The sequence below is a fragment of the Rhodococcus sp. NPDC057135 genome (genome assembly GCF_042670865.1).
Classification (GTDB): Bacteria; Actinomycetota; Actinomycetes; order Mycobacteriales; family Mycobacteriaceae; genus Rhodococcus_F.
In genome coordinates this window covers 451923-506534 of sequence record NZ_JBHUUU010000004.1, presented here as the reverse complement: position 1 = coordinate 506534, position 54612 = coordinate 451923, and the positions used below count along the sequence as shown (strand labels likewise).

Genomic DNA, 54612 nt, shown 5'->3' with positions numbered 1-54612 from the left:
ACGTCTACGCAACCGGTGAGCCGGCCTTGATCGGACTCGTCGCGGCGGTCAACAGTCAGAAGGCGCAGGATCGCATCGAAGCAGTCGGTTGGGATCTTTCGGATCAGGCGGTAGGCGGACTCAAAGCCGGTTGGCTTAAAGGCGTGGTCCAGCAGAACACCTTCGAATTCGGCCACGAGGCAATGAATTCGGCAATCGACCTGGCTTGTGGCCGCGGCGCTCCGGCAAACATCCCCGTTCCCACCCAGATCGTGACTCCGGAGAACGTCGCCGACTACATGTACTACTTGGAGAAGTAATCATGGCACCTCCACTGATCGAACTCTCGGGCATCACCAAGTCGTACGGACCGGTGAAGTCCCTTCAAGGAGTGGACCTTCGGCTGGCGAAGGGTGAAGTACTCGGAGTGGTCGGCGACAACGGCGCCGGTAAGTCCACTCTGATGAAGATTCTCGCCGGCGCGGTTCAGCACGACGGCGGTGAAATGCGCGTCAACGGTGAACCAGTACGCTTTTCGACGCCGCTCGACGCGCAGCAGAAGAAGATCGGAATCGTCTACCAGGACCTGGCTCTGTGCGACACGCTCGACGTCGCCAGCAACCTGTTCCTCGGCCGAGAACCGCGAAAAGGTCCCTTCCTCGACCGGCATGCCATGCACGAGAAGGCGGCTCACATTCTTGCCGACCTTCATGTCAAGGTGAAGTCGACCTACCAGGAGATCGGGCAGCTGTCCGGTGGACAGCGGCAAACCGTCGCGATCGCCCGTGCGGTCTCTTTCCGGCCCGACGTATTGATCCTCGACGAACCCACCGCTGCGCTCGCCGTCGCCGAGGTCGAGTCGGTGCTCAAGCTGATCACGGACGTGGCAGCGGCCGGGGTGGGCGTCATTCTCGTGACGCACCGCCTGCAGGATCTGTTCCGCGTGTGTGACCGAATCACGGTCATGTACGAGGGGCAGAGCGTCGACGACGTTCCGATCGGCGACCTCAACATCGAGTCTCTCGTCGGACTCATCACTCGAACTCCGGTGCCGCAACGGACACCGGCAGCAGCCCAGGGAGTCACGGCATGACCACTCTCGAGAAGACCCAGGCACCGGTCGAGCGAAAGCTTGCCGCCAAGCCGTCGTTGTGGGACAGCGTCAACAAGCCGACGCTTGCGATGCTCGCGGTGACAATTGCTGTCGCAGCTGTCTTCTCGGCGACCACGTCGTCGTTCCTGACATTCACGAACCTGTCGAACCTGGCAACCCAGATCGCTCCGGTTCTGATCATCGCGGTAGCAATGACTTTCGTGATCACGGCCGGACAGATCGACCTGTCCGTCGGTGCGATCGTCGCGTTCGTCGCGGCGATGAGTGCCGAACTGATCCAGGCGGGCGTCGATTCGTCCTTGGTCTTCGTCGCCGCCCCGGTGATGGGTGCGGCCTGGGGTCTGGTCAACGGTTGGCTGGCCGCCTATCAGGGTATTCCGCCGTTCATCGTGACTCTGGCGACGATGTCCGTCATCCGCGGCATCGCGCTGTATAGGACCGAAGGGTTCTCCGTTCCGGTCCCGGCAGACACCTACTTCGCGAAGCTCGGAACTGCGGAATTCCTCGGGTTCTCCGCCAGCGCCTGGATTGCTCTCGTCGTCGTGGTCATCGGAGCAATTGCGCTCAACCGCATGCGCTTCGGGCGCTACGTCACCGGTATCGGCTCCAACGTCGAATCCGTACGACGGTCCGGCGTCAACACGCGTCGTGTGCTCATGATGACGCTCGTCTTCACCGGCCTGGCTGCAGGCATCGCGGGACTGCTGATTGCGGCTCGACTGGGCTCGGGTTCGGCCAACTCCGCAACGGGATTCGAGCTCACCGTGATCACCGCGGTGGTTCTCGGTGGCACCAACCTCTTCGGCGGTCGCGGCACAGTGATCGGTACCGTCATCGGCGCCGTCCTGACCGGCATCATCGCCAACGGATTGACCCTGCTCGGCGTGAGCCCGTTCCTGACGCCGATCATCACCGGTGTCGTTCTGCTACTGGCCATCTGGATCAACATGCGCGGACACACACTGAGCGCGCTGTGGCGACACCTGCAGTCCGCACCCTCGGGGCCTGCACGCTCATGAGCAAGGTTCGTACCGTCACGGGAACTGTGGACAGCTCGGAACTCGGGCTGGTTCTCCCACACGAACATCTGCACAACGACGTCACCGGTGCATACACCGAGGCCCCGGATCCGGTTGTGGCGCAGCGGTTGGCCGGTCCGGTACGTGCCGAGGATGCTTGGCTCCTTCACGACAATCCGTACTACAGCCTCGACAATTGTCGGGTCGACGACGCAGCGGCAGTGGTGGAAGACCTTGCGGACTTCGCTCGCCTCGGTGGTCGGACGATCGTCGATCTGACGCCGCCGGGGCTGGGTCGGGCGCCGGAGAAGTTGGCTGAGTTCTCGCGAAAGTCCGACGTGCGAGTGATCATGGGTTCGGGGTGGTACCTCGAGACGACTCATCCGGTGGAGGTCCACGAACTCGGTGTCGACGATCTGGCAGGTTCGCTCGTCGAGGAGTTCGATCCAGCAAAGGAGTTGGCGCCGGGAGTGATCGGGGAGATCGGTGTCTCCCCGCTCTTCACTCAGAACGAGGCGAAAGCGTTGCGGGCGGCGTGCATCGCTCAGCGTGAGGTGGACGTGCCCCTGTTCGTCCACCTTCCGGGATGGCAGCGCGTCGGACATCACGTTGTCGACATCGTGGTCAACGAGATGGGCGTTGATCCGCAAGCAGTGGTCCTGTGCCACATGGACCCGTCGGGACACGACACCGACTACCAACGATCGCTCGCCGACCGCGGAGTTTTCCTCGAGTTCGACATGATCGGAATGCCTTTCGACTTCCCCGGGGAGGGCCTTTCTCCGCATCCGGCGGAAACAGCCACTGCGGTAGCCGGATTGGTGACTTCCGGCCACGCCTCACAACTGTTGCTCAGTCACGATCTCTTCCTCAAATCAATGCTCAGAAAGCACGGCGGTAACGGATTCTCCTACGTACCACTCGCCTTCGCCGCACGGTTGGTGCGCGCAGGCGTAGATCCCCAGCAAGTGTCCGCACTGATGCGAGACAACCCGAGGTCGCTCTTCGAGCAGGCCGCGAAAGGAAACAGAAGCAGTCATGGGTAAACGAGTACTGATCGCCGGCGAGAGCTGGATGACGACGTCGACGCACGTCAAGGGCGTCGACGAGTTCAGTGTCCATTCCTACGTCGAGGGTGTCGGTCCGCTGAGGGATGCGCTCACCTCACGTGGCCACGACGTGACACACATGCCCGCACACCTGGTGCCGACGCAGTTCCCCGGTACCGCAGAAGCCCTGTCGCAGTACGACGTCGTCGTTCTCTCCGACATCGGAGCGAACTCACTGCAGTTGGCTCCCGGTGTGTTCGACCAGTTCCGGGCCGGCGAGGATCGCCTTGTTGCGCTTCGTGACTGGGTGAACGCCGGTGGCTCACTGATGATGATCGGTGGCTACCTCTCGTTCTCGGGGTTCCAGGCACGAGCAGCTTTCCGTCAGACTGCGATTGCCGAGGTGCTGCCGGTGACGATGCTGGCCGAGGACGATCGCGTCGAGACACCGGCCGGGATCGTTCCCACTGTCGTCGATGCTGCTCACCCGGCTCTCGGTGGCGCCGGGGATTCGTGGCCGGCGCTACTGGGATACAACCGCGTCGTCGCGAAAGACGGTGCTGCGGTTCCCGCCACCATCAACGGCGATCCGCTTGTCGCTGCAGGTGAATACGGCGCCGGACGGTCGATCGTCTTCACCTCGGACTGCTCGCCGCACTGGGCTCCGCCGGAGTTCTGTGAGCAGTGGCCCGGATACACCGACCTGTTCGACGGCTTGATCAGTTGGGTCGCCGGCGAATGAGTCGGTCCTCAGACCTGCTCGCGCGGCAGCAGAGTAACCTCGCTGCCGCGCGGGCGGTTCCATTCATCACCGAGACCATCGGCGGGACGTTGAGTGATGAGGGATTCCGCCGGTACCTCGTGATCGAAGAGGCATTTGTACTGACGGCCGTCAAAGTATTGGGGTTGGTGGTCGCCGAATCCCCGACGCTCGACGACGCGCTCGACCACGTGACGTCGATGTCGAACCTGGTGGGCGAACAGCGCGAGTATTTTGCGCAGTTGCGTTCCCGATTCCCCTACGAGGGTGACGCAGCGGCTCTGGTCGAGGAGTCGGCTGTGCTGTCCACGCACGCCTTGGCCCTCGCCCGCGACGAGGGCCGGGCGGCGGCCCTGGTGGGCATGTACGCCGCGGAAACCCTGTATCTGTCGTGGTGCCGGGAGGCTGCGGCCGTCAAGGTCGAGCGCGAACCAGCGTTGCAGGACTGGGTGGACATGCATGTCGCTCCGCCGTTCGTGTCTCAGGTGGCGGTGCTGGCGTGCGAGGTGGACGCCATGCCCGAGTCCGTGAGCGACGAGGACCTGGATCGTTGGTTCTCCGGCATGCTGGCCGCGGAGATCGATTTTCACAAAGTGGCGGTGTGAACCACTGCTGTGCGCCTTTATTAACCCCCGGCGGTTAATAAAGGCGCACAGCAAAAGGCCCGTAGGTCGCTTTCGCAACCTACGGGCCTTTTCTTTGTAGCGGGGACAGGATTTGAACCTGCGACCTCTGGGTTATGAGCCCAGCGAGCTACCGAGCTGCTCCACCCCGCGTCGGTGTGAAACCAACAGTACACGACTTCTGGAGGTGCAATTACCACCCCCTGTCACCGGTCGGAGTGGGCGCTTTCCGAGTAGTAACCGCGGATGTGGCCGACTATGCGCTGACGTGCGAGTTCGCCGTCACCCGCGTTGACCGCCTCCACCAATCCCCGGTGTTCGTGACGAAGCCGCGTGCAGGTGCTCGGCCAAGTGTCGATCTGCACGCCCGCGAGAACGTAGGCCTCGATGGACTCGCGCAGGCCGGTCATCATGGCCGCGATCACCTGATTGCCCGCCGCGTCGGCGAGCGCCACGTGAAACTGGGCGTCGAGTAGCAGGAATTCCTCGGCCGAGAGATCTGCGTCGTCCATCGAGTCGAGCAGTTCGACGGCCGCGCTGAGGTCGGGCGTCGGAGTCCGCGATGCCAAGGACTTCATGACCTCGGATTCGAGCACGAGTCTTGTCTTCACTACATCCGAGACCGGAAAGCCTTGTGCGGCAACCTGCATCCGCATCAGCATGGTCATGCCGCCGGTCGGTTTGGCGACGATCATCGCGCCGGACGTCGGGCCGGACCCAGTCTGCGCCTTGAGGAGTCCGAGTGCTTCCATCACTCGCAACGCTTCCCGGACCGATGACCGTCCGACGCCCAGTTCCGCTGCCAGGATTCTCTCCCCGGGCAGGCGCTGTCCGGGAGACACCTCGCCTGAGACGAGCCGACGTTCGAGATGGCTCAGTACTTGTTCCCACGCTCGCGGGCTCGGCTCGGTCGGCATGAGGCAAGAGCATAACCGGGTGGACGTCGTTTATGGGGCGGCCTGAAGAGGGATGCATTACTGTGGTCAGACCACACCGACAGATTGCGGGGATCCACATGCGAGTAGCGCTGTTTGCCACCTGCATCGGGGACACGATGTTTCCCGACGCCGTCAAGGCCACCGCCCTCCTGCTCACCCGTCTCGGGCACGACGTCGTGTTTCCGTCCGGGCAGACCTGCTGCGGGCAGATGCACGTCAATACCGGCTATCAGCCGGGAGCGCTCCCGTTGGTCGCGAACTACGCCGAGACGTTCGGTGACACGTCGATCGACGCGGTTGTCGCACCATCGGGGTCGTGCGTCGGTTCGGTCCGTCATCAACACGAGATCGTCGCCGAGCGCTACGGCACCGCATCACTGTGTAGGCAGGTGCAGACGGTGAAGGCCAAGACGTATGAACTATCCGAATTTCTCGTCGACGTTCTCGACGTCACCGATGTGGGCGCGTACTTCCCGCACCGAGTCACATATCACCCGACCTGTCACTCACTGCGCATGTTGAGGGTGGGGGACAAGCCACTTCAGTTGCTGCGCAACGTCCGCGACATCGATCTGGTCGAACTCCCCGAAGCAGATTCCTGCTGTGGATTCGGCGGCACCTTCGCCATCAAGAATGCGGAGACCTCGACGGCCATGCTGGCGGACAAGATTCGCCACGTTGCGGACACCGGCGCCGAATTCTGCAGCGCCGGAGACTCGTCCTGCCTCATGCACATCGGCGGCGGTATGTCACGACTGCAGATGGGCGCCAAGACCATTCATCTCGCCGAGATTCTGGCGTCGGTGGAAAGCCGGGTGACAGCATGAGCGCCGTGACTCTGGGTCTGCCCAGCTTCCCGCCTAGATCCCCCGAAGGTGCAGGGTTCCTGCGCGGAACCGAAAAGTTCCCCGTCGCAGCGCATCACGAACTGGCCAACGCGCAACTCCGACGCAATATCGGCAAGGCGACACACACCATTCGTGCCAAGCGCATCAACGTGACTGGAGAGCTTCCCGATTGGGAAGAACTGCGTGATGCCGGATCCGCGATCAAAGCCGACGTCATGGCCCGATTGCCGGAACTGCTCGAACAGTTCGAAGCTGCAGTCATCGCACGCGGTGGGCAGGTGCATTGGGCAGCGGATGCCAACGAGGCCAACGCCATTGTGACCGAGCTTGTCAAAGCCACCGGCTCCGAAGAGGTCATCAAGGTGAAGTCGATGGCCACGCAGGAGATCGGTCTCAACGAGCATCTCGAAACCCAGGGAATCACCGCCTACGAGACCGATCTCGCGGAATTGATCGTCCAGCTCGGCCACGACAAACCGTCGCACATCCTGGTTCCCGCGATCCATCGCAACAGGTCCGAGATTCGAGAGATATTCCTTCGTGAGATGCCAGATGTCGATCCGAACCTCGGGGAGAACCCGGCCGAGCTTGCCGCCGCGGCACGAAAGTTTCTGCGCCACAAGTTCATGACGACGCCCGTCGCCGTCTCCGGTGCCAACTTCGGCATCGCGGACACGGGAACACTGACCGTCGTGGAGTCGGAGGGCAACGGGCGAATGTGCCTGACGCTCCCGAAAACACTGATCACCGTCATGGGCATAGAGAAAATTCTGCCGACGTATCAGGATCTGGAGGTCTTCCTTCAACTGCTGCCGCGGTCGTCGACGGGGGAGCGGATGAACCCGTACACCTCCCTGTGGACCGGCGTGACGCCCGATGACGGTCCACAGGAATTTCACCTGGTCCTCCTCGACAACGGCCGGACCGCCGCGCTTGCCGACAAGATCGGACGGGAAGCCTTGAGCTGCATACGGTGCTCGGCGTGCCTGAATGTGTGTCCCGTCTACGAGCGCACCGGTGGTCACGCCTACGGATCTACCTATCCGGGACCGATCGGCGCGGTTCTGACTCCGCAGCTCGCGGGCATGCATGGCAAAGACGATCCCAATTCGACGCTTCCATTTGCCTCGAGTCTGTGCGGTGCGTGCTTCGATGCCTGCCCGGTCAAGATCGACATACCCTCGCTGCTGGTCGAATTGCGGCACCAGAAGGTCGAGCAATCCGGTGTCACGACAGAGTCTTTGGCGATGAAAGCCGCGTCTGTTGCGATGTCGACCGAGGGCCGGTGGACATTGGCTCAAAAAGCTGCCGGGCTCGGACGCGTCGTGGCCGGCAAGAAAGGGAAGATCTCGACGCTGCCACCGCCACTGAACGGTTGGACCGCTGCCAGAGACATCCCCGCACCACCCAAGCAGACCTTCCGATCCTGGTGGGACTCAGACGAAGGACGCGAGGCATTGGACGAGGCTCGTCGTGACAGGAAGGCGGACAGGTGAATTCACGTGAGGTGGTACTCGGTCGCATTCGTGATGCGATCACCTTGGCGCCGGCCCGTGAGAGCGAGATACCGCGGAACTATCGAACTGGTAGAACCATGTCCGACGAGAAGCGCACCGAACTGTTCGTCGATCGACTCGAGGACTACAAGGCTCACGTCTACCGATGTGCTGCAACAGAAATCGCCGAGGTTGTCAGCGGAATACTGAGCGCACACGAGCTGCGTACGCTGGGCATCCCTGCCGGACTCGACCGATCATGGGTAGCGGGGTTCGACGGAACGCTGGTGGTGGACAGCTCGGACGTGCCGGCTCCCGAACTCGAGAAGCTCGACGCTGTAGTCACCGGTTCGAAGGTCTCCTGCGCCGAAACCGGCACCATCTTCCTCGACGCCGGTCCATCGCAAGGGCGTCGTGCGTTGACGCTGGTACCGGACACACACATCTGCGTCGTCTATCGCAGCAGTGTGGAAGTGGGAGTGCCGGAGGCGATTGCGAAGCTGACACCGCAGCGCCCCACCACCATGATCAGCGGCCCGTCGGCGACCTCCGACATCGAACTCGAGCGCGTCGAAGGCGTCCATGGTCCGAGGAATCTTCATGTCGTGATCGTGGACGCCTGATTCCCGTCGAGCGGGAACTCACAGGCAGCCGGCCACATCAGCGTCTAACGTCCCGGCCATGACACAACTCTTGGCAGGCAAGGTCGTTTTCATCACCGGTGCAGCGCGGGGTCAGGGACGCAATCATGCGATCCGGCTCGCGCAGGAAGGTGCCGACGTCATTGCCGTCGACGTATGCGCGTCGGTGTCCGAGGACGTGGGTTACGCGGCCGCAACTGAAGCCGACCTCGAAGAAACGGCGCGCATGGTTCGAGCCGAGGGTCGCGAGATCATCACTGCTGTAGCGGACGTCCGTGACCTCGAGGCGCTCCGCGCGGCAGTGGCGTCGGGCGTCGAAAAGTTCGGTCGCCTCGACGTCGTGATCGCCAACGCGGGCATCGCAACGTGGAATCGTTTCTGGGAGATGCCGGAAGAGCAGTGGTCGACGCTGGTGGACATCAATCTCAATGGTGTGTGGCGCACGATGGCGGCTGCGGTTCCCGCAATGATCGAGGCGGGCAACGGTGGTTCCATCGTGCTCGTCAGTAGTGCTGCCGGCGTCGCCGAAGCGCCCGGTTGCGCGCACTACTCGGCTGCCAAGCACGGGCTCGTCGGTTTGGCACGCACTGCGGCAACGGAATTGGGCGGCTTCGATATTCGAGTCAACAGCATTCATCCGGGGGCAGTGGAGACCGAGATGGGCAACGATCCCAACGTCGGCAAGGTGCTCACGGCGCACCCGGAGTACATGAATTCCTACAAGTGGCCGCTCACCTCGGTCCCGCGCACGACGGTCGAGGACATCTCCAATGCCGTGGTCTACCTCGCGACAGATCTCTCCCGCGCGGTCACCGGGACGAAGATCGTCATCGACATGGGCCAGACGATGGCCTAGCTCACCTCAAAGCAGATTGAACTGCGCCACCTCGATGGTGTTCTCGACTGCCTCCGAGAGTGTGCGGATACGCTCGTCGGCGCCTGGCGCGGTCAGTATCGCCAGGCGATCGGCGTCGCCTATCGGAATGCTGCGCGCCAGGGCATACAGCCGAGAACCCAACGGATCCAAGGGATCAGGTGGGACGGGCATTCGTGGGGTCTGTTCGCCGGCCCGTAGTGCGAGCTTTCCCAACATTCCGTACATGAACTCGATGCGCTCGAGGAGTGAGTCGTATTCGTAGGCGGTGACGGGTGTTCCGTTGTTCTCGTCCGGCCACAGTTCGACCTCGGCAAGAGGGAAGGGATCGTCCGGCAGCCAGCGATTGACCCGGATGCGGCCTTCGGTCCGGCAGTACAGCTGATACCGTCCGGCACCCATTGCGACATGGGATTCGATCCGAGCCAGAGTGCCGACGTCGTGGCGTGATTCGCCGCCACCGACCTCGTGGCCACGGGCGATGAGCACTACTCCGAACAGTGGGCCGTCGGCAGCTTCGAGAACGTTCTCGACCAGTGCGCGGTACCGAGGTTCGAAGATGTTCAGCGGCAACACCTCACCCGGTAGCAAAGCGGAGCCGAGCGGAAACATGGGGAAGATGGGCATCAGGGGATTCTCAACCTCGGAATCGGAGGGGCGGGGAAATCGCCGGGGCGATCGATTTCGGCGAGCAGGTGTTCGGACCACGTCAGCAGACCGGGGATGTCGAGGCCGTGTGGACTCTCGACCTCGTAGTGCCTGATGCGGTCGTGACCCTGACCGAGGAGCGAGACGGCGCCGGTGGTGTTGCCCCGCAGGAGATGAGTGAGCCCGACGGCCAGTTGAGCCAGCCCCTGCCACAGGTCACGCTCCTCGGGCGGCGCACTTTTCCACGTTCCTTCGAGAATCTCGTGTGCATGAAAGGGCATGCCGTGGTCGAGGAGGCGCTGAGCCTCGGTGATCGACTCGTCCGGCGGCAGGCGCACATCATCCGGAATGCGCGGGACACCGCCCGCTGCGTCGCGTGGCAGTGGACGGCCGAGCCCGTCGCGGGGCCGCGAATTGAGGGGCTTCCCAGCGGCGTCCCGGTCGCGTTCGGTCATACACTCAGCCTAACGGCAGCGACTCCGACGAACCCGCCGAAAGTTTTTTCGAGTCGCCTGTCGATTCCGGGGAGAACCGTTCGTCGTCATGTTGTAAGGCAAGAGAGCCGGAAGAAAAACAACAGACCAAGGAGTCAGTCATGAAGTACATGTTGCTCATCTACACCGCACCCGGCGGAGACACCGAACCCCAGTGCACGTTCGAGGACTGGCAGCAATACGACAAGGAAATGAAGGACGCCGGCATCTGGGTGTCCGGCGATGCCCTCGCCGACCTGACCACCACGACGACGGTTCGAGTCTCGCAGTCCGGGGAAAAGACCGTCACCGACGGGCCCTTCGCAGAAACCCGCGAGATCCTCGGCGGCTACGACGTCATCGACGTTCCTGATCTGGATGCGGCGCTTTCCTGGGCCGCGCGGTGCCCCGGCGCGCGCGACGGCGGCAGCGTCGAGGTGCGTCCGCTGGCCGGGTTCGGGGACTGATTCGCCGTGGACGAGCAGGCCGAGAACTCCATCGAGTCAGTGTTCCGGGAGGAACGTGGACGGCTCTTGGCCTCGCTCGTCCGCCGTTTCGGTGATCTGGATCTGGCAGAAGAAGTCACCTCCGAAGCCGTCGAGTCTGCGTTGGTGCACTGGCCCGTGGACGGTGTGCCGGCCAAACCCGGCGCCTGGCTGCTGACCACGGCGCGTCGCAAAGCCGTCGACAGGCTTCGTCGTGATCAGGCCTATGCGGCGCGCTTGGCGGTGATGCAGGTGGACGCCGATCGTGCCGACCCTGCGCCGCCCACGGTCGACGGTGAACTTCCCGACGAGCGGTTGCAGCTGTTCTTCACCTGCTCGCACCCAGCGCTTGCCGAGGACGACCGAATCGCGCTCACCTTGCGTTGCCTCGGCGGGTTGACGACGCCCGAGGTTGCTCGGGCCTTCCTCGTTCCTTCGGCGACGATGGCGCAGCGGATCGTGCGCGCCAAGAAGAAAATCCGTCAGGCTCGGATTCCCTTCCGGACTCCCAGCGCCGAAGAACTCCCGGAGCGCTTGCCCGGTGTTCTGCAGGTGATCTATTCGGTGTTCACCGAGGGGTATGCAGCGAGTTCGGGTCCGGATCTGCAACGCGTCGACCTGGCGGTAGAGGCGATCAGGCTGGCGAGGATCTTGCGCGCATTGCTTCCCGATGAGCGCGAGATCGCCGGGTTGCTCGCATTGATGCTTCTCGTCCACGCGCGTCGGGATGCCCGTACCGACGCCGGTGGCGGGATCGTGCTCCTCGAGGACCAGGATCGCGGGTGCTGGGACCAGCCGATGATCGAGGAAGGCAGCGATCTCGTCGTCGTCGCGTTGACCGGGGGAGCGCCGGGGCCCTACGGGGTGCAGGCCGCTATCGCCGCATTGCACGACGAGGCTGCTGATGTGAAGAGCACCGACTGGCCACAGATCTGCGCGCTCTACGGAGTGCTGCTCACACTGACTCCGTCGCCGGTCGTTGCCCTCAATCGGGCAGTCGCGTTGGCGATGCGCGACGGCGAGGAGGTCGGGCTTGCAGCGTTGGAGGAACTGGCAGCCGAGCCCAAACTTGCCGACTACCATCCGTATCACCTCGCGCGCGCCGAACTGCTCGCCTGGTTGGGGCGCACCGACGCGGCAGCAGCTGCGTACCGGCAGGCTCTGAAACTGGTTGGTACCGATCCGGAGCGGGCCTACTTGGAGCGTCGGCTCGACGAGATCTCTGACTGAGCGCCGCCTCAGACCAATTCGAGCCTTCGCGCCATGTCGGACACAAAAACACCTGTGGGATCGATGTTTCTGCGTATCTGGATCCACTCGTGGATTCGCGGATACATCGAGTGGAAGCTTGCTGCGGTAGTCCGAGAGTCCTTCGCGGTATAGAGGCGACCGCCGAATTCGAGTACCCGTTTGTCGAGGGAAGCGACGAACTCACCCAGCCCGGGTTTGATGGGGAAATCGAAGGCAACGTTCCACCCGGACATCGGAAAGCTCAGTGGCGCTGCGTTTCCCTCGCCGAAAAGTTTGAAGACGTTGAGCGCTGAGTAGTGTCCCGAACGCTGGATATCGCGGATGATGCTCTTGAATTCGTCCACCGCGTCGACGGGCACCACGAACTGGTATTGCAGGAATCCCTTGGACCCGTAGGCACGGTTCCACTCACCGATGAGGTCGAGCGGATGGTAGAACTGCGTCAGATTTTGGACCTTCCCGACGTAGTTGCCGCCAGTGCGGTAGTAGAACTCACCGATCGCAGAGGCAGAAAGCTTGTTCATCAAGCCGTTGGGGAACATGTCCGGCGTCGTGAACAGTTGTGGCGCATCGAACTTCAACGGATTCTTCTGCAACTTCAGCGGAAGCTGGTCGACGGTCGCCAACGAACCACGCGTGATCGAGGCCCGGCCGAGCTTCGGAGGCGCACTGACCGCGTCGAACCAGGCGCTCGAATATGTGTAGTCGGCTTCGCTGCCGTCGCTGTGAAAAGCGACGGTTTCATCCAGACTCGCGGTCAGAGCGCCGTCGTTGACGAAATACGCCGTTTCGGTCGGCGTCATCTCGAGGGTGACGCGCAGGATGATCCCGGTCAGGCCGATTCCGCCGACGGTAGCCCAGAAGAGCTCGGATGTCGGGCCTTGCGGCTCCAAGGTTCGGATACTGCCGTCGGCAGTGAGCAGATCCATCGAGCGGACATGATTTCCGAAGCTGCCTTCGGTGTGGTGGTTCTTGCCGTGGATATCGCAGGCTATCGCTCCGCCGATGGTTACCTGGCGTGTTCCGGGGAGCACCGGGACCCAGAGGCCGAACGGTAGTGCCGCTCGCATCAGCTGATCGAGGGAAACCCCGGCGTCCATCTCCACGAGTCGGGTCTCGGCATCGATCTTGTGAATTCGACGGAAGGCAGTCATGTCGACTACCAAGCCGCCGGTGTTCTGTGCGTTGTCTCCGTAAGACCGACCCAGACCACGTGCGATGATTCCGCGTCGGAGGTGCAACGGCTTGTCTGCATTGTCGTCTGCGACGCGGGCGACGGCCTTCGCGATCGCCTCCACATCAGGGGTCGAAACGACGTGCGAGGTCGTTCGGGCTGTGCGACCCCAACCGCCGAGGACGGTGGGCGCAGTGATTGGCAGATCGGTGGCGTTGGCGGACACGAAATCCGAGGGTACCTGTTTGCGGACCACCCGGTCTGAAACCGTTGGCTGCGCCGGTGCTCTTATCGAGGGACGTCGAGATCGAAGTACAGGGTCCCGGACCAGTAACCGAGACCGAGTTCGCGGAGCGGTTCCTCGATGCTCTCCTGAGTCGGCGTGAACAGCCTCTCCCAGAACTTTGGCTTGGTGGGTGCAAGCGTGGTCAAAGCGGTCTCCATCTCGGCGTCGATGGTCGCCAGACCGGCCATCAGTGCCTGGCCTTGTTCTGCGAACGGTTCGTCGTCCATGTCGAAGATCTCGCCGCATTCGAGAACGAAGTAGTGGTCGGGTTCGGTGTGGCTGCGCAGGAAGCTCAGCGCTTCACCGGCCATCGCGCCGAGTTCGGGGTGGTCGATGCGGCCGAGGAAGTCTTCGAGCCGGGCAATGCCGGGGCCACAGGGCGCGGTGACCGCGATCAGGTCGGGAACGTCGTCCCAGATGATCGACTGGCGAGCGAAGGGATTCACGGACACAAGGATCCTGGGGACCAGCGGTATCGCGTACGACCACTCCGAGATTCCCTGGAGGCCCCGGGCGCGAGCGGCAGCCGGATTTTCTTGCGGGGCAACAGGGGTCGTGTAGAGATAGGTGCGGTTGGCCACTGGCTGATTCCTTTCTGCGGTCGGCGTCACCTGATTCAGGCGGCGCCCACCATCCTCAATGCCAGGTCTCCGTACAGTTTTCCGATGTCTTCCGGATCCGTGTAGTTGCCGGCCGGGAACCAGCGGCACACGTCGACGCACAGGGACATCAAGGCGAGGGTGACGCCTTCGGCGTCGGGGATCGTGAAATCACCCGACTGGACGCCGGCGTCGACAACCTCCCGGACCACCCGCGTCGTGCTGCGACGAAGCGCGACGACGGTTCGATAGTGCTCTGGTGTGAGTGCCGTGAGTTCGTACTGGACGACGCGAGCGAGTGAATGGTGCCCGGCCTGCCAGCTGGCGAACGTGCTGATCAATTCCCGCAGGCGAACGGACGGTTCTTCGCCCGGTCGGTCGGCGCCCTCGACCACTTTCAACGCTTCGGTGTGGCCTTCGAAGCTGATCGCGAAAAGCAGCTCTTCTTTCGAGCGGTAGTGCGGGTACATGGCGGCGGGACTCATGTCGAGTCGTGCGGCGATGTCACGGGTGGTGGTGCCGCCGTAACCGGCAGAGGCAAAAGCGTCCACGGCTGCCGCGCGGATACGGGCCGCGGCTTTGGAGGGGCTGATCACCACGTCAGGTGAATCGCTCACGGTTTCCTCCAGGTGTGACGGATTTCGATGTTGACAATATCCCGCTCTCGATTCACTATAAGCAGATGCTTAGATTCTAAGCGAATGCTTAGGAACATCGTTACGTGTGGCTTTGCCACGCCGAAAGGAAGCAACTCGTCATGCGTCGCACTCTGTACGGACCCGATCACGAGGCATTTCGCGAATCTGCCCGCGAATTCGTCAACCGGAACATCCTTCCGGTCGCAGAGAAGCTGATCGACCAGCGCTTCATCGATCGTGAAATCTGGCTCGAAGCGGGACGTAACGGCTTCCTCGGGCTCGAGGTTCCGGAGGCGTACGGCGGAAGCGAAGCCGGCGACTACCGCTTCAACGCGGTTCTGGCCGAAGAACTCTCGCGTGCCAGTGCAGCTGTTGCTTCGAGCTTCGGCATCCACGCCGACGTCGTTGCTCCCTACCTCGTTCAACTCACCACCGAAGACCAGAAGCAGCGTTGGCTGCCCAAGTTCTGCACAGGCGAGATGCTGACAGCCATCGGCATGACCGAGCCTTCCGGTGGATCCGACCTCGCCTCGCTCAAGACCACTGCGGTCAAGGACGGCGACGACTGGATCATCAACGGCTCCAAGACCTTCATCACCAACGGCTACAACGCCGACCTCGTGATCGTGGCTGCGCGGACCAGTCCCGAAAAGAAGTCCAAGGGCATCACCCTCTTTGCCGTCGAAACCGGCATGGAAGGTTTCGAGCGCGGACGCAAGCTCGACAAGGTCGGCCAGCACGAGTCCGATACCGCCGAACTGTTCTTCGAGAACGTTCGCGTGCCGTCCACCAACATCATCGGTGAGATCGACCGCGGCTTCATCCACATGATGGAAATGCTGCCGCAGGAGCGCGTCGGCGCTGCAGTATCCAACATCGCGCACGCCGCTCCGATCCTCGAAGAGACACTGCAATATGCCAAGGACCGCAAGGCTTTCGGTCAGCCGATCGGCTCGCTGCAGTGGAACAAATTCCTTCTCGCGGATCTCGTGACCCGCATCGAGGTCACCCAGGCCTACGTAGACAACTGCGTCGCAGCACACGCGGCCGGCGAGCTGACCGCCATCGACGCGGCCAAGGCGAAGTGGTGGACCGCGCAGGTGCAGAACGAGGTCCTCGATCACTGCGTCCAGCTGCACGGCGGCTACGGCTTCATGACCGAGTACCGCGCCGCTCGCGCGTGGATGGATGCCCGCGTCACCAAGATCTGGGCCGGATCCAACGAGATCATGAAGGAACTCATCGGCCGCGATCTCGGCCTGTAATTTCGCAACTGAAGTCCACATGTCACTTCCCGAACCCGACGACACAGGAGCATCACCGCGCATGTCTGTTCTCGACAAGTTCTCTCTGACCGATCGAGTGGTCATCGTGACCGGTGCGTCGTCGGGCCTCGGGGTGGCGTTTGCGAAAGCCGCGGCAGAGGCCGGCGCGGACGTCGTCCTCGCAGCTCGCCGCGTCGACAAGCTCGAAGACACGGCCAAGCTCGTGCGTGACGCCGGCCGCGAAGCGTTGTGTGTGGCCACCGACATCGTCGATCCGGCACAGGCTCAGAACATGGTCGACGCCGCGATGGAGAAGTTCGGCCGCGTGGACGTCCTGGTCAACAACGCCGGCATCGGAACTGCCGTTCCGGCGACCCGCGAGACCCCGGATCAGTTCCGCGCCGTCATCGACATCAACCTCAACGGGTCGTATTGGGCAGCGCAGGCCTGCGGCCGCGTCATGCTTCCGGGCAGCTCCATCGTCAACATCTCGAGCATTCTCGGACTGACGACGGCCGGACTTCCGCAGGCCGCCTACGCGGCGAGCAAGGCAGGCGTCGTCGGATTGACCCGCGACCTCGCACAGCAGTGGGGTACGCGCAAGGGCATTCGTGTCAACGCGATCGCGCCCGGCTTCTTCAAGTCGGAAATGACCGACCAATACAACGACGGCTACTTGGACGCGATGGCTCCGCGCCTGATCCTCGGCCGGATGGGCGATCCGGAAGAGCTCGCGGCCACGATGGTGTGGCTCGCATCCGAGGCAGGCGGATACGTCACAGGCCAGACCATCGCCGTCGACGGAGGAATCACCATCACCTGACGCCGATGCCGAGATGTCGCCCGCTTTGCCGTATAAGTAGCTGGTGACCTCTCGCGCCGAACCTCAGGAGAACTGGGAAGACCGTCCGCCACCATCGATGGCTGCGACGGAGCTTCTGCGTGACCTGCCGGTGACCGCTCGCGGCGTCCGTACCAGGGCTTCTCTTGTTGCCGCGGCTCGGACTGTGTTCGAACGCGCGGGGTATCTCGACGCCCGGCTGACGGACATCACCAAGGAAGCGAACTGCTCCACCGGCACGTTTTACACCTACTTCGACAACAAAGAGCAGATTTTCGCCGCAGTTCTCGAAGTTGCGCAGGAAGACATGCTGCACCCCGGCATGGGACGGGTTCGTGACGTCGACAATCCGTATGCGGTCCTCGAATCGAGTAACCGTGCGTATCTGACAGCGTTTCGCCGCAACGCCAAACTCATGGGTCTGCTCGAGCAGGTATCGCACATCGATCCGGCCTTCGCGAAATTGCGTCAAGACCGAGCCGAGACCTTCATTTCGCGTAATGCGCGCGCCATCGAACGCTTGCAGGCTGCAGGCAAGGCAGACCGTTCACTGGATCCGCTGCTGGCATCGCGAGCGTTGTCGGCGATGGTGAGCCGTCTTGCCTACAGTTCGTTCGTCTCGGTGGAACCTGGCGCCGACGGCAACCCTGTCCCGTTCGAGGACGTCGTCAAGACGGCTACTCAGGTGTGGGCCAACGCCCTGGGCCTCGAAGGCGACCGCGGGTAGTTTCAGCCTTCGCCGCGGGCCGCGAACTGCTCCTCGAGGCTGTGGCGCAGTGTTGCCTCGCTGTTCTTGACAGCGTTTTCGACGAACGGCCCGATCAAGCGGCCGAGTGCTTTGCCGGCAATGCCGCCGGGGAGTTTGTAGGCGAAGTCGACGGAGAGTTGGGTCTTGGAATCGTCGATCGCGGCGAACTCCCACGTGGACGAGTTGGATACACCGCCGAGCGAAGACAGCTTGATGATGCGATTTTTCTCCCACTCGGTGACCTCGAGCTTGGAACGCAACGTGCTTGGCCCGATCTGCATTGCAGCGTCGAACGTGGCGCCGAGCCCTTGATCGAACTCTCCGAACGGGGTGAACTCGGAAACACCGAACATCCACGTCGGGACGTTGCGGTAGTTGTCGATGTAGTCGAAGGCGACATCAACCGGCACGGCAGCAACCGCGGTGTGGCGAACATGGATCATGACTGGTCCCTGTCTTTCGGTGAACATCGACTGTAACCAATGGCACCGACGTGTTCGGCGGCGGCGCAAGAGCGATCTACGGTATCGGTATGACGAACGAGCTTCCGGTACGCGGTTCCTGGCGCGATTACGAAGACCTGGGACTGCCGAAACCGCTCGCTGCGGCGTTGGAGGCGTTCGTCGAGCAGGGCTATCACGGGACTTCGATCCGCGACGTCGCGTCGCGGTCCGGCTTGTCGGTGCCGGGGCTCTACCACCACTACCCGTCCAAGCAGGCTCTGTTGATCGGTTTGGCGACCGTCGTGATGACGGAGTTGTTGGAGCGGAGCCGAGCCGCCGAACTCGATGCCGGGGACGATCCCTCGGACCGCTTCGACGCGGTGATCGAATCTCTGTTGCGGTTCCACATGTTTCGACGCGAGCAGTCGTTCGTCGCTTCCTCCGAGATCCGCAGCATGGAGCCCGACAGCCGGGCGAGTTACATCGCTCAGCGCGACGAACAGCAGAAGCAGGTGGACCGGATCGTCCTCGACGGCGTCGCTTCGGGAGTGTTCGAGGCCGACCATCCCGAGGACGCCAGCCGAGCCGTCGTCACGATGTGCGTCGCCGTGGCGGTCTGGTACCGCCCGGACGGTGAATTGTCCCCGGACGAGTTGGTGGAGAGGTATCTGGAGATAGCGAGGCGCATGGTGGGGGCGTAGGGGCGATCACACGGAGTTCTTCAGCAATTCGAGCGCCGCATCCCGGCCGGCGCCGAAGGGGTCGGTGCCGATACCGATCCCGTCTGCGACGAGGGCGCCTTCGTGAAGCAGCATGATCGCCTCGACGAGACGTTCGTCGGTTTGCCCGTCCGTCGCCAGAATGCGCCGAAAAAGGTCCAACATCTCCCGCTTCTGTTCGGCGATAACAGTGAACACCTGATGTGAACGATCACTGAACTCGGCGTGGGCGTTGATCATGCTGCACCCCTTGCCTCCGCTCGCCCCGGACCAGGAGGCGGAAGCATCGAATACCGCGCTCAACTGTTCGGCGCGGCTCTCGCCGGCGGATTCGAGCTTCTTGTCCCGAAAGGCTCGCCACCGCCGATCTCGGTCCTTCAGGTACTCCACGACGAGACCGTCCTTCGAGCCGAACCGCTCGTACAGAGTTTTCTTCGTGACCCCGGCGTCCAGTGCGACGGTATCCACGCCTACGGCGTGAATTCCCTTTTCGTAGAACAACTTCGACGCCGACTCCAGGATGCGACGCGCTTTCGGAGTCAACTCGGGTGCGGATTCCTCTGCCATGGACAAAAGTATACCGATCTGTATAGTCGAGCGTGTGAGTAAACAGATCGGTATACCTCGGATCGTGATCCCGAGATCTGTCGTGACGGCTACCTTGTCGGTCCTGTTCGTCGCGTGCTGGAGTTCGGGTTTCATCGGAGCCAAACTCGGGGCCGGCAGTGCCGAGATCCCCACGTTGCTGATGTGGCGGTTCCTTCCGCTCGTGGCGGTGCTCGTCCCGATTGTCTGGCTGTCCGCCCGGCGCCGGAACATGGTGCCGACTCCGCGGGCTCTCGGCAGGCAGGTGGTGATCGGGATGCTCTCCCAGAGCGGCTACCTGTTGTCGGTGTACTGGGCAGTCGATCTCGGTGTGAACACCGGAACCACCGCACTGATCGACGGTATTCAGCCGCTGGTCGCGGCGGCTCTGCTCGGTCCGGTCCTCGGTGTTGCAGTCCCGCGGATGCAGTGGGTCGGATTGGCGATTGGACTGGGCGGCGTCGCGATGGTCACAGCAGCCGATGCCGGGGCCGGCACATCTGCTCCGTGGTGGGCATACGCGATCCCGTTCCTGGGGATGCTCAGCCTGGTTGCATCCACCTTCGTCCAACAACGCGCTCACACGTCCACGCCACCTCTGCAGGCTCTGGCCATCCACTGCTCCACCAGCGCAATAGTTTTCACGACACTGGCGGTGGCCTCAGGTGTCGCCGTACCACCAAGCGTCAACACATTCTGGATCGCATTGCTCTGGTTAGTCGCGCTGTCCACGTTCGGTGGTTACGGGCTGTACTGGTTACTGCTCCGTCGCATCGGCATCACGTCCGTCAACACCTTGATGTTCTTGATCGCCCCCGTCACCGCGGTCTGGGGCGCGTTGATGTTCGGAGAATCCTTCACTCCGTTCACCGCGCTCGGCTTGGCGGTGGGGATCCTCGCCGTCGTCGTGGTCACCCGGGTGGACAATCACCAGAAAAAGCGGGGAGAGGGCGAAAATGCCTGTCCGGTAAGGGCTCCGATCACTTCGCGCTGATGACTCCCGACCTGGATGTGAACCGCTCGCGCAGCGCGGTGAGTTGCTCTGCGGTGAGCTTCAGTCCGTTGATTGCGTAGTCCTCGACGGTGCCGAAGTGCGTTCGCATTTCGTCGAGAGCGGCGTCGAAGTAGCTGTCACGGACTCCGAGGAGGGGCCGGAGTAGTTCTGCGTCAACGCCTTTGCTAGCGGCGAAGTCGAGGATCGGTTCCGTCATGGGAGCCAGATCGGTATTCGTCTCCAGATAATCGGCGCGTACGTCGGCTTCGTCGGCGCCGAGGAGGAGCAGGAAGGAGGTAGCGGCCCATCCGGTGCGATCCTTGCCGGTGGTGCAGTGGAAAAGTGCTGCTCCGGTGCGTTTTTCGTCGATGAGGTCGAGGTAGAACGTGCGATAGGCGTCGAGAGCGGACGGCAGGCTGACGAAGTTGCGGTTCGCTTCCTCCATCTGCGCGATCCCACGGCCGCCGCTGATGGTCTCGGCGTACGCGAGCGGGTCGGTCATGAGTAGTCCGGTGGCCGCTGCATTTTGGGCATTGTCGGCGAGGACGTCGAGCCAGACCGTGCGTGTCGAGTCGGGGAGATTGTCGAGTGCGCCGTCGCGCTCGGCGGCGGTCCTCAGGTCGTAGACGGTCCGGACGTCCAAGTCGGCGACCGCGGCAACATCGTCCCCGTCGAGTTTCGCGAGCGTCGCCGAACGGTAGAGCGCGCCCGCGCGGACGGTGCCGTCAGTAACGGGAATGCCGCCGAGGTCCCGGAAGTTCGGGGCGGTCTTCAGGAGAACGCGACGATCGAGCGGGTGAGTTGGCATGGCTGACTCCTTGTGGGTTCCGTTTCACTGATCATTCATGCCTTTTGCACACTGCGCACAAGCTTTTCGGCATTGCGTCTCTTGATCCACTTGTCGATGACAAGAGCCATGAAGATCCAGCCACCCAACGCGGTGATCACCCACACGATGATCGGTGCGAGGATCCAGGACCCGACGCCGCTGATCGCAATGCCGTCGGGGACCAGGGTGGCAACCCAGAGCGCGAGCAGCGTGGCGACCAAGCCGACACCACCCGCGAGCGGAGCCGCGTAGTGCAGTGCCACGCTGAGCACGAATGGGCCGAGAATCATGTGTGCGAGGGTGAATACACCGATAGCGGCCAAGAAGCCGTTCACGCTCAGGCTGACCCCGGGAAGAGCAAAATGTACGACGATCAGCGCGATCGCACCGAGTACGCATTGCGAAATGAGCTGAAATAACAGACGCATGGGTTGTACCTCCGTGATCAGGTCGAGTCACCCGAGAGTGGTGTGTGCGTGGGTAAACGCTTCGCTAGAGCGCTTCGGGACGAGGAGCCGTCCAGGTGCCGTCGAGCACGGAGGGGCGGGGGCGGTACAGGCGCAGCACGTAGTTCCAGCCGGGCATGATGGGCAGTGCGTTCGCGGCGCCGTCGAGATGGACACCGAAGCGAATGGTGGTGCTGCCGTCGGAGTCGGGGGTGGCTGTGAGGCTGTTGATGCTGTTGACGCCCAAAGCGTTTTCTTCGAAGTACCCCGCCGCGTTGTACAGCGAGACCGACCAGAATGCATCCACGGGAACGTCGTTCAGGCGCAGGCGGTATTCCCCGACGGGGAGACGTTCGTCGAAGTTGACGTAGGTGGCCTCGTACTCGGGGAGGCCGCCCCAGCCGGAGGCGGTACCGAGCAGGTGCATGATCGGATCGACTTCTGACGCGGTGCCGAATGACCGTTCGTACGTGGTGATTCCGCGAGAGAGTGCGAGGAGTGCGTCGCGGGTCTCGGTCTGCGCCTGCTCGTCGTAGTCGGGCAACGGGAACTCACCTGTTCCGCCGCCGTCGATGGTGAGGGCGTCCTGCAACTGGTTCACCTCGGTGACGTCTTCGGGGCTGTTCGGATCGACGAGGATACGGACGATCAGTGCGGCGTAATCGGTTCCGACCAATTCGCGCGTGAGCAGGTGCTCTCCCGGATCGCGCAGGATGACGGGACCGTAATGATCTTGACTGATCACCCACACGGAGATGTAGCGCTTGCCGGTATCGGGCACCGTGATCGTGACGTCCTCGCGCACATCGACGATCGCGCTGCTGTACAGGGTGTCGCGATTCTGGCGGATGATCGGCTGGTCGTCGAGCGACCCGAGCCCACGAGTGTGGTTCCACGTGCCCAGGCCGACGCCCGCGGCCAGGCGAGCGAACATGAGATCGGATTCTGCCCGATTGAAGTTCAGGACGTTGACTGCGGTCGCGGACATAGCGGGTTCCATTCGGTGTCGGGTATGGAAGCGAGAGCGGGAATCCCTCGCCCCTGTCGGGTTGAATCAGCCGAGCAGTCGCGCTTTCGCGGCTTGGAACTCGGCCTCGCTCAGCAGACCTTGTGATTTGAGGTCGCCGAGTTTCTGCAATTCAGCGACGAAATCGACCGGGGAGGCGGGTGCGGGTGTGGGCATCGGGAGCACGGCCTGCTGCTGGGCAAATTCGTACTGCGCCTGCTCGTATTCGGCTTGGGCTCTCCTTTGCCGGCGGGTGGCCATACCGTCGCTGACGGCGGTCGCAGTACCGGTCACGACCGCGGTGCGTGCGGCGAGGCCCAGCAGTCCGGGGCGACCTCTTCTCGGGATGTACGGCATATCAGACCTCCAGTTTCGGGCTGATCGTGTCCATGAGGGCATTGACGACCGGGGCGGGTATCCGCTCGTAGCCCAGTAACACCGCGCCGGACGCCGCGGTGCGTGCGGCGAGCTCACGCTGATAGACCAGCTCGAGCGCGACCAGCAGCGCTGCAGCGCCGGCGGGAATGGCTGCCCCGAGTTCGGTGATGTCCTCATGCCCGAGCAGACCTGACGCGCCGAGCATCTCGACGTTGATCTCGAAGCCGTTCGGCAACTCCTCGACCTCGATGAGGGTGAGTTCACCGTCCTCGGACTTGGAGATGACGATCAGATCGAGCAGCCGCACCAGGCCGGTATCCGTAAGGTCGGTGAGCGCGGAGAGCGCGGCCGGGTCGAGGTCCTGCCCAGGCAGACCGAGAAGATAGAAGTCGACAGGGCCGAAACGCGCGGCACTCACGAGAGGACCTTCAGCTTCAGTGCGGCGAACTCGTCCTCGCTGATCGCTCCGGCTTCGAGCAGTGCTGCGGCTGCGGCGATCTCCTCGCTGGGGCTCTTCCCCGCGACCTCGCGGATATACGATTCGGCGGCCTTCTCGGCGTCGCGTGCGGCCTTGTTGCTGCGTTCCGTCATGCCTTCGCCGCGGGCGACGAGATAGACGAGCGCGGTGAGGATGGGCAGGAAGAGTAGGAAGAACACCCAGACGGCCTTGAACCAACCGCTGAGCTTGTGGTCGCGGAATAGGTCGGCGATGATCGCGAACAGCGCGAAGAGATATCCGATGAAGACGGTTGCCCACAGCATCCAGCCGAGGCTTTCCCAGAAGCTCATGTGTCTTATCCGTTTCGTGTCAGGCCTGCGCACCGGGATTCCGCCGACTAGCGCATTTCGGTTGATTGCGGCAATTCTCACTGCTTTCCGCAGCCTTCGATCGCGGTCTCATCCGAAGCGGATGAGACCGGATTTCCACGGACATCGAACGTCTCGAGTATCTTCGACACATGATCGAAGCCGTGCGTGACGCACTCGCCTCTGGTGAGGCGGAGCAGGCTCGACGCGTCCTGCGGAAAAACTGGCTTCGTTTGATTCTCGAATCTCACACCAGGGAACTCGAGCAGCTCTGCCTTGCTCATCCCGATCCCCACGATCCGCACATCCTGTTGATACGGGCGTGCTGCCGCGATCTCAGCGGCGATCCCTACGGCGCGGAGTTTCTCCGCGGACAGGGTCTGCGGGTCGCGTCCGACGATTTTGTCGTCTGCTTCACCGACCTGCTGCTCGCTCCGGACACCTCGACCAAGGCCGTCATCGCCGATCGCGCGCGTCACGCGCTCGCCCAGTGCGAGCCCGAGGACGACTACCCGTCCGCGCTTTTCCTCCTCGGATGGACCGAGGTCAGGCTTCGTCGTGACCTTCCTCGTGCCATCGCGCTACTTCGCTCCGCCAGTGACGAGGCGCAGTTGCAGGCGCGCACGGAGACATTGCGTCTTGCACAGTCCAACTTGGCCTTTGCGCTGACCCACGCGGGAGCATTCACCGAAGCCGAACAGATACTCGACGGGCTCCCTTCCCGAGAAGTGGCGTCCGACTGGGAACGCTTCGAAGGCGGTCTCCCACAGTCGAATCGGGGGTGCATCGCTTACTGGCGTGGCGACTTCGAGGAGGCGATCGCTCAGTTCGACTCGATCATCGTAGAGGGCAGCCCCGGAACCAATTTCGAGGCGCTCGCCCGTCTGTACTTGGTGATGAGCCTGATCGCTCTGAACCGGGAAGATCGGTACCACAACGCCGCTCGTCTGCTGAGAGGCGTGAGCACTGCGGACAAGCACGGCATTCCCTGGGATACGCTGCGGCGCGTCACCACGGCTTGGCTCGCCCACGCTCAAGGGCAGGACGAGCAAGCTCGCCGCATCGGAAGGCCCACGCTGACCAGAACAGGTGCTGCGGTCGCTCACGCGCTTCTCGCGGAGCTCTACCGAGTCATGGGGGATCCGGAACCGTCGGCTCAAGCGCTTCGCTTGGCAACCTCGGCCGCGCTGCCGCGATATGCGCTGGTGAGCACCCTGGTCACGTCTGCAGCCCTGAGCTCCGTCGCCGGGCGTGGACCGCAGGCGCACGAGCAGTTGGATCGTGCGCTGGCGGAAGCAATCCCCGAGCGGATTCTCGCCCCATTTCTGAGCGGCGATCCGGTAATCGTCGATCTGTTGAACGCGCACGCAACACAGGGGTCGAGACACCAGGAGCTCCTGCGCACGATTCTGGAAAAACGGGGCCAGCTCTCTGCCCAACTCGCCGGAGTCCTGACGGAACGTGAGAAAGAGATCCTCACATTTCTGCGCACCACGATGACTGCAGACGAGATCGCCGCGCACCTCGGCATCGCCTATCCCACGGTGAAGACTCACATTCGCTCGATCTACCGCAAACTAGGCGTGACCAAACGGCGTGCCGCTGTTCAAGCAGCCGACAACCTAGACCGCGGGATCGGGCGCGATTCCGCGGCGGAGGCTGCGAACCGTCAGGTCCAAGGCCTGTAGTCGCGTCCCGGAACCGCGGTTCACGTAGTCCATCGACGTGTAGAGCAGTGACCACAACAGGTTCTGCACCCAGTCCGAACCCATGTCGGGGTCGATGGAACCGTCGGAGTGTCCGCGCTCGATGGCGTCGCTGACTCCGTCGTCGTTCGACGCGGACTCGGCAAACGAATCTTCTTGATACACGCCGGGAGTGAAGAACAGGACCGTCAAAAGATCGGCCAGTTCGAAGTATTCGTGGCACAGGCGCACCAGTGCCTCTGCTCCGGAGCCCTCACCGAGACGCGCCGCTGCTGCGGCCTCTCCGACGGCGCGGGTGGCCTCGGCCGCGACGGCGTCGACCAGGTCTGACCGTTCGGGAAAGTAACGGTGCAAGGTGGTCCGGCCGACCTTCGCGGCTGCAGCGATCTCGCTGAGCGTCGCGGCAGGCTTGGATGCGAACACCGAAACGGCGGCATCGAGGATGGCCTTTCGTGTGCGCTCGCGGGTCGCGCTTTGTTCTGGTGCGCTGTGGATCGTTGTCACGAATTCGAAGCGTAGCCGTGTCCGGTTTCGGTATCCAGTGTTTCCGTATCGGAATTCCTCTTGCCCTTTATGGAACATTCGTGTTCCATAAATTCATGCTTGAATCCGATGCTCCTCAGCCCGCGCCGAAATGGAGCAATCTCCGCGTCCTCTCGGAGTTCGCTCGCCCGCACCTGCCGTCGCTCCTCCTCGGATTGGTCTTGGCGCTGTGCGGATCCGCCGCAACGCTGGCAACGCCGATGGTCACCAAGTGGGTTCTCGACACCCTCGATACCGGTGCGTCACTGAAGGGGCCGATCCTCACGCTCGTCGTCCTTCTGGTCGTCGGTGCGGTGCTCGGCTGTGCTCAGTGGATCGTTCTCGGAACCGCCGCCGAGAAGGTTGTCTTCGACGCCAGGTCTTCACTGGTCAGGCGATTCCTCGCCGCGACCGTGCCTTCGCTGCAATCGCGATCGGTCGGTGAATTGGTCACCCGAGTCACGTCGGACACCTTGCTGCTGAGGGAGGCGGCGTCGTCGGCCGCAGTGAATATTCTGAACGCAGCCGCGTTGACCATCGGAACGATTGTTCTGATGGGCGTTCTGGATCTGCCGTTGTTGGGCGTGACCATGGTGGCAATCGTGTTCGCCTCCATACTCTTTGCCGTTCTGATGCCTCGGATTTCCGCGGCCGAAGCGCGGACCCAGGAATCGCTCGGTCAGCTCGGCGGCGTTCTCGAGGGTGGCTTGCGTGCGATCCGGACGGTCAAGGTTTCCCTCGCCGAGGATCGCGTCGGCGCTCTGGTGACGAACAATGCGTCCGATGCGAAAAAGCATGCGATCACCGCGGTGCGAGTGTCGGCAACTGCCTGGACTGTCGCGTGGACCGCCATTCAAGGCTCGATCATCGCCATCTTGGGCTTTGGTGCCTGGCGAGTCGCCGACGGCGAAATGGCCGTCTCGACGCTCATCGCGTTTCTGCTTTACGCCTTCACCCTGATGGGGCCGGTGTCGGAGCTTGCGCAGAACGTGACCTCCGTTCAGTCGGGAATCGCGGCGGCTATCCGAATCCGCGAGATGCAGTCGTTGCCCACCGAGAAGTACGACGAGGTCGTGAACGTCGTCGAGAACACGAATGCTGCCGCGCCGCTCATCGAGTTGCGCGATGTCACTGTGAGCTACCACGGCTCGAACCAGCCGGCGTTGCGTGATGTCTCGCTCGTCATTCCGGAGCGCGGGCACATGGCCATCGTCGGTCCGTCGGGTGCGGGTAAGACGACCTTGCTCTCGACGGTGTTGCGATTCGTCGAACCGAGATCGGGTGAGGTTCTCCTGCACGGAGTCGGTTACGACGCGCTCGATCACCGCGCTGTGCGCGAGAGTCTCGCGTACGTGGAGCAGGAGACACCGGTGGTACCCGGAACGATTCGGGAGAACGTCGTCTTCAGTCATCCCGACGCAACGGACGAAGAAGTTCAGGCTGTTTTGCGCTTGCTCCGGCTCGACGACGCGATCGAGGCCCTGCCCAACGGACTCGACACCGCTCTGACGGCCACCTCGCTGTCCGGTGGCCAACGTCAGCGGATCGCGATGGCGCGCGCAGTTCTGCGGCCGAGTGCTTTGCTTCTGCTCGACGAAGCCACTGCCCAGGTCGACACGCTCACCGAAGCCGCCATAGTCGACGCGATCAACGAACGTGCACGCACCGGGGCCGTGGTGACCATCGCTCACCGGCTCTCGACCGTGCGCGACGCTGACTGGATCGTCGTGATGGAGGACGGTCGGATCCGGAACATCGGCAACCATGACGAGCTCATGGACAAGGACGATCTGTACCGCGACATGGTGGTTGCCGGCCGGCTGGATCAGGGTGAGGCAATGCTCGAAGATTGTTGACCCGACGCGTCGGCGTGTGCGAGAGTGCTCGTACCGAGCGATCGCTCGGTCGGGATGTTCTTTCGGAGGTGGCTGGTGGCAATCGATCTGACGTACGCGCCCGAGGTGGTGGCGCTGATCGAGAAGACGCGCGACTTCACCCGCAACGTAGTGCTCCCCATCGAAGACGAACATGCCGGTGACATCGCGGTCGCGGGTGGCGATGCCATTCGCATCGAGATGCAGGCTGCGGCAAAAGAAGCCGGTGTCTTCGCTCCCCATGCGCCGATCGAGTACGGCGGTCACGGGCTCAGCATGAGTGATCGCGCGCCGGTCTTCGAAGAAGCCGGCTACTCGCTCTTCGGGCCGACGGCGCTCAACATCGCTGCGCCGGACGAGGGCAATGTTCACATGCTTGCCCACGTCGCGAACGAAGCGCAGAAGCAGCAGTTCCTCGCGCCGCTCGCAAGCGGGGACATGCGGTCGGCATTCGCCATGACCGAACCCGCGCCCGGAGCCGGATCCGATCCCTCGGCCTTGAACACCCGCGCGGAGAAGGTTCCCGGCGGCTGGAAGATCAACGGTAAGAAGTGGTTCATCACCGGCGCCGACGGTGCCGGATTCTTCATCATCATGGCGCGCACCTCCGGCGAGCCGGGGCAGCGCGGCGGAGCGACCATGTTCCTGGCGCCGACGGACACTGCAGGCCTTCACGTGGGTCGTCATATCGACACCCTCGACAAGGCCATGATCGGCGGGCACTGCGAGGTCACGTTCGAGGATCTCTTCGTTCCCGACGAGGCCGTTCTCGGCGAGGTCGATCAGGGTTTCGCCTACGCGCAGGTTCGCCTAGGCCCCGCCCGGATGACGCACGTGATGCGCTGGCTCGGTGCGGCGCGCCGCGGCCACGACGTTGCCGTGGCCAGGGTTGCCGAACGCGAAGGCTTCGGCTCGAAACTCGGTGATCTCGGCATGATCCAGAAGATGGTCGCCGACAACGAGATCGACATCGCAGCCAGCCGCGCACTTCTTGTGCAGGCCTGCTTCGAACTCGATCAGGGCGGGCATGCAAGCAACGCGACGTCCATCGCCAAGACCTACGCTGCCGAGGCGATCTTCCGGATCGTCGACCGCTCCATTCAGATGTGTGGCGGAATGGGCGTGTCCGGCGATCTGCCGCTGGCACGCTTGTCCCGCGAAGTGCGTCCCTTCCGCGTCTACGACGGCCCGTCCGAGGTTCATCGCTGGGCCATTGCGAAACGTGTTGTCGGAGCTGCGAAGCGGGCTGCGCGGGAGGAATCGAAGTGACGGACTTTCCAGGACTCGATCTGGCGGCGCTGCACAAATACCTGCAAGCCGCAGGCGTCACTGTCAGCGGTGAGTTGCGAGCCGAACTGATCTCGGGCGGCAAATCCAACCTCACCTACGGAATCTTCGACGACAACTCGAAGTGGATTCTGCGTCGTCCGCCCACTGCCGGCCTCACTCCGTCGGCGCATGACGTCGCGCGCGAGTTCCGAATCACCTCGGCGTTACAGAACACTGCTGTACCCGTCGCTCCGACCGTCGTGCTGTGCGAGGACGCCTCGGTGATGGGTGCGTCGTTCACGGTGGTCGAATTCGTCACCGGCCAAGTGATCCGGACCAAAACCGAACTGGAAGCGGTTCCGGCGGAACAGGTCACGCAGTGCACCGACGAGTTGGTGCGCGTTCTGGCCGCCCTGCACGACGTCGACTACAACGCCGTGGGTCTCGGCGAACTCGGCCGACCCGACGGCTACGTGGCCCGTCAGGTGAAGTTGTGGGCCGGTCAATGGTCACGCGTCAAGACCGAGGACTCGGCAGACGTGGACAGGTTGGCGGCGAGCCTCGCGGAATTGATTCCGGCCGAATCCGCTTCGTCGATCGTGCACGGCGACTACCGAATCGACAACACGATTCTCACAGCGAACGACGTCACCAAGGTTGCCGCAGTGGTGGACTGGGAACTGTCGACGCTGGGAGATCCGCTGGCCGACATCGCGATGATGTGCGTCTACCGGCACCCCGCGCTGGATCTGGTTCTGGGTGAGCCTGCCGCGTGGACCAGTCCGTCGCTACCGTCTGTTGTCGATCTGGCGCAACGGTATTCGACCGTGTCAGGTCGAGAACTGGCACACTGGAATTTCTACATGGCGCTCGGGTTCTTCAAACTCGCCGTCGTGGCGCAAGGCATCGATCACCGATTCCGGGCAGGCGCCACCGTCGGCGGGGGATTCGACAAGGCTGGATCTTCTGTGCCGGAGCTGATCTCGGCCGGCCTCAACGCACTGCAAGGGAAATTCGAATGAGCCGATCAGCACTGGTCACCGGTGCCTCCAAGGGAATCGGACTCGGCATCGCAACACGCTTGGCTTCGCAAGGGTACGGGCTGACCATCACCGCACGCGACGCCGAACGACTCGCCGTGGTCGCCGAAGAACTTACGCGCGCCGGGTCGCCAGACGTCGTAGTCTCGGCCGGCGACATGGCGGACGAGAACTTCGCCGCAGCACTCGTTGCCACACACGGCGAGCGATTCGGCTCCATGCGGGCACTCATCCTCAACGCCGGAGTGGGAACCAGTGGGCGAGTAGCCGACTACCCCATGCGACGTTTCGACAAGACCGTCGCCGTCAATCTCCGGACACCGTTCGCGCTCCTACAAGCATCGCTGCCGCTCCTGCGCAATGCGGCAGACGCCGACCTCGCCGGCGGAGCAAAGGTGATCGCCCTCGCCTCGATGGCCGGCGTGTATGCCGAGAGCGGTCTGGCGGTGTACGGAGCCACCAAAGCTGCACTGATTTCGATGGTGGAGGCTCTCAACGCCGAGGAATCCGGAAACGGCGTCAGTGCGACGGCCATCGCTCCCGGTTACGTCGACACGGACATGTCGGCGTGGACGCACGATCGGATCACACCCGACAAAATGATCAAGGTCGAGGACATCGTGGAGTTGGTGGACGGTCTGCTCAAACTTTCGTCTCGAGCAGTAGTTCCGAAGGTCGTCATGACGCGGGCCGGAACCAACGGCTACTCGGCCTGAAAAATCAATCGAGCTTGGCTTCGCCGCGACGGTATCAATCGAGCTTGGCTTCGCCGCGCTTGCGGAAGAAGTGAAAGCCGGGCACTCCGACAATCGCCTGCCGCAGGTCCTTGACCACTCCCAGGAGTTCGTGGATCTCGGGCGAGACGGAGTCCAGGGTTCCGAGGATGGGCAGCACCGCGGTCACCCGGTCGGTGAGCTCCGGCAGTTGGTCGATCAGTTTGATCGCGGCGCTGACCTCCGCCTCGGAAAGGTCGTCGGCGAACCTTGCGGCCAGCGGCGCGAGCTGCAGGGCGATGGGCTCGTAGATCTCGAGGAGTTGTCCCGCGATGTCCGAGGTCTGCTCGACTGCTTCGACCAACGTCTCCGCTCGAACGGTCACGGCGGCGGCTCCGATGACGACGCGGTCGGCGTTGTCAGCGATCTGGTTGATGCGAGCCACCAACCTCTCGACGGAGAAGAGGAGCGCCTCGAGTCGAGTGGGCAGGGTGACCGCAAAAGCGACCGTGGACAGGGACCAGTGCACCACGTCGCCGACGGAGCGGACGACGGTGGAGCTTCCGGGCAAAACTAGAGCCATCCCTCGATACTGCCTGATGTGACGTCAAAGTACAGGTAAATCTCACATTCACGAGGCGCGCGGCGTCTTCGAGGTGTCGGTGCCAGCGCGGACAATCAATTCACCCGCTGCCTGCTGCACCGCGCAACCTGGAAGGATCGAGACATGACGGCAATCCGGACGCATACCGTGATCGACTCGCCGATCGGGGCGTTGACGCTGGTAGCGGCAGGTGAGAACCTCTGCGGGCTGTACATGGCGGAGCATCGTCACAAGCCGGACGAGTCCACATTCGGTGATCGTTCCCCGGCGGTCTTCGGTGAAGTCGAATCGCAGCTCACGGAGTACTTCGAGGGTGATCGCACGGAGTTCTCCGTGCCGCTGGCGCCCGTGGGTACAGAGTTCCAGAAGCGAGTGTGGGACGTCTTGCGAACGATCCCGTACGGCGAAACCTGGACCTACATGGAGCTCGCGCAAACTTTGGGTAACCCACTTGCGATCCGCGCGGCCGCTGCGGCAAACGGTAAGAATCCGATCAGCATCATCGTTCCCTGCCATCGCGTGGTCGGAAGCGACGGAAGCCTGACCGGTTTTGCCGGCGGCCTCGAACGCAAGCGCTTCCTCCTCGATCGAGAGCACGGCGGCGAATCGGATGTCCTCTTCTGATGCGCTCGACTCACAATTCGGTGATCGGGAACGTCTACCGATCGTGACACTGAAACCGTTCGAAGACGTCGTGACCGAATACGGTGCTGTGGTCCTTCGGGTCTGCCGTGCGGTCGTCGGTCCCGTCGACGCCGAGGACGCGTGGTCCGAGACGTTCATCGCAGCGATGCGGGCCTATCCGGATCTGAACCCGGACGCGAACATCGAAGCCTGGCTGGTGACCATCGCGCACCGCAAGGCTATCGACATCACCCGAGTGCGTGCCCGCGTGGCCGTTCCGACAGACGACGTTCCGGAATTGCCGACCCGAATCGGCGTACCTGGCACGTGGGATCACGAACTGTGGGAAGCACTCGAACAACTACCACTCAAACAACGTGCGGCGGTCGCCTATCACTTTCTGGGTGGGCTGCCGTACGCAGAGATCGCGGACATCCTCGGTAATACTCCGGCAGCCGCCAGACGTGCGGGTGCCGACGGTATCGCCACTTTAAGAAGAACCTACTTGTCTGCCGCCGCTGCGGAAGGGAGTCACTCATGAATACCGACGCCGAAGTGTTCGAGGCACTTCCAGCCGTTGACGCCGACGCTCTGACCCGACTTCGCGCGCGCCTGGCCACGGAGGCCTCCGAAGCCGAATTGATCGACGTGGCGTACCGAACCGTCGATTCACCTGTTGGAAAGCTACTGCTGGCGGCGACCGATGTGGGTTTGGTGCGGGTTGCTTTTGCCGTCGAAGGGCACGATCGGGTTCTGGAACGATTGGCCGACACGGTCAGCCCCCGAGTTCTGCATTACCCGCGAAGGCTCGACACCGTCGCTCGGGAACTGGACGAGTACTTTGCCGGTGCGCGTAGGGAATTCGATCTGAACTTGGATTTCCAACTCGCGAAGGGGTTCCGACGCGAAGTGTTGCGACATCTCCCCGAAATCGAATACGGCCACACCGCAAGCTATTCGGTGGTCGCAGCAGCGTCGGGTAGTCCACGGGCCGTGCGTGCCGTGGGGACCGCTTGCGCAAAGAACCCGCTGCCGTTGGTGGTCCCGTGTCACCGGGTGGTGCGCAGCGACGGCAGCCTCGGGCAGTACGCGGGTGGCCCCGAATTGAAAGCGATTCTGCTGGATCTGGAATCGAGCCGGTGAGCGAGGTGAAGCTGTACTTTCAGAAACCGTATGCGGTCGAACCGCTCACTGGCGCATTGCGGGCTCACTGCGTCGCCGGCTTGGAGCGTCACGATGACGGTGTTCACACCAGGGTCATACCGTTGCCTTCCGGCCCGGCAGTCGTGTCGGTGTCGTGGAGTGATGACTACGTGGTGGTGGATGCTGCTGCACCGGAATCGGATTCCGAGGTACTCGAGGCGACCGTGCGTCGTTGGCTCGACCTCGACGCCGATCACACCGCTGTCGAGGCAGCGTTCGGAGGCGACGAGTTGTTGGCCCCACTCGTGGCGGCCCGTCCGGGATTGCGGGTACTCGGCTCCGTGGACGGGTTCGAGACGGCGGTGCTCACTGTTCTGGGACAACAAGTTTCGCTCGGCGCGGCGAGGACGTTCGGTGGACGCTTTGTCGGCGCATTCGGGGAGTCGGTGGACGGGGAGTTTCTTGCCTTCCCTGATCCGGGCGCGGTTGCAGCGCAATCACCGGAGAACATTCAGAAAGCCGTCGGATTGACCACGGCGCGCGCAAAAACGGTGCATACGTTGGCAACTGCCGCAGCGGACGGCCTCGAACTCACCTGGGATGCGGATCCCGTCCAATTTCGACAAGAGTTGTTGGCGCTACCGGGAATCGGACCGTGGACCGCTGACTATCTCACCGTTCGAATTCTTGGTGATCGCGACGCATTTGTACCCGATGATCTGGTGTTGAAACGTGCGCTGGGGGTTTCGTCAGGCAAAGAGGCAGCAGCGTTGTCGGAGCGCTGGCGGCCCTGGCGTGCCTACGCACTCTTTCACCTGTGGACAAAAGAAGCGTTTCTGTAGTCGATCAGTCTTTTGCGTGGGCCAGTTCGGACGGCCACCAGATGCGTTTCCCGATGTCGTGCGAGAGCGCCGGAACCAGGACGCTGCGCACGATGATCGTATCGAGCAGCACGCCGAAGGCCACGGCAAATCCGATCTCGGCGAGGAAGACCAGTGGCAGGATGCCCAGTACGGCAAATGTTGCGGCCAAGACGATTCCGGCTGACGTGATCACACCGCCCGTCACGGCAAGGCCGCGCAGAACACCTGAGCGGGTGCCGAATTCTCCCGTCTCCTCCCGCACTCGGGTCATCAGGAAGATGTTGTAATCGATACCCAAAGCGACCAGGAACACGAAGGCGAACAGCGGGAACGATTGATCCGCCCCGGCGAACCCGAATACGTGGGTGAAGAAGAATCCGCTCACGCCGAGTGTCGCCGCGAAGGAAAGCACCACGGTGACAATGAGAATCACCGGGATCAGCAGAGCGCGAAGCAAAGCGGCCAGGACCAGGAAGATCACCACCAGCACGATCGGGATGATCAGGTTTCTGTCGCGGACCGAGGCGGCCTGGACGTCGAGGGTGGTGGCCGTGCTGCCGCCGACAAGTGCGTCGGCGCCGGGCACGCCGTGCACCGCCGTCCGCAGTCGCTTGACAGTGTCGAGTGCCTGCGGTGAATCGTAGGAGTCGGCGAGGGTTGCGTTGATCATGGTTCGGCCGTCGATCGGTGCAACGGTGAAAGCTGCAGGGGCGCAACCCGCAGCAGCGGCTTGTGCGACGGCAGCGGGGTTGGTCTTGATCAGATCGCTGACCTTCGCGACGTCCACCTGCGTGCAGACGGCGCCGGGATCCTGCGAGATACCTTCGACACCGCTGGCAGCCTTGATGACGGCATCAGCCTGGTCGGCGTTTGCGGTGATCACGGCCGGTGCGCCCGCTCCGGGATCGAACTTCGAGTCGTAGAGTTCTTGTCCGACAACGGCGTCGGGGCGGTTGGTGAAGCTTTCGGTGGACGTCAGGCCGTCGGTTTTGAGACTGCCGATCCCGGCTGCGAACAGGATGATCAACAAGACAGTGGCACCGATCCACAGTGGACGGTCCTTGCTGCCGACGGCCTCGGCGATCTTGCCCCACATCCCGTGCGTCGTAAGGTCTGCGGCGTGATCGACCTTGGGCTTGCGCGGCCAGAAGACCCACCGTCCGGTGGCGGCCAGAGCGACCGGCATGAACGTCATCATCACCAGGTAGGTGCAGGCGATGCCGATGGCGGCGACGGGTCCGAGGCTCTTGTTGGAGTTGAGTTGAGAGAATGTCAGACACAGCAGACCGAGAATTACGGTGACAGCCGAAGCGGTGATGGCCGGCGCAGACTCGCGCCAGGCCTTGATCATCGCGTCGAAGCGGTTGGGATACGTGTGCAGTTCTTCGCGATAGCGAGAAATCAAGAGTAGGGCGTAGTCGGTACCGGCACCGATCACCAGGACAAAGAGGATGCCTTGGGATTGGCCGGTCAACGTGAGTACTTCGGCCTTCGCGAGGAAGTAGATCACCATCGAGGACAAGCCGATTGCGAGAAGTGCGGAGAACAGCGGAAAGAACCACAGGACAGGCGACCGGTACACGACAAGCAGGATGAGGATCACGACCAGAAGTGCCGCACCCAGCAGCGCTCCGTCCAGACCGGCGAAGGCGTCGATGAATGCAACGAGTAGCCCACCTGGTCCGGCGGGCAGTACCTCGACATCACCGGCAGCCTGCTTCGCGGCGTCGATGACGTTCTGTTCAGTGGTCGCCAGAACATCACCTGCCACGGCGGTGTCACCGTCTTTGGCGACGAGTGGCACGAAGATCGACGCAGTTGTGCCGTCGGCGGAGTACTGGGTGGGCTGCATACCGTCGGCGTCTACTCCGGAGATGCCGGAAATGGCGTCGTACGCCGAGTTGATTGCAGACTTGTCTGCCTCGGTGAGGGCCGAATCTCGATGGAACAGAACAAAACCAGGGATTGTCTCGACGGCAAGGAAGTTCGCGGATTGGTTGCTGACGATCGTCGATTCGGCAGAACTCGGGAGGTATGAGGCGTTGTCGTTCTTTTGAACCTCGGCGAGTTTGCCTTGGAAAGAACCTCCGAATCCGCCTGCGACGAAGGCGAAGATCGCAAGGGCGATAACGGTGAAGATCGGCACGCGAAGGCGTTTGACCGCACCGTGCTCGTTCCGTTCTGCGTCAGTTGTATCCAGCTTGGTCATGGTTCTCCTCGAACGCAGTCGACCAGCACCAACAAAGCAACGTTTTCCAGTAGAACACGCAATACGGGCGCGGTGGAACCACTTGGAGTGGAATTGACGACGCTACGAAGTGCCTTTGCCGTATGTCTCGCGGGCTGCGACGTCCATGGGGAAACGGACCACTGTGTCGCCGAACAGCAATCGAGTTGCCGAAGCAGCTGCGGCCAGCACGTGCGCGGTACCAGTTTCGGGGTTGCGGGTATGCACGACCACTTCGTCGTGCTGGAAGAAGACCAATTCGCCGTCCGGATCTTCGGCGAGGCGTCGCCTGAGGTCGGCCAGGAGACACAGCGCCCACTCGGACGCGGTGGCCTGCACGACGAAGTTCCGCGTGAAACGACCGCGGGCATGAGCGTCGCCGTGGGAGTAGAAGTCGGGAGACGGTGGGGGACAGGCCCGGCCGAGCAGTGACCGAACCACCTCGCCGCGCTCGCCTGCCTTCGCAGCTTGCTCGACGTACTCGACGGCGACCGGGAATCGCTTCCGCAGCAAGATGAGTAGTGCTTTGGCTTCACCCGCCGTCGCCCCGTACAGGACGCCGAGGATTGCGACCTTGGCTTTTGCTCGGTCACCGCCGAAGGCTTCGGCACCGACAAGCGCGTACAGATCGTCGTCGCCGGCGGCGGCCATCATGCGGCGGTCGCCGGACATGGCGGCCAGAATTCGGGGTTCGAGCTGACCGGCGTCGGCGACGACGAACACGTGACCGGGATCGGCGACGACGCTCGAGCGCATGGTTTTAGGGATCTGCAGAGCCCCGCCGCCCCGGCTCGCCCACCTACCGGAGACGACACCACCGGGAACGTAGATGGGACGGAATCGATCGCCTCGCACCCAACTGTCCATCCACTGCCAACCGTTGGTGCTGTACAGCTTGGCGAGTTCGCGATGGCGCAGGAGCAAAGGCACCGCCGGATGATCGATCTCCTGCAGAAACCACTTGCGCGTCGACGGCAGTTCGATGCCCTGGCGCCCGAACGCCTCGGTGATTTCCACCGACGACGAAGGATTGACCGTGCGCCCGAAGACCTCACTGATCTGGGCGGCAAGTTGCTGCATACGAGCGGGGAGGTCGTATCCGGTCGGGCGCGGCCCCAGCCGTTCTTCGAGGAGTGCGCGGTGCTTCCGGGTCGAGAACGGCAGACCCGTGTGCGTCATCTCCGCGGCGCTGAGCGCCCCGGCCGATTCTGCGGCGATCAACAAATCCAGGCGCGCATCCGTGCCGATGGTTGCGCGCTGCTCGGCGAATTCGGTGGCGACGGCGAAGGGATCGAGAACGGGGGCGGTGTCGAAGAGACCGAGGCGGTCGTCGTCGAACTCGTCGGCAGGTGGTGACGGTTTGCCGACGCGCATTCCGAGGATCGCGCGGGTCAGGGAGATGTCGTGGCACCGCTGAACCCGTACGCCTGCCCGCAGTAGCGGTGGGTACACGGTCGCCGTACTCGGCCACACCCACCGCGGGTGCTCGGCTTCCTCGATGGTGCGTACCGCTGCGATCAGATCGGGATACTCGACCGGATCGCCAAGTGGCGTTCCACCGGGATCGGTCCGTAGGACAGTTGCCGTCACAGCTCCCGTGGACGTCGTACTACCGGGGACCAGGACAACTCGCACAGCATCAGTGTGACGGCAAGGTCCGACACGAGAACGCTCGGCGCTGCTCAGGCGCCGACGAACCGGATGTGCTGACCCGGGCGGGCTTGGCCGAGCCGGTCGATATCTGCGTCCGCGACTACTCCGACCACCGGATAACCGCCGGTGATGGGGTGGTCGGCGAGGAACACGACAGGTTGGCCGCTGGGTGGGACCTGGATCGATCCGAGTGCCACGCCTTCGGTGGGCAGTTCGGTGTCATCGGTGCGTCGAAGCAGTTCGTCGGCGCCGACGCGATCGAGGCGTGCCCCGATTCGGTCAGAGTCGGTCGAAACCGCCCATCGGCCCTGGACGAGTGTTTCGGGGTTGGTGAATCGATCTGCACGCGGACCGAATAGGACTCGAATGGCGAGAGTCTCGTTTGTCATCGGCGGCACCGGTGCGAGGTCGACGAGTGAGAACGCGGTCGGCGAAGGCCCGATCGGGAGAACAACGCCAGGCTCGAGAGGAGCCGGACCGATTCCGGACATCGTGTCGGTGCTGCGCGATCCCAGGATCTCGGGAACCACAATGCCGCCTCGGACGGTCAGATACGTCCGCAGTCCACTCGGTGCGTAGTCCAGGCGGACGGTCTGACCAGCCCGCACAGAGATCACGCTCGAATGCCCGACCGGGGTGCCGTCGCGGTAGGCCTGTGCCTGCGCTCCGGTGAACGCGATCGTTGTCGGCTGCTGGGCTCGAAGACTCAGCCCACCCAGGAGGATTTCGACGCCGGCCGCGCTCTCGTCGTTGCCGACGAGCCGATTGCCAAGCCTGAGAGATCGCCTGTCTGCCGCACCGGAAACCCCGACACCCGAGCGAAGATGACCGATCCGTCCAAGGTCCTGAATCAGGCTCAGCGGCCCGGTGTCGAGTATCTCCAGGCCGTTCATCGTTGTTCCTCGTCCACGAAGCGCACGCGTCTGCCGGGCTGAACGGTGGCCGGTGGTGTGGCGTTCAGGTCCCACATCACGGCGTCGGTGCTTCCGATGATCTGCCAGCCACCCGGTGATGCCCGCGGGTAGACCGCGCTGTATCCAGCGGCCAGGGCGACGGAACCGGCAGGCACAGCGGTTCGTGATTGAGTTCGACGCGGTACATCGAGCCGAGAGTCGCCTGAAGTCAGGTAGGCGAAGCCGGGTGCGAATCCGATGAAGGCGCAACGCCACATCGCCCCGGTATGAGCCGCAACCACCTCGGATCGGGTCATTCCGAGTGACTGTGCGACGTCGTCGAGGTCGGGCCCGTCGTACCTGACGGAGATGGTGAGCAGGTCGGTCTCGGAATGCGCGTCCGCGATCGCAGCGGACTTGGACTGCTCCAGATCGTTCAAGCACTGCCGGACGTATGTGAGATCTGCCGTCGGGCTACAGGTGACCAGAACGGTGCGCGCTGCGGGGAGGAAGTCTTCGACCCCGACCGGGGTGCTTCGCGTCAGAGCTTCGGTGAACGTGAGCACGTCGGCTTCGGAATCGAGGTCGACGAGAAAGGCACGTTCTCCGGCAGGAAGTATGCAAGTCACCGGGAGGGCTCCCTATCGATGCGAGCCCGCTCCACATCCGCTCGCATCGCCATGATGAAACTCGCGATGGTGGCTCGCTCGGTGGCCGTGTAATTGCCGATGGTGCTCACTGCCCGTGAAATGAGTGGGCCGAAGAAGCTCTCGCCGAGTGTGACCGCCGCTGGTGTGACCTGCAAGATCACTCGCCGGCGGTCCGCCGAATCGCGTTCCCGAGCTACGTGGCCCGCTTTGACCATCCGGTCGACGAGCGCGGTCACCGACGCCGAGTTGATGCCCAGTTGCGCGCCGAGCCAGCCTGGCGTCGCCGGTGTGTTCGAGCGCTCGGCGTCGAGAAGGCAGATCAGCGCGCGCACGTCGGTGGAGTGCATCGTGTATTTGGTCGCAAATCCGGAAACCGCCACGTTCAAGTCGACGGTCAGCGCGCGAAGCGAGTGCACGATCGCCATCGCTTCGCCTTCTGTATCGCCGACGCTCATGGATATCTCCCAGCCCTGGTGTGTGGTCTCTCGATTGTCTACTATCTCGATAATCGAGAGAAATGGGGGTGGGGATGAACTTCAATCGCGCATACGACGCTGTACTGACCAAATGGCCGCAGAAACCGCTGGGTGTGGATCTCGCGGGGCGGTTCGGCAGCACGCATGTGAATGTCTGTGGACCCGAAGACGGGGAGCCGTTGATCCTTCTGTCCGGGGGAGGCGCCACCTCGACGGTGTGGTTCGACAACGTTGGGGCGCTGTCGAAATCCCGGCGTGTTTTTGCCGTCGACACCCTGGGTGATGCCGGACTCAGCATTCCGAGTGGTGATCGGATGAAGTCCGTCGACGATCTGATCGAGTGGATGGACTCGATAGTCGATTGCACCGGCGGCGACACCGTCGATGTGATCGGACATTCCTACGGCGCGATGATTGCGTTGGCCTTTGCGGTGTATCGACCGAATCGTGTCGGGAAACTTGTTCTGCTCGATCCCAATTCGAGTTTCTCCGGCATGAAGGCGGGCTACCTTCTGCGTGCGCTTCCGTTGTTGCTCAAGCCGTCGCGAGCACGTCGACGGCGACTGTTGGAGTGGGAGACAGGCGAGCTGAGCATCGACTCCGACTGGCTCTCACTTGCGGAATTGGGCACTTCGGATCTACCACGACCCAATCTGGTAGTGCCTCAACGTCCTTCGGAGCAGGACACGAGCGCTCTGGATGTCGAGTTGTTGGTGGTCCTCGCGCGGGACGGGCGCGTGCATGATGCGGCAACAGTGGCCAAGGTAGTACGTGAGCGTGTTCCCGCAGCGCGCGTCGAGGTGTTGGAAGATGCTTCACACCACAGCATTCCGATGGTTCCCGCCGATGAACTGAACCGGGTGCTCGTCGACTTCTTGGAGAGCTGACGGACGGTGGTTCAGGGCGCGACGATGCACCCCGGCCCGATCGGGGTGGCCGGATTGACGTTGACCGTTGCGACCGGCCCGCCCGCGGATGTCTGGTAGGCCATCAGAGAGTGCTCACCGGGCGCCGTCGGAGTCCACAGTGTGACGGCGTGGCCGTGCACAACCGGCAAGGTGAAGTAGGGATTGACGGTGTCCCAGATCAATTCCTGCGGGAACATGGTCGACGCCCGGTTCATGTCGACTATCGAAACGTTCGGCTCGACCAACCCCGCTGTCCTGGCTACCACCAGATACGTGCAGCCGGCTCCGTACGGCGTTGTCGGGCCGCTGCTGAGGCCGGGAATGATCGTGACGTCGACGACCTCCGCGGACGCTGACGTCGCGGAACAGATAGCGGCGCTCGCGCAGAGGGCGGCGGCGATCGCGGTAGTGCGAGCAATTCGAGAAAGTGTCATACCAGCAGGTCGGTTTCATCTGGGTGGGCGTTACAGGCACACTGATCCGATGCGTGCACTTCATGTTCTTCTGGCCGGCTTCGGTTTCGTATTGGGGTTCCTGATTGTTGCTGTCTCTGTTCTGGTCGAGTGGGCGACCCTCGCCTACCGGACCGATTTCGCATTTGTCGGAGGCTCCGCCGTGTCGGTCGGTGTTTCCTACGAGGCGATCTACACTGCCGTCGCCACTCCGTTCGCGGGTGCCTTGTTGGGCTGGCTCGTGGCTCTCGTTGCGTCTCGGTTCGGTTGGAGTCTCATTCGTCAGACCGCCACTCCGGCAAGCAAGTGAGCAGGCAGCGGACCCTCACGCTGGTCCGTGGGTTATGAGGAAAGGCCCCGACCTCCATCGAGGTCAGGGCCTTCCGTCGTATCGAGTTACTTCTGCATCGAACTACTTCTGCGTCGAGTTACTTCTTCGAGACACGGATCAGCTTCTTGTTGACGAACTCGTCCATTCCCCACGGGCCGAGCTCGCGGCCAACTCCGGAGCGCTTGACTCCACCGAATGGCAGGCCGGGCAACGTCGTACCGTGCTCGTTGACAAACGCCATCCCCACGTCGAGATCGGCAGCTACCGACCGCGCGGAATCAAGATCGCTGCTCCAGACGGATCCGCTCAGTCCGTAGACCGACGAATTGGCAAGTTCCACAGCCTCGTTGGCCGACTTGACCTTGTAGACGACGCCGGCAGGTCCGAACAGTTCTTCGCTGTACGCCCGCATGTCCGGTGTCACGTCTGCGAGCAACGTCGGTTGAACGTAGGCGCCCGGGCCGTCGATCTTCTTTCCCCCGGTCAGCAGCGTGGCGCCCTTGGACACCGCGTCGTCGATCTGCTCGATCAAAGTGTCTGCCGCGCTCTGCGAAGAGAGCGGACCCAAGACTGTGGATTCGTCCAACGGGTCACCGGCAGTGACCGATTCGAAGGAAGTCGCCAACTTGCGGGTGAAGTCGTCGTAGAAATCTTCGGTGACGATGAAACGCTTGGCCGCATTGCACGCCTGGCCGGCATTGGACAGCCGCGCCTTGGTTGCTGACTTGACTGTGGCATCCAAGTCGTCGGAATCGAGGACGATGAACACGTCGGATCCGCCGAGTTCGAGAACTACCTTCTTGAGATTGCGTCCGGCAGTTTCCGCGACGCTGGTGCCTGCGCGTTCGCTGCCAGTCAGTGACACACCCTGAACGCGCGGATCGGCGATCATGTCCGCGATCTGCTCGTTGGTCGCGAAGACGTTGACATAGGCGTCGTCCGGCAATCCGGCTTGTCGCAGAATCTCTTCCATGAGCAACGCCGACTGCGGACAGTTCGATGCGTGCTTGAGAATGATCGTGTTGCCGAGCATCAGATTCGGTGCTGCGAAGCGGGCGACTTGGTAGTACGGGAAGTTCCACGGCATGACGCCGATGAGAGCGCCGATCGGTCGCCGGTACACAACCGACTCCTCGGCCCCGGGAACGTCGAGTCGTTCTTCCTCGAGTAGCGCGGGACCGTGATCTGCGTACCACTGATAGATCGCGGCCGAGAGCTGTACTTCGCCCTTGGCTTCGCGGACCGGCTTACCCATCTCCAACGAGATCATTCGAGCCAGTTCGTCTGCGCGCTCTGTGTACAGTTCGGCGGTCTTGCTCAGGACTGCCGCACGCTGCTGAGGCGCACTGTTGCGCCAGGTCAAGTAGCCGCGATGCGTGTTCGCAAGTGCGGCTTCAACTCCGGCGTCATCCAAAGTATCGAATTCCCTGACGGTTTCACCTGTCGCGGGATTGACTGTTTTGTAATTAGCCATAGTTGTACAACGTGCGGAGGGGGCTCGAAGATTCCCGAAACGCGCAATCGAAATGAATCGGCTCAACAGGTTTCGATCAAATACCTGCTGGGTACCATGTCACGCCACCTTGGGGCGATGGGTGCGTTCGTAGCCCTTGCGGTCGTAGAACCGGGTGGTCACGATGCCGAGTACGACGCCGATCAGGAGACCCACCAACGTCATCCAGATGGCATGCAGCAGGCCGGCCTCACCGCGCGCACCGAAGAACAGGATCGACCGTGTGCCCATGTAAATCTGGTGCATCGGCTCGAACTGGGCCAGCCAGGCATACAACCTGGGGCTGGCTTCGAGGGGGATGGTGCCGCCGGACGAGGGCAGCGCGAGAATGACGAAGACGAACAGGTTGATCAACATGCCCAACGAGCCGAACGCGGCCATCACCGACATTGCCGTGATGCCGACCGCTGTGATGACCAACGCCCCGTACTCCCACAACGCAAGCCCGTGAGTGACCGGCATACCGAGGGCACGACTGATCCATTGGAACAACGCGGAGACTATCCCGGACAGCACGATCATGAACGCCCATTTCACTAGCAGCGTCCGAAACCTGTTGATACCCACCACATCGTTCTGAACGAAGAGTGGACCGAATTCCGTGGGCGCATAACCGAGCATGCCGTCCACCAACGAATTGACGACGGTTGCTCCGGTGAACCCGGCAAGTACCAGCAGCAGCGCGAAATAGAATGCAACCAAACCGAATCCGGTGCCGTCGGGAAGCGGATCGTGAGCCACGGTGAGTACATTCACCGGATTGTCGAGCAGCAGGCGGCTCGCTCCGGAGATCTGGGTTCCGGTGCCTCCCGCCTCCAACTGCGCGGTGACAAGGGTGGTGAGCTGCTCGCCCATGTTCTTGTTGACCGACGCGAGCGCTGTAGTACCGATCGATTGGACCAGAGATGCGGAGACGGAACCGGCTCGAGGATTGGTGTAGATCGTGATGATCGGTTGTTCTACATCACCGGCGACGACGCTCGCCTCCGCCAGGATGATCGTCCTTTTCGTGAAATCACTGGGAATCACGATCGCCCCGTACAGCGTGCCGGAGTTCAGCCGTGATTGTGCTTCGGCGATGCCGATCTGCTGCAGGTCGATCTTCTGGTGGTCGATTCCGCTTTCGAGGCCGGCGACTATGTCGTTTCCGAAATTCTTGCGATCGGTGGGATCACCGCCCGGGAGGGTGTCACCTTCGTCTTGGTTGACCAGGGCGATCGGGAACTGGTCCAGATGTTTCTTGGGGTCGAGGATCCCGCCCATGTACAGCGCTGCCAGCGCGGACATCAAGAGGGTGACCACTATCAATGGTGTCAACCAGAATCGTGGTGTGTGCATGACGGTGCGGGCAGACGGCTCCGTGTTCTTGCTCATCGTCAGTCGACCGGCTTTCTTTCGCGCGGAGTTCCTCGGGCTGAGCGTAAACGCAAAGGTGCGCCGGGGCAGTCTTTCGATCTGCCCGCGGTGCTGGAGACCTGCCGGGCCGGCGACAGGCTGGATTGCCGGCAGTCTCATCCGAAAAGGCTGAGAACGGATCGGTAGGGTATGGCCCGCGGCAACCCTGCCGAGACGATTTCGGAGAAACCGTTGACCAACGTGCTGATAGTTGTCCTGATACTCGTGGTGATCGCTGCCGTCGCGTTTGTGGTCCTGCGTGGACGCCAGGGCAAGCCGAATGCCCGCGTCGACCCGCTCGCCGACTATCCCGAGGTGTACGACCCCCACAAGATCGGGGTCGGCGACATCATCACGTACGCGGGTATCGACCACGTTGTTCGAGGGACCATCACGCTTGACGAAGAGGGGTACATCTGGCGTGAGCACCTTCTCGACGGGTCGACCGGTCGCCGCTGGCTGACGGTCGAGGACGACGAGGGTGAACTGGAGATGACTCTCTGGATGCGTCGAGAAGGAACCAACCTGGTCCCGAACGGCGACGTCATTCTCGACGACAAGGTTCACCGCAAGATCGAAAGTGGAACGGCGAAGTTCACTGCTGAGGGTACGACGGGTACGGCCCCTGCCGGTTCGATGGAATACGCGGACTACGCAACCGCCGACAAGACCGGCCTGATCGCATTCGAGAAGTGGGCGCGTGGACAGTCGTGGGAGGTTTCCACGGGACGAGCGGTCACGCGCAGCGAACTCACCGTTATCCACTCGGGCCCACCGGAATGAGTCTGTATCTACTCGACGTGGAACCGACCGACGTGGACGCCGCTGCACTGGGGTTGGTACTGGGAGCTCCCGCGCCGCCGACCCTAGCCGAGTTGGTGATCGAAACTGCCGGTGCGACGTTGACGCTGGGGGTGCTCGGGGCGTCGCACGTGGTGACGGCCTGGGTGTCGGGAAAGGAGCTGACCGAACAGGTTTCGTGTGATGCTCTTGCGGCCGGCGGTGAACCGTTGCCCGCAGTGGAGTCCACGGAAAACTACCGGTTCGAGTCTTCCTCAACGGTCCTGGACCGAGTCGAATTCGATTCGGAAGCTGCGTCGTTGAGAGAATCCGCCGGTCAGGACGGCTGGATCTGCGGATCGTTTCCCGGTGACGAGACGGCATTGACCGCGTTGTGTGGCGTTCGAGACCGACAGGGGTGGAGTTGGCAGAGTTGGCATTTGTACCCAGGGGAGGGGACAGGAGTGATCGTGAAGACACGTAGCAGGTGGCAACCGTGAGGGGACGGGCATGGTTGCCGCCCGTGATGGTGGCGGCCGCAATTGCGTTGTCCGCGTGCGGTGGCGGAGCCAAGGACTTCATCGCGGACAACTATTCCAAGTCGTCCCAGAACGGTGACGTCGTTTTGTACTCGTCGAACGATCCAGTAGGTACGACGGTGTCGCGAATCGTCGACGCTGACGAACCGGCGGCGCGAAGTGCTGACGGCGGCAACGAATATCTGCGCTACGACGACGACATCGTCACTGTCAGTTCAGCTTCGGGCGGTGGCAGCACCATCAAAGTAGAGGACATCGACGGCACGTATCGCAGCGGCGGATACGCGTACCTGGGGCCGGGTTTCAACCCGGGATCCCCAGCGGGTGGAAGCAGCGGCAGCGGCGGCTCGGGTAGTGCCAAATGACGGTAATGCTCAATGAGAAGGAGAACGGCGTGACGAACATCTTTGCATCCACTTCCGTCGAGATCGGGACGGTGGATCCGGCATTGCTCGTCGGTGGCGTTCTCGGCACCCTCGCCTATTTCGCCGTCGGCGTAGCGGTCCTGGCCACGGGTTTCCTTGTCCTCGATCTCATGACGCCCGGAAATCTCCGCCATCAGGTGTACGTCGACAAGAACCCGAATGCTGCGATTCTGTTGGCTTCCAACCATCTTGCGCTGGCGATCATCGTGGTGACGGCAATCCTGACCAGTTCGGACGGTTTCGCTCAGGGGCTCGCCGACTCCGCGGTGTACGGACTGTTCGCGATCGTGTTGCAAGCGATCGCGCTGCGTTTGATGAACGCATTCCTTCCCGGCAAGCTGGTTGCGCTGGTGCAGGATCCGAAGATGTGCGGCGCCGCGTGGGCTGTGGGTGTGAGCTTGCTGTCCATCGGTTTGGTGAACGCCGCAGCGCTCACCTGATGGTTGCCGCTGATCCCGATGTGAGGGTTGACGAGCGTTCGACGATGCTCGGCCCGCGCGCACGTGTGCTTCTCCTCGCGGCAGTTGCCGCGTGCGCTGCGTGCGGCCTGATCTACGAGCTGGCGCTGTTGACGCTGAGCGTGAGTCTGACCGGCGGCGGCATCACCCAGACGTCGTTGATCGTCGCGGGATTTGTTGCGGCTCTGGGTATCGGAGCGCTGGCCGCCAAACCTCTGCTGGGGCACGCTGCCGTTTCGTTTGTGACGGTCGAGATACTGCTCGGCCTGATCGGCGGATTCAGCGCCGTCACTCTGTACGTGACCTTCACCTTCTTCGGTTCCAGCGCAGCAGTTCTGGTGGCAGCAACGGCGCTGATCGGCATCCTCGTCGGTGCCGAAGTGCCTCTGCTGATGACGCTCTTGCAATCCGGTCGGAGCGACAACGACGCACAGAGCACCGGAAAAGTGCTGGCAAATCTCAATGCCGCCGACTACCTCGGCGCGTTGATCGGTGGCCTGCTGTGGCCGTTCGTACTGCTGCCGTGGGCGGGCATGATTCGCGGCGCCGCGCTCACCGGCATGATCAACCTCGTGGCCGCGGCAGTTGTCGCGTTGATCCTTCTTCGGTGGCAGCTCAGCCTGCGAGCACGATCGATCGCCGTCGTCGCAATGCTGTTGGCGGCGAGCTTGATCGGATGGCTGCTGATCGAGGCCTCGGACATCGAGACCACGTCGAGGCAGCGTCTGTACACCGATCCGGTGGTGGCCGCCGAGCGGTCGGTGTACCAGGAAATCGTCGTCACCGAGCGGGGAAACGACGTGCGCTTGTTCCTCGACGGAGACCTGCAGTTCTCCAGTGTCGACGAGCATCGCTATACCGAGTCGCTGGTGTACCCGGCACTGGTGAACGATCCGCGGCGGGTGCTGATTCTGGGCGGCGGTGACGGCCTCGCTGCACGGGAAGTGCTGCGGATGAACAGCGTCGAGCAGATCGTCCAGGTCGAACTCGATCCGGCCGTGATCGAATTGGCCAACACCCGTCTTCGCGATCTGAACGCGGGAGCCCTCGAGGATCTGCGGGTGAACGTCGTTCTCGACGACGCGTTCCGGTGGTTACGGGAAAGCCCGGAACCGGGTTTCGACGCGGTCATCGTCGACCTACCGGATCCTGACACGCCCGCACTGGGCAGGTTGTATTCCGTGGAGTTCTACGGACTTGCCGCTGCCGCGATGAATCCGGGCGGTTTGATGGTCGTCCAGTCCGGCAGTCCGTACTCGACACCGGATGCGTATTGGCGAACGGTGTCGACGGTATCGGCTGTCGGACTGAGTGTCTCGCCCTACCACGTCTTCGTGCCGAGCTTCGGCGACTGGGGATATGTGCTCGCGCAAGCAGGATCCACTCCACCCGACCTTCGTCTGCCCGCTGATGTGCCGGAATTACGGTTCCTCGACGAGCCGACGCTGGCGTCGGCATCGGTGTTTCCGCGCGATCGCCCGAGGCGGGAGTTGGAGCCCTCGACCCTCGACCGGCCACGCATCGTCGACGATATGCGCAAGGGCTACGAACGCTGAACTCCGGACCTAGTAGCTTGAATCGAGACTCTCGGCTACGACGGAGGTACGGATGACTGTTCGGATCGAGGAGCACACACCGGGAGTTCGGTTGCTCACGATGGATCGCCAGGAGAGGCGCAACGCGCTCGACGCGAAGACGTACCGCGAACTCACGAACGCGATCCGGGATTCGGACGGCGACGATGCAGTGCGGGTTTCGGTGCTGACGGGTGCCGGTGGTGTCTTCACCAGTGGTAACGACATCGGAAGTTTTCAGGACACTGCCGGCGAGGACGGCGGTGAGGCCAAGGATCTGTTGATCGCACTTGTCACCGCACGTAAACCGATTGTCGCAGCGGTCGAAGGGTTTGCAGTCGGGATCGGCACCACGATGTTGTTGCACTGCGACCTGGCGTTTGCCGGACGAGGTACGCGGTTCCGCTTGCCGTTCGTTCCGCTCGGGCTCTCGCCCGAGGGTGGATCGAGCTATTTGTTGCCACAGATCGCGGGCCTCAAACGCGCGACCGAGCTGTTGATGCTCGGAGATATGTTCGACGCCGACGAGGCCGCCGAAGCCGGTCTGGTCAATCGCGTCGTGGAGGCCGGCACCGCACTCGACGTGGCGCTGGACCGTGCAGTTCGCATTGCAGACTCCCCGGCTGAATCGGTAGCGCTCACGAAGATGCTGCTCCGTCGACCGCATCTCGATTCCCTGCTGGAAACCATCGACGTGGAGTCGGATCATTTCGCGAGACGGCGACGATCCGATGAAGCGCAAGAAGCATTCGCAGCTTTCATGAAGAAGAGGTGACCGATATGAATGGTGCACAGTCGCTTATCCAGAGTCTGGTCGACTCGGGTGTCGAGGTGTGCTTCGGCAATCCCGGAACGTCCGAGATGCATTTTGTTGCCGCACTCGATTCCGTTCCCCGGATGCGCGCCGTACTCGGCCTGTTCGAGGGCGCTGTGACCGGTGCCGCGGACGGCTACGCACGGATCGCCGGAAAGCCTGCCGCGACGCTGCTCCATCTCGGCCCCGGTATGGCGAACGGACTGGCGAACCTTCACAACGCGCGCCGCGCCCACACACCGATCGTGAACATCGTCGGGGACCACGCGACATATCATCACGGTTTCGACGCTCCTCTCGAATCGAACATCGACGCGCTGACCGAATGGCTGGAGGGGTGGAGTCGACGTTCCGAATCCACTGCGACCGTCGGTAGCGATGCGGCTGACGCCGTTGCCGCGTCAATGGATTCGCCCGGAAGGATCGCGACACTGGTCCTACCCGCTGACGTCTCGTGGGGCGAAGGTGGAGTGCTTGCGGAGCCTCGGGACATACCGGCGCGAGCGGAAGCTTCTGCATCACAGATCGACTCGGTGGTAGGCGCGCTCAATGCCGAGGGCCGCGCGACGCTACTGCTGGGCGGCGCAGCGTGTTCCGAAGCCGGACTGCGCGCCGCTTCCCGGATCGCCGTCGCGACGGGTGCGCAGATTCTGGTCGAGACCTTCCCAGCGAGGCTTCAACGGGGCGCCGGGCTACCGTCATTCGAGCGCTTGGGGTACTTCGCCGAGCACGCCACCGAACAACTTCGCGGAACAACTCAGCTGGTTCTGGCCGGCGCGGTTTCGCCGGTCTCGTTCTTTGCGTATCCCGGAAAACCGAGCGATCTGGCACCGGAGGGCGCTGCGGTGACAACGCTGGCGAGCGTCGGCGACGATGTTGCCGGTGCTCTGGAAGCAGTGGCAGAACTCGTGGCACCGGGAGTCGAACCTGTTCTGCAGGAAGCGAATCGGCCAGCACTGCCGAGCGGGCCACTGGACGTTCGAAATTGGGCAGACGTTATCGGTGCCCTGCTGCCAGGCGATGCCATCATCTCCGACGAGGCTGCCACTTCCGGTTGGGCGATTCCGATCGCCCTCGCCGGAGCGCCGCGCCACGACGTGCTCACGCTCACCGGAGGGGCCATCGGCCAGGGAATTCCGGTTGCGACGGGCGCCGCGGTGGCAGCGCCGGAGCGACCGGTGATCAATCTCGAAGCCGACGGAAGCGCGATGTACACGATCACGGCGTTGTGGACGCAGGCGCGAGAGCAGTTGAACGTCACGACGATTCTGCTCAACAATCGCGCTTACGCCATTCTGCGTGGCGAGTTGCAACGCGTCGGCGCAGAAGGCGCCGGCGTCGTCGCACAGTCGATGCTGGATCTGTCGTCGCCGAACATGGATTACGTCAAGATCTCCGAGGGCCTGGGTGTGCCGGCGTCACGGGCGAGCACGGCGGAGGAGTTGGCGGAGCAGTTTGCCGCAGCGCTGGCGGAGCCCGGTCCGCATCTCATCGAGGTCATGCTGCCACCCCCGTCATGATTTCGCGTCGGTCATCGATCGTGCATTCAACTGGAGGTTTTCGGTGCTAGCCGCGATCGGTCTGTCTCTGCCTCTTGCCCTCGGTCTGCTTTTCGTCTCGATGCCCATGGCGGTGATCGTGCTCGTGATGGTTACCGCCGGAGCACATCGCGGGGCGGCATCTTTTCTCCTCGGGTGGGTGCTCGGTATATCGGCGGTCGTTGCAGCGACCATCGTGATCGCGGACCACTCGTTCGCGGAGTCGGAGTCGTCCCAGACATCGGTGTGGTCGAGCGTCGTACGAATCGTGTTGGGCCTTGTTCTGTTCGGAGTGGCGTACAAGCAGTGGCGAGCGCGACCGAGAGACGGAAGTGATCCAACAGTTCCGAAGTGGATGAAGAGCATCGACGGATTGACGCCGCGCAAGGCTTTCGGGTTGGCGTTCTTGTCCGCGGCGGTCAATCCCAAGAACGCTGCGCTGGCGGTATCCGGTGCGGCCACTATCGCGGTCGCCACGAATGTTGTTGCTCAACAGATTGTTGCGGCGGTCGTCTTCACGGTGATCGCCAGCGTCGGCATCGCGTCGCCGATCCTGGTGAAGGTGTTCTCCGGCAAGCGAGCCGACGAGATCCTCGCATCCGCGAAGGCATGGATGACCGCCAACAACGCAGTGATGATGGCGGTCATCCTGGCGATCCTCGGTGCGACCGTGCTGGGCGAGGGGCTCAGTGGACTGCAATAAGTCGCCTACCATTGGCGGGTGACTGATTTCGACGACGACGCTGCTGGTTCCATTGCCTCCGCTGCTGTGGCTGTTCTGCGCGAGCAAGGCCCGCTGAGTCTCGAAGAGTGGGCGACCCATCTCGAGGAGTACGGAACTGCGACCGAGTTGGCCGATGTACTCGAGTACCTGTCCGAACCGATGCTCGGGTACCTGCCCAACGGAAAGTACTTCGCCCTCGACGCGGCCCTCGAAGGGCTCGTGTTCACTCACCGGCTCAGTGAGCTCGAGATTGCGTCCGACATCCTTGACGCGAGCCCCGACCTGGAACCGATCTTGGCGTTCGGCGGCGGCGAAGACGGAGCGATCCGGGTGGCCCTGGCGGAAGAAGCAGCCCTGGAACGCGGAGGTGCTCCCTTCCGGAGTCGACGAGTTGTGGTTCTCCCGGTCGGAACCCTGGGCGAGTGTGCCGACGGCGATCTCGTCGGTCTTGCCGTCGAAGACGGAAGACTTGCTTTTCGCCTGGTGGAGATCGAGGACGAGCCCGATCTTGCTCCCGCCCTGGACGAGCTTTTCGAGGACGACGGAGTCGAGGCACTCGATTCCGTGTGCTGGCAACTCCTCCTCGCGGATCCGTCACTCTTCACGGTTCCCATTGCGCCGCTGGGTGAGATCTTCGAGGCGGCAGGCTACGAACATGAGCGAGAATTGCTGGCGCGTCGGGGATTCGACTTCGACGCTTACGATCTGCAGATTCGGACAGCCTTGGTCGCCAGTACCTACGACCTGACCCACGACGAGGCAGTCTCTGCCGTCGCGTTTGTCGATCTGGCGGATCGCGGATACACCGACGCGGTCATCGCCGACTTCGATATCGCGGACTGGGCCCACCGTCATGTGAGCGCTGCCCCGGATTCTTTTGTCTCACTCGCAGATCCGGGTGCAGCGGTAGCAGTGTTCGATCTCGGATTTCGGAATCAGGATCCGGTGACCGATGCGATTCTCGAAGCGCTTGCAGCCGAACTGGCCGAGCGAGGGCCGAGGTCGGTGCGGGCGGCGGCTCATTGGCTGGCCGGTAAGGCCGTCGATCGGCTGGGACGCGTCCTCGAAGCGGAAGCGCACTACGAGAAGGCGCTACTTGCCGAATCTGGTTGGGGTCCTGCTTTGTTCGAACTGGCCCAGTTCGCGTCGGACCGCGGCGACGCGATCCGGGCACTGTCACTGCTCGGGCGGATCGACGGCGGAAGTGAAGAGAATCTCTACGCCGTACTGCAGGACTTCGTCCCAGCCGATCACCCGGAACTCGGGCGAAACGACAAGTGCTGGTGTGGTTCCGGCCGCAAGTACAAGGTTTGCCATCTCGGAAAGGCGGATGAATCCGTCAAGGCGGACGGTCGGTGGTTGTACAAGAAGGCATGTCTGTTTGCCTTTGCCTCCGAGTTCGTCGACACCGTGACCGGGCTCGACGATCTCGAAAACGAGAATCTCTCCGAGGACGAACTGCTCGCCACCACGATCTTCGACGGCTCGGCACTGGATGTGGCTCTGTTCGAGGGTGGGATCTTTGCCGACTTCCTGGCCAGACGCAGTGAACTCCTCCCGGAGGCGGAAGTAGTGACAGCTGCGCAGTGGCTCGGAACCAGCAGGTCGGTGTACGAAGTGGTCGAATCTTCGGACACCGGTGTCGTGCTGCTCGATCGTGGGTCCAAGGAGACCGTCACGGTTTCGCACTCGGTCGAAGGCAAGCCCGGTGACGCGATCAGTGCTCGGGTCCTGACGGTCCCCACGGGCGCGCTTGCGGTGGGCGTGGTGGTCATGGCTTCGCAATCGCAGGCCGCGAGGGTTCTCGAGGTTCTTGCTTCCGAGGATCTCGACGCCGACGAACTGGTGCGTGAGTCGCGTGGAGGCGCCGATCACTCGACCGATGACCGGTGACGATGTATCGAGTCGACCCCGTTAAAGTTGGATAGGTGAACGAACCGATGGATGCCAATGACTTGATCGCCGAAGCCGCGATGGAGTTGTTGCGTGAGCACGGCCCGCAGACAGCGGCGGACTGGGGCACCCTGTTGGCTGATGCCGGGCACGGTACAGCCGAGGACATGGCCGAATTCGTCGAGTACGTCGAGGACCCACTGCTCGGATACTTGAGTGAGGAGCGGTACGCCGCACTCGACACGTTGTTCGAGCATCGAGTGTTGACCCATCGCCTCACCGAAGCGGAGATCAAGTCCGGCGTTCTCGACGCCAATCCCGATCTGATGATGCTGCGAGTTTTCCTCGATCGTGACGACGACGAGATCCACGGCATCAGCGTCGTGCATCGCGGGATCGACGACGATCTGTTGGCTGATCGTGGGATCGAAGACCCGGAGTTCCCGCACGACGAAGGTTTTCTGCTCGACACCGACACCCTTGCCGAGTGCTCGGCAGGTGACTTGATCGGATTGTTCGTCGCTGACCGCGAGTTGACGCTCTGCACCATCCCCGAGGTACTGGATCCCGCACCCGGATTCGGCGAGAACCTGGCGACGGTCCTTGCCGACATCGGTGCGGACACCCTCGATGCCATTGTCTGGCAGTTGATGCTCGACGAGCCGTCGCTGTTCCGTCAGCCGACCGCCCCGCTGGGCGAGATGCTCGACGCGGCAGGTTACGTTCGCGACGGTGACTACGTTGCGGTGGACGGTTTCGATTTCGAGGCATACCACCTGGCGAACCGGGCCAGGATGCTCGAGATTCGAGAGAACCTGCACTCCGAAGAAGCCGCGTCGGTGATCGCCTTCGTCGATGTGGTCATGGCTGCGAAAGCCGAAGGCGTCGAGGATGTCTCGGACTGGGCGCGCAAGCAGATCAAGGAGGATCCGCAGACCTTCGTCGGCATCGCCGAGCCGCCCGCGGCTGCGGCAGCATTGGAACTGTTGTCCGAACTCGATGACCATGATTCCGCATTGCATTCTGTTGCAACTGCTCTCGCGGAGAAGGGGCCG

62 protein-coding genes and 1 tRNA gene (2 of these 63 running past the window's edge) are annotated in these 54612 nt (G+C 62.7%); 38 read left to right on the top strand and 25 right to left on the bottom strand.

Annotated features, from left to right (window positions below):
- The 6 genes in view from ACFT1A_RS10580 to ACFT1A_RS10555 are tightly spaced (at most 2 nt apart) and all read left to right on the top strand, a layout consistent with a single transcriptional unit that may run on beyond the window.
- Nucleotides 1–299: the 3' portion of a substrate-binding domain-containing protein gene (locus tag ACFT1A_RS10580; protein WP_124569148.1), read on the top strand. Its footprint begins 709 nt before the window's first position; the window shows 299 of its 1008 coding nt (coding positions 710–1008); its start codon lies off the left edge, out of view; it ends in the stop codon at nt 297–299.
- Nucleotides 300–301: 2 nt separating this feature from the next.
- Nucleotides 302–1072, top strand: coding sequence for an ATP-binding cassette domain-containing protein (locus tag ACFT1A_RS10575; RefSeq protein WP_372025254.1), 771 nt, complete (start codon nt 302–304; stop codon nt 1070–1072).
- Nucleotides 1069–2112 (top strand): ABC transporter permease, encoded by a 1044-nt coding sequence (locus ACFT1A_RS10570; RefSeq protein WP_372025252.1) that lies wholly within the window; start codon nt 1069–1071, stop codon nt 2110–2112. The genes ACFT1A_RS10575 and ACFT1A_RS10570 overlap by 4 nt, the downstream gene beginning before the upstream one ends.
- Nucleotides 2067–3158, top strand: coding sequence for a phosphotriesterase (locus ACFT1A_RS10565; RefSeq protein ID WP_378446934.1), 1092 nt, complete (start codon nt 2067–2069; stop codon nt 3156–3158). The genes ACFT1A_RS10570 and ACFT1A_RS10565 overlap by 46 nt, the downstream gene beginning before the upstream one ends.
- Nucleotides 3151–3903 (top strand): glutamine amidotransferase, encoded by a 753-nt coding sequence (locus tag ACFT1A_RS10560; protein ID WP_378446933.1) that lies wholly within the window; start codon nt 3151–3153, stop codon nt 3901–3903. Before ACFT1A_RS10565 ends, ACFT1A_RS10560 begins: the two co-directional genes overlap by 8 nt.
- Nucleotides 3900–4526 carry a TenA family protein gene (locus ACFT1A_RS10555; RefSeq protein ID WP_378446932.1) on the top strand — a complete coding sequence of 209 codons (627 nt, stop codon included), beginning with the start codon at nt 3900–3902 and terminating at the stop codon, nt 4524–4526. The genes ACFT1A_RS10560 and ACFT1A_RS10555 overlap by 4 nt, the downstream gene beginning before the upstream one ends.
- A 97-nt stretch (nt 4527–4623) precedes the next feature.
- On the opposite strand, the gene ACFT1A_RS10550 is transcribed toward ACFT1A_RS10555, so the two are convergent.
- Nucleotides 4624–4697 (bottom strand) — tRNA-Met (locus ACFT1A_RS10550).
- Nucleotides 4698–4750: 53 nt separating this feature from the next.
- Nucleotides 4751–5461, bottom strand: coding sequence for a FadR/GntR family transcriptional regulator (locus ACFT1A_RS10545; protein ID WP_378446931.1), 711 nt, complete (start codon nt 5459–5461; stop codon nt 4751–4753).
- Nucleotides 5462–5559: 98 nt separating this feature from the next.
- Between ACFT1A_RS10545 and ACFT1A_RS10540 the strand changes: the two genes are divergently transcribed.
- The 4 genes from ACFT1A_RS10540 to ACFT1A_RS10525 are packed head-to-tail and all read left to right on the top strand — an operon-like array spanning nt 5560 to nt 9323.
- Nucleotides 5560–6309 carry a (Fe-S)-binding protein gene (locus ACFT1A_RS10540; RefSeq protein ID WP_378446930.1) on the top strand — a complete coding sequence of 250 codons (750 nt, stop codon included), beginning with the start codon at nt 5560–5562 and terminating at the stop codon, nt 6307–6309.
- Nucleotides 6306–7826, top strand: coding sequence for a LutB/LldF family L-lactate oxidation iron-sulfur protein (locus tag ACFT1A_RS10535; protein WP_378446929.1), 1521 nt, complete (start codon nt 6306–6308; stop codon nt 7824–7826). The genes ACFT1A_RS10540 and ACFT1A_RS10535 overlap by 4 nt, the downstream gene beginning before the upstream one ends.
- The gene (locus ACFT1A_RS10530; protein ID WP_378446928.1) at nt 7823–8449 is read left to right on the top strand and encodes a lactate utilization protein C; all 627 of its coding nucleotides are present in this window, start codon (nt 7823–7825) and stop codon (nt 8447–8449) included. The genes ACFT1A_RS10535 and ACFT1A_RS10530 overlap by 4 nt, the downstream gene beginning before the upstream one ends.
- A gap of 58 nt (nt 8450–8507) precedes the next feature.
- Complete coding sequence (locus tag ACFT1A_RS10525) at nt 8508–9323, top strand: mycofactocin-coupled SDR family oxidoreductase (protein WP_378446927.1); 816 nt, start codon at nt 8508–8510, stop codon at nt 9321–9323.
- Nucleotides 9324–9329: 6 nt separating this feature from the next.
- On the opposite strand, the gene ACFT1A_RS10520 is transcribed toward ACFT1A_RS10525, so the two are convergent.
- Together ACFT1A_RS10520 and ACFT1A_RS10515 are read right to left on the bottom strand one after the other, a co-directional pair.
- Complete coding sequence (locus ACFT1A_RS10520; RefSeq protein WP_378446926.1) at nt 9330–9968, bottom strand: LON peptidase substrate-binding domain-containing protein; 639 nt, start codon at nt 9966–9968, stop codon at nt 9330–9332.
- Nucleotides 9968–10444 carry a DUF309 domain-containing protein gene (locus ACFT1A_RS10515; protein WP_378446925.1) on the bottom strand — a complete coding sequence of 159 codons (477 nt, stop codon included), beginning with the start codon at nt 10442–10444 and terminating at the stop codon, nt 9968–9970. Before ACFT1A_RS10515 ends, ACFT1A_RS10520 begins: the two co-directional genes overlap by 1 nt.
- A gap of 140 nt (nt 10445–10584) precedes the next feature.
- On the opposite strand from ACFT1A_RS10515, the gene ACFT1A_RS10510 reads away from it, so the two are divergent.
- Both ACFT1A_RS10510 and ACFT1A_RS10505 read left to right on the top strand, forming a co-directional pair.
- Nucleotides 10585–10929 (top strand): YciI family protein, encoded by a 345-nt coding sequence (locus tag ACFT1A_RS10510; RefSeq protein WP_003939718.1) that lies wholly within the window; start codon nt 10585–10587, stop codon nt 10927–10929.
- 6 nt (nt 10930–10935) lie between these two features.
- Nucleotides 10936–12177 (top strand): RNA polymerase sigma factor, encoded by a 1242-nt coding sequence (locus ACFT1A_RS10505; protein ID WP_378446924.1) that lies wholly within the window; start codon nt 10936–10938, stop codon nt 12175–12177.
- Nucleotides 12178–12185: 8 nt separating this feature from the next.
- Here the strand turns inward: ACFT1A_RS10505 and ACFT1A_RS10500 are convergent, their stop codons facing one another.
- The 3 genes from ACFT1A_RS10500 to ACFT1A_RS10490 all read right to left on the bottom strand — a co-directional run bounded on the left by ACFT1A_RS10500 (nt 12186) and on the right by ACFT1A_RS10490 (nt 14874).
- A complete protein-coding gene (locus tag ACFT1A_RS10500) occupies nt 12186–13598 on the bottom strand; it encodes an FAD-binding protein (RefSeq protein WP_378446923.1) in 1413 nt (470 codons plus the stop codon).
- Between the two features lie 62 nt (nt 13599–13660).
- A complete protein-coding gene (locus tag ACFT1A_RS10495) occupies nt 13661–14239 on the bottom strand; it encodes a hypothetical protein (protein ID WP_378446922.1) in 579 nt (192 codons plus the stop codon).
- Nucleotides 14240–14274: 35 nt separating this feature from the next.
- Nucleotides 14275–14874, bottom strand: coding sequence for a TetR/AcrR family transcriptional regulator (locus ACFT1A_RS10490; RefSeq protein WP_378446921.1), 600 nt, complete (start codon nt 14872–14874; stop codon nt 14275–14277).
- 140 nt (nt 14875–15014) lie between these two features.
- On the opposite strand from ACFT1A_RS10490, the gene ACFT1A_RS10485 reads away from it, so the two are divergent.
- From ACFT1A_RS10485 to ACFT1A_RS10475, 3 genes are all read left to right on the top strand, one after another.
- Nucleotides 15015–16160, top strand: coding sequence for an acyl-CoA dehydrogenase family protein (locus tag ACFT1A_RS10485; protein WP_378446920.1), 1146 nt, complete (start codon nt 15015–15017; stop codon nt 16158–16160).
- Between the two features lie 61 nt (nt 16161–16221).
- Entirely contained in the window at nt 16222–16983 is a 762-nt protein-coding gene (locus tag ACFT1A_RS10480; protein ID WP_378446919.1) for an SDR family NAD(P)-dependent oxidoreductase, read from the top strand.
- 97 nt (nt 16984–17080) lie between these two features.
- Complete coding sequence (locus ACFT1A_RS10475; RefSeq protein WP_378446976.1) at nt 17081–17728, top strand: TetR/AcrR family transcriptional regulator; 648 nt, start codon at nt 17081–17083, stop codon at nt 17726–17728.
- A 2-nt stretch (nt 17729–17730) separates the two neighbouring features.
- Here the strand turns inward: ACFT1A_RS10475 and ACFT1A_RS10470 are convergent, their stop codons facing one another.
- Nucleotides 17731–18192, bottom strand: a complete 462-nt coding sequence (locus tag ACFT1A_RS10470) for an SRPBCC family protein (RefSeq protein WP_378446918.1) — start codon at nt 18190–18192, stop codon at nt 17731–17733.
- 89 nt (nt 18193–18281) lie between these two features.
- Here ACFT1A_RS10470 and ACFT1A_RS10465 point away from each other — a divergent pair, with 89 nt between their 5' ends.
- Entirely contained in the window at nt 18282–18893 is a 612-nt protein-coding gene (locus ACFT1A_RS10465; RefSeq protein ID WP_020909261.1) for a TetR/AcrR family transcriptional regulator, read from the top strand.
- 6 nt (nt 18894–18899) lie between these two features.
- Here ACFT1A_RS10465 and ACFT1A_RS10460 read toward each other — a convergent pair whose 3' ends face one another.
- Nucleotides 18900–19478 (bottom strand): TetR/AcrR family transcriptional regulator, encoded by a 579-nt coding sequence (locus ACFT1A_RS10460; protein ID WP_378446917.1) that lies wholly within the window; start codon nt 19476–19478, stop codon nt 18900–18902.
- Between the two features lie 82 nt (nt 19479–19560).
- Between ACFT1A_RS10460 and ACFT1A_RS10455 the strand changes: the two genes are divergently transcribed.
- Nucleotides 19561–20490: a DMT family transporter gene (locus tag ACFT1A_RS10455; RefSeq protein ID WP_378446975.1), complete on the top strand. Its 930-nt coding sequence runs from the start codon at nt 19561–19563 to the stop codon at nt 20488–20490.
- Here ACFT1A_RS10455 and ACFT1A_RS10450 read toward each other — a convergent pair.
- The 6 genes from ACFT1A_RS10450 to ACFT1A_RS10425 form a co-directional block, all read right to left on the bottom strand.
- Nucleotides 20477–21298, bottom strand: a complete 822-nt coding sequence (locus tag ACFT1A_RS10450) for a tyrosine-protein phosphatase (protein WP_378446916.1) — start codon at nt 21296–21298, stop codon at nt 20477–20479. The genes ACFT1A_RS10455 and ACFT1A_RS10450 overlap by 14 nt on opposite strands.
- A gap of 35 nt (nt 21299–21333) precedes the next feature.
- The gene (locus ACFT1A_RS10445; RefSeq protein WP_279164206.1) at nt 21334–21747 is read right to left on the bottom strand and encodes a phage holin family protein; all 414 of its coding nucleotides are present in this window, start codon (nt 21745–21747) and stop codon (nt 21334–21336) included.
- A gap of 64 nt (nt 21748–21811) precedes the next feature.
- The gene (locus ACFT1A_RS10440) at nt 21812–22753 is read right to left on the bottom strand and encodes a DUF1214 domain-containing protein (RefSeq protein ID WP_378446915.1); all 942 of its coding nucleotides are present in this window, start codon (nt 22751–22753) and stop codon (nt 21812–21814) included.
- 66 nt (nt 22754–22819) lie between these two features.
- Complete coding sequence (locus tag ACFT1A_RS10435) at nt 22820–23128, bottom strand: SHOCT domain-containing protein (protein WP_003940165.1); 309 nt, start codon at nt 23126–23128, stop codon at nt 22820–22822.
- A 1-nt stretch (nt 23129) separates the two neighbouring features.
- Entirely contained in the window at nt 23130–23567 is a 438-nt protein-coding gene (locus ACFT1A_RS10430; RefSeq protein ID WP_378446914.1) for a DUF6325 family protein, read from the bottom strand.
- Entirely contained in the window at nt 23564–23938 is a 375-nt protein-coding gene (locus ACFT1A_RS10425; protein ID WP_378446913.1) for a PLDc N-terminal domain-containing protein, read from the bottom strand. The genes ACFT1A_RS10430 and ACFT1A_RS10425 overlap by 4 nt, the downstream gene beginning before the upstream one ends.
- A gap of 170 nt (nt 23939–24108) precedes the next feature.
- Here ACFT1A_RS10425 and ACFT1A_RS10420 point away from each other — a divergent pair, with 170 nt between their 5' ends.
- On the top strand, nt 24109–25644 hold the full coding sequence (locus ACFT1A_RS10420; protein WP_378446912.1) for a LuxR C-terminal-related transcriptional regulator: 1536 nt from the start codon (nt 24109–24111) through the stop codon (nt 25642–25644).
- Here the strand turns inward: ACFT1A_RS10420 and ACFT1A_RS10415 are convergent.
- Nucleotides 25579–26166, bottom strand: coding sequence for a TetR/AcrR family transcriptional regulator (locus tag ACFT1A_RS10415; protein WP_378446911.1), 588 nt, complete (start codon nt 26164–26166; stop codon nt 25579–25581). The two genes, ACFT1A_RS10420 and ACFT1A_RS10415, sit on opposite strands and share 66 nt — an antisense overlap.
- A gap of 95 nt (nt 26167–26261) precedes the next feature.
- On the opposite strand from ACFT1A_RS10415, the gene ACFT1A_RS10410 reads away from it, so the two are divergent.
- The 4 genes from ACFT1A_RS10410 (at nt 26262) to ACFT1A_RS10395 (ending at nt 31083) form a co-directional block, all read left to right on the top strand.
- Complete coding sequence (locus tag ACFT1A_RS10410; protein WP_378446910.1) at nt 26262–28040, top strand: ABC transporter ATP-binding protein; 1779 nt, start codon at nt 26262–26264, stop codon at nt 28038–28040.
- Nucleotides 28041–28115: 75 nt separating this feature from the next.
- On the top strand, nt 28116–29327 hold the full coding sequence (locus ACFT1A_RS10405; protein WP_378446909.1) for an acyl-CoA dehydrogenase family protein: 1212 nt from the start codon (nt 28116–28118) through the stop codon (nt 29325–29327).
- Nucleotides 29324–30349: a phosphotransferase family protein gene (locus ACFT1A_RS10400; protein ID WP_378446908.1), complete on the top strand. Its 1026-nt coding sequence runs from the start codon at nt 29324–29326 to the stop codon at nt 30347–30349. Before ACFT1A_RS10405 ends, ACFT1A_RS10400 begins: the two co-directional genes overlap by 4 nt.
- Nucleotides 30346–31083: an SDR family NAD(P)-dependent oxidoreductase gene (locus tag ACFT1A_RS10395; RefSeq protein WP_378446907.1), complete on the top strand. Its 738-nt coding sequence runs from the start codon at nt 30346–30348 to the stop codon at nt 31081–31083. The genes ACFT1A_RS10400 and ACFT1A_RS10395 overlap by 4 nt, the downstream gene beginning before the upstream one ends.
- A gap of 34 nt (nt 31084–31117) precedes the next feature.
- Here the strand turns inward: ACFT1A_RS10395 and ACFT1A_RS10390 are convergent, their stop codons facing one another.
- Complete coding sequence (locus ACFT1A_RS10390) at nt 31118–31663, bottom strand: hypothetical protein (RefSeq protein WP_019745442.1); 546 nt, start codon at nt 31661–31663, stop codon at nt 31118–31120.
- 144 nt (nt 31664–31807) lie between these two features.
- Here ACFT1A_RS10390 and ACFT1A_RS10385 point away from each other — a divergent pair, with 144 nt between their 5' ends.
- The 4 genes from ACFT1A_RS10385 to ACFT1A_RS10370 are packed head-to-tail and all read left to right on the top strand — an operon-like array spanning nt 31808 to nt 34293.
- The gene (locus ACFT1A_RS10385) at nt 31808–32308 is read left to right on the top strand and encodes a methylated-DNA--[protein]-cysteine S-methyltransferase (protein ID WP_378446906.1); all 501 of its coding nucleotides are present in this window, start codon (nt 31808–31810) and stop codon (nt 32306–32308) included.
- Nucleotides 32295–32849 carry an RNA polymerase sigma factor gene (locus ACFT1A_RS10380; protein WP_378446905.1) on the top strand — a complete coding sequence of 185 codons (555 nt, stop codon included), beginning with the start codon at nt 32295–32297 and terminating at the stop codon, nt 32847–32849. The genes ACFT1A_RS10385 and ACFT1A_RS10380 overlap by 14 nt, the downstream gene beginning before the upstream one ends.
- Entirely contained in the window at nt 32846–33451 is a 606-nt protein-coding gene (locus tag ACFT1A_RS10375; RefSeq protein WP_378446904.1) for a methylated-DNA--[protein]-cysteine S-methyltransferase, read from the top strand. The genes ACFT1A_RS10380 and ACFT1A_RS10375 overlap by 4 nt, the downstream gene beginning before the upstream one ends.
- Entirely contained in the window at nt 33448–34293 is an 846-nt protein-coding gene (locus ACFT1A_RS10370; RefSeq protein ID WP_378446903.1) for a DNA-3-methyladenine glycosylase family protein, read from the top strand. The genes ACFT1A_RS10375 and ACFT1A_RS10370 overlap by 4 nt, the downstream gene beginning before the upstream one ends.
- A gap of 4 nt (nt 34294–34297) precedes the next feature.
- Here the strand turns inward: ACFT1A_RS10370 and ACFT1A_RS10365 are convergent, their stop codons facing one another.
- The 5 genes from ACFT1A_RS10365 to ACFT1A_RS10345 all read right to left on the bottom strand — a co-directional run bounded on the left by ACFT1A_RS10365 (nt 34298) and on the right by ACFT1A_RS10345 (nt 40192).
- Nucleotides 34298–36523, bottom strand: coding sequence for an MMPL family transporter (locus ACFT1A_RS10365; RefSeq protein WP_378446902.1), 2226 nt, complete (start codon nt 36521–36523; stop codon nt 34298–34300).
- Between the two features lie 102 nt (nt 36524–36625).
- Nucleotides 36626–38176: a bifunctional 3'-5' exonuclease/DNA polymerase gene (locus tag ACFT1A_RS10360; RefSeq protein WP_378446901.1), complete on the bottom strand. Its 1551-nt coding sequence runs from the start codon at nt 38174–38176 to the stop codon at nt 36626–36628.
- Between the two features lie 47 nt (nt 38177–38223).
- The gene (locus ACFT1A_RS10355; protein WP_378446900.1) at nt 38224–39087 is read right to left on the bottom strand and encodes a biotin-dependent carboxyltransferase family protein; all 864 of its coding nucleotides are present in this window, start codon (nt 39085–39087) and stop codon (nt 38224–38226) included.
- Nucleotides 39084–39716, bottom strand: a complete 633-nt coding sequence (locus tag ACFT1A_RS10350; protein WP_378446899.1) for an allophanate hydrolase subunit 1 — start codon at nt 39714–39716, stop codon at nt 39084–39086. Before ACFT1A_RS10350 ends, ACFT1A_RS10355 begins: the two co-directional genes overlap by 4 nt.
- Nucleotides 39713–40192 carry a MarR family winged helix-turn-helix transcriptional regulator gene (locus ACFT1A_RS10345; protein WP_378446898.1) on the bottom strand — a complete coding sequence of 160 codons (480 nt, stop codon included), beginning with the start codon at nt 40190–40192 and terminating at the stop codon, nt 39713–39715. The genes ACFT1A_RS10350 and ACFT1A_RS10345 overlap by 4 nt, the downstream gene beginning before the upstream one ends.
- Nucleotides 40193–40266: 74 nt before the next feature.
- Between ACFT1A_RS10345 and ACFT1A_RS10340 the strand changes: the two genes are divergently transcribed.
- Nucleotides 40267–41100 carry an alpha/beta fold hydrolase gene (locus tag ACFT1A_RS10340; RefSeq protein WP_378446897.1) on the top strand — a complete coding sequence of 278 codons (834 nt, stop codon included), beginning with the start codon at nt 40267–40269 and terminating at the stop codon, nt 41098–41100.
- 11 nt (nt 41101–41111) lie between these two features.
- Here the strand turns inward: ACFT1A_RS10340 and ACFT1A_RS10335 are convergent, their stop codons facing one another.
- Nucleotides 41112–41555, bottom strand: coding sequence for a hypothetical protein (locus ACFT1A_RS10335; RefSeq protein WP_378446896.1), 444 nt, complete (start codon nt 41553–41555; stop codon nt 41112–41114).
- 49 nt (nt 41556–41604) lie between these two features.
- Here ACFT1A_RS10335 and ACFT1A_RS10330 point away from each other — a divergent pair, with 49 nt between their 5' ends.
- Nucleotides 41605–41883, top strand: coding sequence for a hypothetical protein (locus tag ACFT1A_RS10330; protein ID WP_378446895.1), 279 nt, complete (start codon nt 41605–41607; stop codon nt 41881–41883).
- A gap of 118 nt (nt 41884–42001) precedes the next feature.
- Here the strand turns inward: ACFT1A_RS10330 and ACFT1A_RS10325 are convergent, their stop codons facing one another.
- Entirely contained in the window at nt 42002–43378 is a 1377-nt protein-coding gene (locus tag ACFT1A_RS10325; protein ID WP_378446894.1) for an NAD-dependent succinate-semialdehyde dehydrogenase, read from the bottom strand.
- A 99-nt stretch (nt 43379–43477) separates the two neighbouring features.
- Nucleotides 43478–44791, bottom strand: a complete 1314-nt coding sequence (locus ACFT1A_RS10320; protein WP_378446974.1) for a YhgE/Pip domain-containing protein — start codon at nt 44789–44791, stop codon at nt 43478–43480.
- A gap of 171 nt (nt 44792–44962) precedes the next feature.
- Here ACFT1A_RS10320 and ACFT1A_RS10315 point away from each other — a divergent pair, with 171 nt between their 5' ends.
- The 10 genes in view from ACFT1A_RS10315 to ACFT1A_RS10270 are tightly spaced (at most 52 nt apart) and all read left to right on the top strand, a layout consistent with a single transcriptional unit that may run on beyond the window.
- The gene (locus ACFT1A_RS10315) at nt 44963–45595 is read left to right on the top strand and encodes a DUF4178 domain-containing protein (protein WP_230815187.1); all 633 of its coding nucleotides are present in this window, start codon (nt 44963–44965) and stop codon (nt 45593–45595) included.
- Nucleotides 45592–46092 carry a DUF2617 family protein gene (locus tag ACFT1A_RS10310; RefSeq protein ID WP_378446893.1) on the top strand — a complete coding sequence of 167 codons (501 nt, stop codon included), beginning with the start codon at nt 45592–45594 and terminating at the stop codon, nt 46090–46092. Before ACFT1A_RS10315 ends, ACFT1A_RS10310 begins: the two co-directional genes overlap by 4 nt.
- 26 nt (nt 46093–46118) lie before the next feature.
- Complete coding sequence (locus ACFT1A_RS10305) at nt 46119–46496, top strand: DUF4247 domain-containing protein (RefSeq protein ID WP_378446973.1); 378 nt, start codon at nt 46119–46121, stop codon at nt 46494–46496.
- Nucleotides 46493–46996 (top strand): DUF350 domain-containing protein, encoded by a 504-nt coding sequence (locus tag ACFT1A_RS10300; protein ID WP_269068308.1) that lies wholly within the window; start codon nt 46493–46495, stop codon nt 46994–46996. Before ACFT1A_RS10305 ends, ACFT1A_RS10300 begins: the two co-directional genes overlap by 4 nt.
- On the top strand, nt 46996–48570 hold the full coding sequence (locus ACFT1A_RS10295) for a polyamine aminopropyltransferase (RefSeq protein WP_378446892.1): 1575 nt from the start codon (nt 46996–46998) through the stop codon (nt 48568–48570). Before ACFT1A_RS10300 ends, ACFT1A_RS10295 begins: the two co-directional genes overlap by 1 nt.
- A gap of 52 nt (nt 48571–48622) precedes the next feature.
- A complete protein-coding gene (locus ACFT1A_RS10290) occupies nt 48623–49363 on the top strand; it encodes an enoyl-CoA hydratase/isomerase family protein (protein ID WP_378446891.1) in 741 nt (246 codons plus the stop codon).
- Entirely contained in the window at nt 49360–50922 is a 1563-nt protein-coding gene (locus tag ACFT1A_RS10285; RefSeq protein ID WP_378446890.1) for an acetolactate synthase large subunit, read from the top strand. Before ACFT1A_RS10290 ends, ACFT1A_RS10285 begins: the two co-directional genes overlap by 4 nt.
- Nucleotides 50923–50965: 43 nt before the next feature.
- The gene (locus tag ACFT1A_RS10280; protein WP_378446889.1) at nt 50966–51643 is read left to right on the top strand and encodes a GAP family protein; all 678 of its coding nucleotides are present in this window, start codon (nt 50966–50968) and stop codon (nt 51641–51643) included.
- A gap of 18 nt (nt 51644–51661) precedes the next feature.
- A complete protein-coding gene (locus ACFT1A_RS10275; RefSeq protein WP_378446888.1) occupies nt 51662–53557 on the top strand; it encodes an SEC-C metal-binding domain-containing protein in 1896 nt (631 codons plus the stop codon).
- 35 nt (nt 53558–53592) lie between these two features.
- Nucleotides 53593–54612 carry the 5' portion of an SEC-C metal-binding domain-containing protein gene (locus ACFT1A_RS10270; RefSeq protein WP_378446887.1) on the top strand. It continues 903 nt past the right edge of the window, so the window shows 1020 of its 1923 coding nt (coding positions 1–1020); its start codon is at nt 53593–53595; its stop codon lies off the right edge, out of view.

Excerpts from the sequence above, each read along its gene's own strand:
- ACFT1A_RS10575 (WP_372025254.1), top strand. The coding sequence starts at position 302 with ATGGCACCTCCACTGATCGAACTCTCGGGCATCACCAAGTCGTACGGA.
- ACFT1A_RS10570 (WP_372025252.1), top strand. The coding sequence starts at position 1,069 with ATGACCACTCTCGAGAAGACCCAGGCACCGGTCGAGCGAAAGCTTGCC.
- ACFT1A_RS10560 (WP_378446933.1), top strand. The coding sequence starts at position 3,151 with ATGGGTAAACGAGTACTGATCGCCGGCGAGAGCTGGATGACGACGTCG.
- ACFT1A_RS10555 (WP_378446932.1), top strand. The coding sequence starts at position 3,900 with ATGAGTCGGTCCTCAGACCTGCTCGCGCGGCAGCAGAGTAACCTCGCT.
- ACFT1A_RS10545 (WP_378446931.1), bottom strand. The coding sequence starts at position 5,461 with ATGCCGACCGAGCCGAGCCCGCGAGCGTGGGAACAAGTACTGAGCCAT.
- ACFT1A_RS10540 (WP_378446930.1), top strand. The coding sequence starts at position 5,560 with ATGCGAGTAGCGCTGTTTGCCACCTGCATCGGGGACACGATGTTTCCC.
- ACFT1A_RS10535 (WP_378446929.1), top strand. The coding sequence starts at position 6,306 with ATGAGCGCCGTGACTCTGGGTCTGCCCAGCTTCCCGCCTAGATCCCCC.
- ACFT1A_RS10525 (WP_378446927.1), top strand. The coding sequence starts at position 8,508 with ATGACACAACTCTTGGCAGGCAAGGTCGTTTTCATCACCGGTGCAGCG.
- ACFT1A_RS10520 (WP_378446926.1), bottom strand. The coding sequence starts at position 9,968 with ATGCCCATCTTCCCCATGTTTCCGCTCGGCTCCGCTTTGCTACCGGGT.
- ACFT1A_RS10515 (WP_378446925.1), bottom strand. The coding sequence starts at position 10,444 with ATGACCGAACGCGACCGGGACGCCGCTGGGAAGCCCCTCAATTCGCGG.
- ACFT1A_RS10510 (WP_003939718.1), top strand. The coding sequence starts at position 10,585 with ATGAAGTACATGTTGCTCATCTACACCGCACCCGGCGGAGACACCGAA.
- ACFT1A_RS10485 (WP_378446920.1), top strand. The coding sequence starts at position 15,015 with ATGCGTCGCACTCTGTACGGACCCGATCACGAGGCATTTCGCGAATCT.
- ACFT1A_RS10480 (WP_378446919.1), top strand. The coding sequence starts at position 16,222 with ATGTCTGTTCTCGACAAGTTCTCTCTGACCGATCGAGTGGTCATCGTG.
- ACFT1A_RS10475 (WP_378446976.1), top strand. The coding sequence starts at position 17,081 with ATGGCTGCGACGGAGCTTCTGCGTGACCTGCCGGTGACCGCTCGCGGC.
- ACFT1A_RS10470 (WP_378446918.1), bottom strand. The coding sequence starts at position 18,192 with ATGATCCATGTTCGCCACACCGCGGTTGCTGCCGTGCCGGTTGATGTC.
- ACFT1A_RS10465 (WP_020909261.1), top strand. The coding sequence starts at position 18,282 with ATGACGAACGAGCTTCCGGTACGCGGTTCCTGGCGCGATTACGAAGAC.
- ACFT1A_RS10460 (WP_378446917.1), bottom strand. The coding sequence starts at position 19,478 with ATGGCAGAGGAATCCGCACCCGAGTTGACTCCGAAAGCGCGTCGCATC.
- ACFT1A_RS10450 (WP_378446916.1), bottom strand. The coding sequence starts at position 21,298 with ATGCCAACTCACCCGCTCGATCGTCGCGTTCTCCTGAAGACCGCCCCG.
- ACFT1A_RS10445 (WP_279164206.1), bottom strand. The coding sequence starts at position 21,747 with ATGCGTCTGTTATTTCAGCTCATTTCGCAATGCGTACTCGGTGCGATC.
- ACFT1A_RS10440 (WP_378446915.1), bottom strand. The coding sequence starts at position 22,753 with ATGTCCGCGACCGCAGTCAACGTCCTGAACTTCAATCGGGCAGAATCC.
- ACFT1A_RS10435 (WP_003940165.1), bottom strand. The coding sequence starts at position 23,128 with ATGCCGTACATCCCGAGAAGAGGTCGCCCCGGACTGCTGGGCCTCGCC.
- ACFT1A_RS10425 (WP_378446913.1), bottom strand. The coding sequence starts at position 23,938 with ATGAGCTTCTGGGAAAGCCTCGGCTGGATGCTGTGGGCAACCGTCTTC.
- ACFT1A_RS10420 (WP_378446912.1), top strand. The coding sequence starts at position 24,109 with ATGATCGAAGCCGTGCGTGACGCACTCGCCTCTGGTGAGGCGGAGCAG.
- ACFT1A_RS10410 (WP_378446910.1), top strand. The coding sequence starts at position 26,262 with ATGCTTGAATCCGATGCTCCTCAGCCCGCGCCGAAATGGAGCAATCTC.
- ACFT1A_RS10395 (WP_378446907.1), top strand. The coding sequence starts at position 30,346 with ATGAGCCGATCAGCACTGGTCACCGGTGCCTCCAAGGGAATCGGACTC.
- ACFT1A_RS10390 (WP_019745442.1), bottom strand. The coding sequence starts at position 31,663 with ATGGCTCTAGTTTTGCCCGGAAGCTCCACCGTCGTCCGCTCCGTCGGC.
- ACFT1A_RS10385 (WP_378446906.1), top strand. The coding sequence starts at position 31,808 with ATGACGGCAATCCGGACGCATACCGTGATCGACTCGCCGATCGGGGCG.
- ACFT1A_RS10380 (WP_378446905.1), top strand. The coding sequence starts at position 32,295 with ATGTCCTCTTCTGATGCGCTCGACTCACAATTCGGTGATCGGGAACGT.
- ACFT1A_RS10375 (WP_378446904.1), top strand. The coding sequence starts at position 32,846 with ATGAATACCGACGCCGAAGTGTTCGAGGCACTTCCAGCCGTTGACGCC.
- ACFT1A_RS10365 (WP_378446902.1), bottom strand. The coding sequence starts at position 36,523 with ATGACCAAGCTGGATACAACTGACGCAGAACGGAACGAGCACGGTGCG.
- ACFT1A_RS10355 (WP_378446900.1), bottom strand. The coding sequence starts at position 39,087 with ATGAACGGCCTGGAGATACTCGACACCGGGCCGCTGAGCCTGATTCAG.
- ACFT1A_RS10345 (WP_378446898.1), bottom strand. The coding sequence starts at position 40,192 with ATGAGCGTCGGCGATACAGAAGGCGAAGCGATGGCGATCGTGCACTCG.
- ACFT1A_RS10340 (WP_378446897.1), top strand. The coding sequence starts at position 40,267 with ATGAACTTCAATCGCGCATACGACGCTGTACTGACCAAATGGCCGCAG.
- ACFT1A_RS10335 (WP_378446896.1), bottom strand. The coding sequence starts at position 41,555 with ATGACACTTTCTCGAATTGCTCGCACTACCGCGATCGCCGCCGCCCTC.
- ACFT1A_RS10330 (WP_378446895.1), top strand. The coding sequence starts at position 41,605 with ATGCGTGCACTTCATGTTCTTCTGGCCGGCTTCGGTTTCGTATTGGGG.
- ACFT1A_RS10325 (WP_378446894.1), bottom strand. The coding sequence starts at position 43,378 with ATGGCTAATTACAAAACAGTCAATCCCGCGACAGGTGAAACCGTCAGG.
- ACFT1A_RS10320 (WP_378446974.1), bottom strand. The coding sequence starts at position 44,791 with ATGAGCAAGAACACGGAGCCGTCTGCCCGCACCGTCATGCACACACCA.
- ACFT1A_RS10315 (WP_230815187.1), top strand. The coding sequence starts at position 44,963 with ATGGCCCGCGGCAACCCTGCCGAGACGATTTCGGAGAAACCGTTGACC.
- ACFT1A_RS10310 (WP_378446893.1), top strand. The coding sequence starts at position 45,592 with ATGAGTCTGTATCTACTCGACGTGGAACCGACCGACGTGGACGCCGCT.
- ACFT1A_RS10305 (WP_378446973.1), top strand. The coding sequence starts at position 46,119 with ATGGTGGCGGCCGCAATTGCGTTGTCCGCGTGCGGTGGCGGAGCCAAG.
- ACFT1A_RS10300 (WP_269068308.1), top strand. The coding sequence starts at position 46,493 with ATGACGGTAATGCTCAATGAGAAGGAGAACGGCGTGACGAACATCTTT.
- ACFT1A_RS10295 (WP_378446892.1), top strand. The coding sequence starts at position 46,996 with ATGGTTGCCGCTGATCCCGATGTGAGGGTTGACGAGCGTTCGACGATG.
- ACFT1A_RS10290 (WP_378446891.1), top strand. The coding sequence starts at position 48,623 with ATGACTGTTCGGATCGAGGAGCACACACCGGGAGTTCGGTTGCTCACG.